Source organism: Chloroflexus islandicus, assembly GCF_001650695.1.
Taxonomy (GTDB): Bacteria; Chloroflexota; Chloroflexia; order Chloroflexales; family Chloroflexaceae; genus Chloroflexus; species Chloroflexus islandicus.
Genome location: NZ_LWQS01000048.1, coordinates 1 through 57671, shown reverse-complemented (window position 1 = coordinate 57671; position 57671 = coordinate 1). Strand labels below are relative to the sequence as shown.

Annotated in this window: 45 protein-coding genes and 1 riboswitch (1 of these 46 running past the window's edge); of the genes, 19 read left to right on the top strand and 26 right to left on the bottom strand. The window is 60.9% G+C overall.

Features of this window, described 5'->3' with window-relative positions:
• Both A6A03_RS08560 and A6A03_RS08555 read right to left on the bottom strand, forming a co-directional pair.
• On the bottom strand, nt 1-1513 hold the 5' portion of the coding sequence (locus A6A03_RS08560; protein WP_066786409.1) for a DUF512 domain-containing protein. It extends 17 nt beyond the left edge of the window; 1513 of the gene's 1530 nt are visible here — the first part of the coding sequence; it begins with the start codon at nt 1511-1513; its stop codon lies off the left edge, out of view.
• 86 nt (nt 1514-1599) lie between these two features.
• A complete protein-coding gene (locus A6A03_RS08555; RefSeq protein WP_066786406.1) occupies nt 1600-3387 on the bottom strand; it encodes a sensor histidine kinase in 1788 nt (595 codons plus the stop codon).
• Nucleotides 3388-3510: 123 nt separating this feature from the next.
• Between A6A03_RS08555 and A6A03_RS08550 the strand changes: the two genes are divergently transcribed.
• The gene (locus A6A03_RS08550; protein WP_245668911.1) at nt 3511-4338 is read left to right on the top strand and encodes a TrmB family transcriptional regulator; all 828 of its coding nucleotides are present in this window, start codon (nt 3511-3513) and stop codon (nt 4336-4338) included.
• Nucleotides 4339-4570: 232 nt separating this feature from the next.
• Nucleotides 4571-5668: a 4-hydroxyphenylpyruvate dioxygenase gene (gene hppD, locus A6A03_RS08545; protein WP_066786400.1), complete on the top strand. Its 1098-nt coding sequence runs from the start codon at nt 4571-4573 to the stop codon at nt 5666-5668.
• Nucleotides 5669-5717: 49 nt separating this feature from the next.
• Here hppD and A6A03_RS08540 read toward each other — a convergent pair whose 3' ends face one another.
• The gene (locus A6A03_RS08540; protein WP_066786397.1) at nt 5718-5933 is read right to left on the bottom strand and encodes a hypothetical protein; all 216 of its coding nucleotides are present in this window, start codon (nt 5931-5933) and stop codon (nt 5718-5720) included.
• Nucleotides 5934-6109: 176 nt separating this feature from the next.
• On the opposite strand from A6A03_RS08540, the gene A6A03_RS08535 reads away from it, so the two are divergent.
• A complete protein-coding gene (locus A6A03_RS08535) occupies nt 6110-6448 on the top strand; it encodes a hypothetical protein (RefSeq protein WP_066786392.1) in 339 nt (112 codons plus the stop codon).
• Here the strand turns inward: A6A03_RS08535 and A6A03_RS08530 are convergent.
• From A6A03_RS08530 to A6A03_RS08510, 5 genes are all read right to left on the bottom strand, one after another.
• Nucleotides 6435-6653 (bottom strand): hypothetical protein, encoded by a 219-nt coding sequence (locus A6A03_RS08530; RefSeq protein WP_066786389.1) that lies wholly within the window; start codon nt 6651-6653, stop codon nt 6435-6437. The genes A6A03_RS08535 and A6A03_RS08530 overlap by 14 nt on opposite strands.
• 84 nt (nt 6654-6737) lie before the next feature.
• Nucleotides 6738-7469, bottom strand: coding sequence for a glycerophosphodiester phosphodiesterase (locus A6A03_RS08525; RefSeq protein ID WP_066786386.1), 732 nt, complete (start codon nt 7467-7469; stop codon nt 6738-6740).
• A gap of 107 nt (nt 7470-7576) precedes the next feature.
• Nucleotides 7577-7855, bottom strand: a complete 279-nt coding sequence (locus A6A03_RS08520) for a hypothetical protein (RefSeq protein ID WP_066786384.1) — start codon at nt 7853-7855, stop codon at nt 7577-7579.
• 270 nt (nt 7856-8125) lie between these two features.
• Complete coding sequence (locus tag A6A03_RS08515; protein ID WP_066786381.1) at nt 8126-8839, bottom strand: glucosaminidase domain-containing protein; 714 nt, start codon at nt 8837-8839, stop codon at nt 8126-8128.
• Nucleotides 8836-9423 carry an SCO family protein gene (locus A6A03_RS08510; RefSeq protein WP_066786378.1) on the bottom strand — a complete coding sequence of 196 codons (588 nt, stop codon included), beginning with the start codon at nt 9421-9423 and terminating at the stop codon, nt 8836-8838. The genes A6A03_RS08515 and A6A03_RS08510 overlap by 4 nt, the downstream gene beginning before the upstream one ends.
• Nucleotides 9424-10440: 1017 nt before the next feature.
• Nucleotides 10441-10565: riboswitch (FMN riboswitch) on the top strand.
• Between the two features lie 154 nt (nt 10566-10719).
• On the opposite strand from A6A03_RS08510, the gene A6A03_RS08505 reads away from it, so the two are divergent.
• Together A6A03_RS08505 and A6A03_RS08500 are read left to right on the top strand one after the other, a co-directional pair.
• Nucleotides 10720-11523, top strand: a complete 804-nt coding sequence (locus A6A03_RS08505; RefSeq protein ID WP_066786375.1) for an ABC transporter permease — start codon at nt 10720-10722, stop codon at nt 11521-11523.
• 153 nt (nt 11524-11676) lie between these two features.
• Nucleotides 11677-12723: an ABC transporter substrate-binding protein gene (locus A6A03_RS08500; protein ID WP_066786373.1), complete on the top strand. Its 1047-nt coding sequence runs from the start codon at nt 11677-11679 to the stop codon at nt 12721-12723.
• Between the two features lie 277 nt (nt 12724-13000).
• On the opposite strand, the gene A6A03_RS08495 is transcribed toward A6A03_RS08500, so the two are convergent.
• The 11 genes from A6A03_RS08495 to A6A03_RS08445 all read right to left on the bottom strand — a co-directional run bounded on the left by A6A03_RS08495 (nt 13001) and on the right by A6A03_RS08445 (nt 27436).
• Entirely contained in the window at nt 13001-13615 is a 615-nt protein-coding gene (locus tag A6A03_RS08495) for a TetR/AcrR family transcriptional regulator (RefSeq protein ID WP_066786371.1), read from the bottom strand.
• A 60-nt stretch (nt 13616-13675) separates the two neighbouring features.
• Nucleotides 13676-15169, bottom strand: a complete 1494-nt coding sequence (locus A6A03_RS08490) for an HlyD family secretion protein (protein ID WP_066786368.1) — start codon at nt 15167-15169, stop codon at nt 13676-13678.
• A 14-nt stretch (nt 15170-15183) separates the two neighbouring features.
• Nucleotides 15184-15861 (bottom strand): ABC transporter ATP-binding protein, encoded by a 678-nt coding sequence (locus A6A03_RS08485; protein ID WP_066786365.1) that lies wholly within the window; start codon nt 15859-15861, stop codon nt 15184-15186.
• 213 nt (nt 15862-16074) lie between these two features.
• Nucleotides 16075-18465, bottom strand: a complete 2391-nt coding sequence (locus tag A6A03_RS08480; protein WP_066786363.1) for an FtsX-like permease family protein — start codon at nt 18463-18465, stop codon at nt 16075-16077.
• Between the two features lie 281 nt (nt 18466-18746).
• The gene (locus A6A03_RS08475; protein ID WP_216636344.1) at nt 18747-19046 is read right to left on the bottom strand and encodes a hypothetical protein; all 300 of its coding nucleotides are present in this window, start codon (nt 19044-19046) and stop codon (nt 18747-18749) included.
• Nucleotides 19047-19222: 176 nt separating this feature from the next.
• The gene (locus A6A03_RS08470) at nt 19223-19435 is read right to left on the bottom strand and encodes a hypothetical protein (RefSeq protein ID WP_066786430.1); all 213 of its coding nucleotides are present in this window, start codon (nt 19433-19435) and stop codon (nt 19223-19225) included.
• 158 nt (nt 19436-19593) lie between these two features.
• Nucleotides 19594-20688 (bottom strand): EVE domain-containing protein, encoded by a 1095-nt coding sequence (locus A6A03_RS08465; RefSeq protein WP_066786358.1) that lies wholly within the window; start codon nt 20686-20688, stop codon nt 19594-19596.
• 1073 nt (nt 20689-21761) lie between these two features.
• The gene (locus A6A03_RS08460; protein ID WP_172812294.1) at nt 21762-23828 is read right to left on the bottom strand and encodes a hypothetical protein; all 2067 of its coding nucleotides are present in this window, start codon (nt 23826-23828) and stop codon (nt 21762-21764) included.
• A gap of 344 nt (nt 23829-24172) precedes the next feature.
• The gene (locus tag A6A03_RS08455; protein ID WP_066786350.1) at nt 24173-24484 is read right to left on the bottom strand and encodes a nucleotidyltransferase family protein; all 312 of its coding nucleotides are present in this window, start codon (nt 24482-24484) and stop codon (nt 24173-24175) included.
• 253 nt (nt 24485-24737) lie between these two features.
• Nucleotides 24738-26915 (bottom strand): SF1B family DNA helicase RecD2, encoded by a 2178-nt coding sequence (gene recD2, locus A6A03_RS08450; RefSeq protein ID WP_066786347.1) that lies wholly within the window; start codon nt 26913-26915, stop codon nt 24738-24740.
• 104 nt (nt 26916-27019) lie between these two features.
• A complete protein-coding gene (locus A6A03_RS08445; RefSeq protein ID WP_156525302.1) occupies nt 27020-27436 on the bottom strand; it encodes a hypothetical protein in 417 nt (138 codons plus the stop codon).
• A 279-nt stretch (nt 27437-27715) separates the two neighbouring features.
• Between A6A03_RS08445 and A6A03_RS08440 the strand changes: the two genes are divergently transcribed.
• Entirely contained in the window at nt 27716-28027 is a 312-nt protein-coding gene (locus A6A03_RS08440; protein ID WP_066786342.1) for a hypothetical protein, read from the top strand.
• 12 nt (nt 28028-28039) lie between these two features.
• On the opposite strand, the gene A6A03_RS08435 is transcribed toward A6A03_RS08440, so the two are convergent.
• From A6A03_RS08435 to A6A03_RS08415, 5 genes are all read right to left on the bottom strand, one after another.
• On the bottom strand, nt 28040-29008 hold the full coding sequence (locus tag A6A03_RS08435; RefSeq protein WP_066786340.1) for a 2-hydroxyacid dehydrogenase: 969 nt from the start codon (nt 29006-29008) through the stop codon (nt 28040-28042).
• A gap of 34 nt (nt 29009-29042) precedes the next feature.
• The gene (locus A6A03_RS08430) at nt 29043-29738 is read right to left on the bottom strand and encodes a LutC/YkgG family protein (protein WP_066786337.1); all 696 of its coding nucleotides are present in this window, start codon (nt 29736-29738) and stop codon (nt 29043-29045) included.
• Between the two features lie 152 nt (nt 29739-29890).
• Entirely contained in the window at nt 29891-30343 is a 453-nt protein-coding gene (locus A6A03_RS08425) for a GNAT family N-acetyltransferase (protein ID WP_066786335.1), read from the bottom strand.
• A 47-nt stretch (nt 30344-30390) separates the two neighbouring features.
• Nucleotides 30391-31812 carry a LutB/LldF family L-lactate oxidation iron-sulfur protein gene (locus A6A03_RS08420; RefSeq protein WP_066786332.1) on the bottom strand — a complete coding sequence of 474 codons (1422 nt, stop codon included), beginning with the start codon at nt 31810-31812 and terminating at the stop codon, nt 30391-30393.
• A 209-nt stretch (nt 31813-32021) separates the two neighbouring features.
• A complete protein-coding gene (locus A6A03_RS08415; RefSeq protein ID WP_066786329.1) occupies nt 32022-32765 on the bottom strand; it encodes a (Fe-S)-binding protein in 744 nt (247 codons plus the stop codon).
• A 168-nt stretch (nt 32766-32933) separates the two neighbouring features.
• Between A6A03_RS08415 and typA the strand changes: the two genes are divergently transcribed.
• From typA to A6A03_RS08395, 4 genes are all read left to right on the top strand, one after another.
• Nucleotides 32934-34775: a translational GTPase TypA gene (gene typA, locus A6A03_RS08410; RefSeq protein WP_066786325.1), complete on the top strand. Its 1842-nt coding sequence runs from the start codon at nt 32934-32936 to the stop codon at nt 34773-34775.
• 1438 nt (nt 34776-36213) lie between these two features.
• Nucleotides 36214-37161 (top strand): sigma-70 family RNA polymerase sigma factor, encoded by a 948-nt coding sequence (locus A6A03_RS08405; RefSeq protein WP_066786322.1) that lies wholly within the window; start codon nt 36214-36216, stop codon nt 37159-37161.
• Between the two features lie 183 nt (nt 37162-37344).
• Nucleotides 37345-38379, top strand: a complete 1035-nt coding sequence (locus A6A03_RS08400; protein ID WP_066786319.1) for a GNAT family N-acetyltransferase — start codon at nt 37345-37347, stop codon at nt 38377-38379.
• A 198-nt stretch (nt 38380-38577) separates the two neighbouring features.
• Nucleotides 38578-39639: a GNAT family N-acetyltransferase gene (locus A6A03_RS08395; RefSeq protein ID WP_066786316.1), complete on the top strand. Its 1062-nt coding sequence runs from the start codon at nt 38578-38580 to the stop codon at nt 39637-39639.
• Between the two features lie 126 nt (nt 39640-39765).
• Here the strand turns inward: A6A03_RS08395 and A6A03_RS08390 are convergent, their stop codons facing one another.
• The gene (locus tag A6A03_RS08390) at nt 39766-40635 is read right to left on the bottom strand and encodes a CPBP family glutamic-type intramembrane protease (protein ID WP_066786313.1); all 870 of its coding nucleotides are present in this window, start codon (nt 40633-40635) and stop codon (nt 39766-39768) included.
• A gap of 1166 nt (nt 40636-41801) precedes the next feature.
• A complete protein-coding gene (locus A6A03_RS08385; RefSeq protein ID WP_066786311.1) occupies nt 41802-42251 on the bottom strand; it encodes a PaaI family thioesterase in 450 nt (149 codons plus the stop codon).
• Nucleotides 42252-42532: 281 nt separating this feature from the next.
• Here A6A03_RS08385 and pulA point away from each other — a divergent pair, with 281 nt between their 5' ends.
• The 9 genes from pulA (at nt 42533) to msrP (ending at nt 57456) form a co-directional block, all read left to right on the top strand.
• Nucleotides 42533-48748 carry a pullulanase-type alpha-1,6-glucosidase gene (pulA, locus tag A6A03_RS08380; RefSeq protein WP_066786309.1) on the top strand — a complete coding sequence of 2072 codons (6216 nt, stop codon included), beginning with the start codon at nt 42533-42535 and terminating at the stop codon, nt 48746-48748.
• 183 nt (nt 48749-48931) lie between these two features.
• Nucleotides 48932-49930 (top strand): metal ABC transporter substrate-binding protein, encoded by a 999-nt coding sequence (locus tag A6A03_RS08375; protein WP_066786305.1) that lies wholly within the window; start codon nt 48932-48934, stop codon nt 49928-49930.
• Between the two features lie 97 nt (nt 49931-50027).
• Nucleotides 50028-50855, top strand: a complete 828-nt coding sequence (locus A6A03_RS08370; protein WP_066786301.1) for a metal ABC transporter ATP-binding protein — start codon at nt 50028-50030, stop codon at nt 50853-50855.
• On the top strand, nt 50852-51688 hold the full coding sequence (locus tag A6A03_RS08365; RefSeq protein WP_066786297.1) for a metal ABC transporter permease: 837 nt from the start codon (nt 50852-50854) through the stop codon (nt 51686-51688). The genes A6A03_RS08370 and A6A03_RS08365 overlap by 4 nt, the downstream gene beginning before the upstream one ends.
• 83 nt (nt 51689-51771) lie before the next feature.
• Nucleotides 51772-54426: a CapA family protein gene (locus A6A03_RS08360; protein ID WP_066786294.1), complete on the top strand. Its 2655-nt coding sequence runs from the start codon at nt 51772-51774 to the stop codon at nt 54424-54426.
• A gap of 142 nt (nt 54427-54568) precedes the next feature.
• A complete protein-coding gene (locus A6A03_RS08355; protein WP_012257866.1) occupies nt 54569-55144 on the top strand; it encodes an ANTAR domain-containing response regulator in 576 nt (191 codons plus the stop codon).
• Nucleotides 55145-55534, top strand: coding sequence for a VOC family protein (locus A6A03_RS08350; RefSeq protein ID WP_066786292.1), 390 nt, complete (start codon nt 55145-55147; stop codon nt 55532-55534).
• Between the two features lie 147 nt (nt 55535-55681).
• Complete coding sequence (locus tag A6A03_RS08345) at nt 55682-56266, top strand: hypothetical protein (protein WP_066786289.1); 585 nt, start codon at nt 55682-55684, stop codon at nt 56264-56266.
• A 242-nt stretch (nt 56267-56508) separates the two neighbouring features.
• The gene (msrP, locus tag A6A03_RS08340) at nt 56509-57456 is read left to right on the top strand and encodes a protein-methionine-sulfoxide reductase catalytic subunit MsrP (RefSeq protein ID WP_066786288.1); all 948 of its coding nucleotides are present in this window, start codon (nt 56509-56511) and stop codon (nt 57454-57456) included.
• Nucleotides 57457-57671 lie beyond the last annotated feature (215 nt).

Below are 57671 nucleotides of genomic sequence, written 5' to 3'. Positions count from 1 at the left end.
AGGCCCTCACGTAGCGCACCAGTTCATCTGCTTCACCGGCTAATGCGACTGGCATCCCGGCTGCAGCACTAATTCGCCCCGGTGTGTAGTCATCGATCGTGCGTTCACCAGTATAGTCGAACATCACCCGTGGCAGTAACGCCCGCTCGCACCCGGAAGCGCGCAACGCCGGGATCACGTCTTGCGCGGTAAGCAAGCCACTGACCGTCACCGTCTCACCAAAGAACTGGTTGACCACCGGCACCACCTGCACCGAGAGGTTTTCAACCCGATTCAGGCGTGCCGCGACCTGTTCCATCATCGGCGCCACCAGCGTCCCGCAAACGAGGGCCAGCGTGGTGGGACGGGCAATCCGCGCCGGCAAACGGCGACGCGCGCGCGCCCAATTGTCGAGAAAATCACGCACCATACCGACGCCGTTGCTGTACTGCGGCATATCGTCGTAGGTCTCGGCAGGGGGAACAGGCCGGCCAGCGAGCAGATAAAACTCGTCGGAAGCGTAGACCAGATGGAGGCCAAACTGCTCGTAACAGCGCGCGCGGTACGGTTCGATCAAATCGAGCACTGCTGCCGCTTCAGGCGCGGTATAGCATCGCAACGGCACATCGGTCACGGCGCCGAGGCGCGAACAGAAACCTAGCTCAGGATCGTGCAGCGGCTGGCTACCGTTGCGCAGCGGGATCGGCGCTGAAGGGTCTTCCCACAAGGGTTGCCGTTCCCAATTGGTATCGATCCACTCTGGCGTTTCATGCACTTGGATCGCGGCCCGGATCGTCTTGGGCGCTTTGCCTTCAAAGCGAAACTTGGTCAGACCGACCGGCACCACTGCGATTGACTCAACCGTCGGGTGCAGCGCGATCAAATCTTCGATCGTCTGGCGCAAGACCTCGCCATCGTTCACCTGCGGGCAGGCGACAATCTGGGTATGGACGCGAATGCCTGCCCGGCCCAGCCGCTTAATCTGCTCGCGAACATCAGGAACATCGCGTTTGCCGAGCATAATCGCTCGCCAGAAGGGATCGGTGGCATGCACGCTAATGTGCAACGGCGAGAGACGCTGGCGCTCGATCCGTTCCCAATCGGCTTCAGTCAAATTGGTAAAGGTAACGAAATTGGCGTAGAGGAACGACAGCCGGTAATCGTCATCTTTCAGATAGAGGGTCTTGCGAAAGCCCTTCGGCATCTGGGTGAGGAAACAGAACGGGCATTTATTATTGCAGGTGCGCAGCCGGTCGAAGAGCGGCTCGGTAAATTCGACCCCCAGATCATCATCGGGGTCTTTGTCGAGCGTGATTTCGCGCTCACTGCCATCGGCGGCGCGCACCAGCAGCGTGACACGCGCTTCAGCAATCGCAAACCGGTAATCGATCACGTCGCGCAGCCGCTGGCCATCAATAGCCACCAGCGTATCGCCGGGACGCAGACCGATCTGCGCGGCCAAACTCTCTGCCGCAACACTAGCAATGACGCCGCCTTCGCCGGTAATGCGCCTGACATCAGGCTGATATTCCACAGTGACTCCTGACCGGATGAAGTAAAAAACGCTCGATCGAGCGTGTGTATAACAAGTTTACGATAGTTTATTGTACCACAACGCTGTTAAAGCGATGAAGATTCAGGGTGGGGGTGCGCTTGCAACGGCAGCAACACGCTAAAGGTCGAACCGCGTTGCGGTTCGCTCACCACGATAATTTCGCCCCCCATCGCTTGGCACAACCGCTGGCTAATCGCCAGCCCCAACCCAGCGCCGCCATAGCGCCGGGTCGTGCCGCTATCAACCTGCATAAACGGCTCAAATAAGCGGGCCAATTGATCGGCGGGAATGCCGATACCGGTATCGTGGATATCGATCTGAAGCACATCCGGCGCGCGCCGGTAACAATGCACCGTCACCTGCCCGTGCTCGGTAAACTTGCAGGCATTGCCGATCAGATTGATCAAGATCTGGCGCAACCGAACCGGATCAGCCATCACTGGCGGAATATCCGGCTCACACGTCACCGTTAATGCGTTCTGATTCTTGTGCGCCAAGCCTTGCATCGTCTGCGCCACCTCATTGAGCAATGCCGCGATCGTGATCGCTTCGGGATGGATCTGGATCGCATGCGATTCAAGGCGAGCCAATTCCAACACATCGTTAATCAAGGCCAACAGATGGCGCCCGGCCACAATGACCCGATCAAGATCGGCAGCCAGATCAGGCTGGTCACGTTTGCGCAAATCTTCGCGGATGAACTCGCTATAGCCCAAGATAGCCGTCAACGGCGTGCGCAACTCATGGCTCATAGTGGCGAGAAAAGTACTCTTGGCCTGATTAGCGGCCTCGGCAGCCTCTTTGGCCTCTCGCAACGCTAATGCTGCCTGTTTCAAGAGCGTAATATCGCGGAGCACGATGATCCGTCCGCTCGGCAAACCACGGCGATCGCGCAACGTCGTGCAGCGCATATCATAGGTCAGATCACCATCAGGCCGGGGTTGGGTCACTTCAAACTGGCCTTCGTAGCGATCGCGCACCTGTGCGGCCAACCACGGCGGCGCCACCTCCGCCAACGAGCGGCCAATAGCAAGCGGAGACACGACCAGCAGCGCCTGTGCCGCCGGATTCAGATCGATCAACCGATCCTGCATATCCACCACAATGATCGCATCGGGCATCTGGTCGACGATCGTCTCGCGCGCTGCCGGCACCATATCAAGCGCACGGAAACGTTGCATCGCTACGCTAAATGCGATCCCACTCAGCGCGAAGGCCACTGGCGTGGTATCGATGGAGGGAATCGGACTGCGCCCAGTCACAAAGAGGATGCTTGCCACCCACGGCAACACTGCGCCGATCAGCAAGCTTAGCGCCTGCGCCCGATAGAGTGCGCGGCTGCGGCGCGCTTGATCGATCATCACGATCGTGCCAATGAGTACTATGCTGTAGGCACTCGCGACGCCAATGTACCACAACGGCCCATTGGGGCCAGTTAACACCCACAACCCATTCGCGGTGTACACTAACTCGACGGAGGGCCACATCAACCGGTGCCAGTGATTTGTCCAAGCCCCTAGCAGAATCACACCCTGCCACCCTGCCAAGCCAAGTACCAACTGCCGGCTGACCCAATGGTCGCGATTGGTGTAGAACAGCGCAAACAGCAACCACAAGACCGGCACGCCCGCCACACTCACATATTGAATGCTGGTCAGAAAGGTCTTGCCATCGACCGTGGCGTTGGTCAATTCGAGCGCATTGCACAACGACCACCAGATCGTGGCGACCATCATGCCGAGAAAGACTTTGGCCACCGGCAACCGCCGGTACGGCCAAGCCTGCAAGATGGCGACCATTGCCAGCACTGCCGCGGCTAGCGGTAACAAGATGTAGGGCGTGAAATACCACATGGCCGGTATCATTTCACCATATATTCGCTATGTAAGAACGCTGCCGCGCACGCTCTTAGCATAGCACGGCTTGCAGACCAAACCGCAACCGGGTATAATGATCACCACTAAGAAGTGGTGACAATGAAACCTAGATCAATGGTTGATCGAACGCCAGAACAACTGATGGCGCTAGGGCTCAACCGCTACGAAGCCGCCACCTACCTTGCCCTGCTCGAACATCGCGGCTTCACCCCGGCCCAAGCGGCGGTGCGCGCCGGCGTACCACGCCAGCGCATCTATGACATCTTGGCCTCGCTTTGCGCCCGCGGCTTGGCGATCGAGCGCCACAGCGACGGCCAACGCCGCTACTTCGCGGTTGATCCAGCAGTGGCGCTGCCAGCATTAATGGAAGCACGCCGGCGCCAATTCGAGCAGGAACAGGCTGCGCTCGCCGCGGGGATGCAGAGCTTGCTGGCCACCCTCACCCCGATCTTTGCCGCCGGCCATGATCAGATCGACCCGCTCGATTATGTCGATGTTTTGCTTGACCGGCGGCTGGTGGTCGAACGCGCCTTGGCACTTGCCGGCAGCGCCGAACGTGAAATCTGCGTGTGCTTCAAGTTGCCGTTGCTCGGCGACCAAGCCGCCAATTTCGCCGAAGTGACCAAACCGCTGCAGCGCAATGTGCGTTATCGCGCGATCTATGAACGCGCGGCGCTGGCCAATCCTGAACTATACGGATGGGTGCAACAATTCGTAACGTGGGGCCAACAGGCGCGGGTAGTCGAGAACTTGCCGCTTAAAGTCAACCTCTATGACCGGCGGGTGGCTTTGCTGTCACTGCAAGACCCCGTCACCGGCGCGTTGAGCTTCACGGCCCTATGTGTGACCCATCCCAACTTTGGCGCGTTTTTGCAAGGGGCGTTCGAGCAGCTATGGGAAGATGCCGAACCGTTCACTCCCAACTAACGGTATTGCGCCACATCAGTGGCTCTGGCAAGAGGGTGAAATCCCTTGCAGCAATTCCGTTCCGCGGTCATTGCGCGGGGGCGCATCCCCCGCAGCTATCTCCCGCGAGCGCGAGCGCGAGACCGGAAAGGGATCGAAGCAGTACACAAGGTGCGAGAGATAGTGTAGGGCGCTACGTTGGCGCAGCGCTGCGCCAACGAATGAGACACAAACCAACCACAGGAGGTACGAAATGCGCTCCGCCGATCCACTCGATCTGCTCGGTATTGATTATGTCGAGTTTTATGTCAGCAACGCCCGGCAAGCCGCTCACTTTTACCGCACCACGCTTGGCTTGCGCCCGATTGCGTATGCCGGCCTTGAGACGGGAGTGCGCGATCGAGCCAGTTACGTGCTCGCACGGCGCAACGTGCGCTTTATGCTGACGGCGCCGCTCATCCCCGACCATCCGATTGCCCGCCACATTGCCCATCACGGCGACGGGGTGAAGGACATCGCGCTGCGGGTGCGTGATGCCGCCGCCGCCTACGAAACCGCGATCGCCCGTGGCGGTATTCCGGTGCAACCACCCACCGAGTGCGTTGACGAGCATGGCCGGGTGGTGAAGGCGACGATTGCCACCTACGGCGATACCGTGCATTCCTTCATCGAGCGGGAAGAGTACCGTGGCGTCTTTATGCCCGGCTTCCAGCCAATCATGGAGCACATCCCCGTCCCGGAAACCGGCATTGCCGCGATTGACCACATTGTCGGCAACGTTGAGCTCGGTGCGATGAACCGGTGGGTCAAGTACTACCGCGACGTGCTCGGTTTCAGCCAATTGGTGCATTTCGATGATCACGACATCAGCACCGAGTACAGCGCCTTGATGTCGAAGGTGATGCAGAACGGTACTGGCCGGATCAAGTTTCCGATCAACGAACCAGCAGAGGGCCGGCGCAAGAGCCAGATCGAGGAGTTTCTGGAGTATTACGGCGGCCCCGGCGTGCAGCATATCGCGCTCGCCACCGGCGACATCTGCGCGACGGTTGACGCACTGCGCGCCGCCGGCATTCCGTTCATTCACGTGCCAGATGCCTACTACGATGACCTTGAGCAGCGGGTGGGCACGATCGACGAGAGCCGGCAGGAGTTGCAAGCGCGCGGGATTCTGGTCGATCGGGACGAAGAGGGGTATCTGTTGCAAATCTTCAGCCAGCCGCTGCAAGACCGGCCCACCCTCTTTATCGAGATCATCCAGCGCAAAGGGAGCCGTGGGTTCGGCAAGGGCAATTTCAAGGCATTGTTCGAGGCGATCGAGCGCGAACAGGCCAAGCGAGGAAATTTGTAGGGGCATTGTAGGGGCAGAGCGACGCTCTGCCCCTACAATGCCCCTACGATTACGGACGGTTGATGCGGGTACCGCGCGGCACGTTCACGATCACCGCCTCGTCTTCCTCACCGTGTTCGGGATGGGCCGGCTCGGCAGCATGGCCATGGTGATGGTCATCGCCAGCCGGCTTGAACTCACCCAGCAAACTGGCCCGCCGGATGCGCCGTTCGTACTCGCGTTCGATCGCGGCAACGAACCGTTGCCACCACGATTGCTCGCTCATCGCTCTTCGCCTCCGCAGAAGGTGGATTTTTCCTCTATCCCAGATGACAGTATATCAGCAAAGATTCAGAAGATTGTCAACTTCTCGGTTATGACGTTGTATGCTTGCTCTAGTACAATACTAGTAACGACCTCTAGTATAGAGGCAATCCATCGAACGTTTCGTCAGGAGACCGCATGCGCGCAGTGATCCGCTTTCTCCGCCTCAATCCTGCCGTTCGCCGGGTGCTTGGCTTGCTCTTCCTCGCCCTCGGCTTGATCGGTTCACTCTTTCCGATTATCCCCGGCTGGCCCGGCTATCTGCTGGCCATTATTCTGCTAGGCCGGCGCGACCGGCTGCTGCGCCGGTTGCACCTGATCGCTCGCTTTGCCCTGCGCTGGCTGCGCAAAGCGCCGGTGCCACATGTGCGCGGGGTGGGGCATTGGCTTTCCAACCAATATGTCGAGCTGCGCCGCGCGGTGGTGCCGCGCCTAATCGCGTTTGAACGCCACCTTGACGGGCCTAATCCCCTTTGAGGCGCTTCCCCAACGCCCAGCCGAATATCAACCCGCCAATCACCAGCAGGCCAGCAGCCACCCCAACCCCAATCAGCAGATGCGGCCAGCCGAACGGGCCGCCGCCGATCAGCCATGCCAGCAGCGCCGGCACGCCGATCAGCGCCACCAACACTGCCAGCAACGGCATTATCCCCCGCGCAACCAGCCAGATCCGCCGTTTCACGGTGTCATCCTTTGTGGGAACGCCACCACGCACCTGCAACGAGGGTTGGAGAGGGTGTTGGCGCGTATAGCCATCATCTTCAGCTTAGCGTTGCGGCAAAACTCCTGCCAGTGCGGCCCGCGCCGCCGCCGGGGTATTGGTAATCAAGCCACTGGCCCCTAACGCCGCTAACGTTCGCAGCCGATCCGGATCATCCACCGTCCAGACATTGACCTGATACCCGGCCCGGCGCACTTTGGGCAACACCCAATCGAGACCGGGCAAGCCGTGGTAGGGGTGCCACGCAGCAGCCCCAATCCGGCGCAGGGCGCCAAACGGCCAGAACTCGCGCAGGCGCACATCGGGCCGGTAGGTGCGAATTCCCATCAGATAACCACGGGCTATCGCGGGATCAACCGCGCGCAACTCGCGCAGGGCCTGCGGGAAGAATGACGAAACGATCACCTGATCAACCAGCTTGAATTCACGAAGCAACTGGACACACCGCGCCGCCATACCGGGCTTTTTCAATTCGAGGTTGAGCGGCATATTGGCGCTGCGCGCCCAATCGAGCGTCTCGGCCAGCGTTGGCACTCGCTCGCCGCGAATATCGAGCTGGCGAAATTCGGCCAGCGTGAGGCGCGCTACCGGCTCAGCGCGACCATTCCAACGCGAAGTGTCATCGTCGTGAAAGACCACAATCTCGCCATCAGCCGTTGGCTGCAGATCGAGTTCGATCATATCGGCCTGTTGGCGCAGAGCCAATTCAAACGCCGCCAGCGTATTTTCCGGCGCATCAGCCGACGCGCCGCGATGAGCAATGATCAGTGGTGCCATGTCTCCTCGCCATAAAACACTGATAGCGGAACGCCGTTCGTCCCGCTATCAGTATCGCCGCGCCGTGCGTTGGCGTCAATGTCGAGGTGACAGTGCGCGCGCTGCCGTCAGGAGCTCAGATCAGGCTGGGGAACAGCCAGATCGGCATGCCGCGCCTCTTCGGTCAGCATCGGATGCAAAATGCGCTGCATCGCCATCACGTGGGCACAGGTGCCCCAACTGTGGAAGAACGAGCAATTGCATGCCCATTGGCCATTGTGCAGCGAAATCTCGTGATCGCTGTTGCCGCCATGGAAAGTTGCTCGCAGATCACTGAATTTAATGCGCTCCGGTTCGGCGGCATAGCGCCGGGCTTTCTCGATTTTGCCGATCATGTCCGAGTGCATAGGGAGACCTCCTTTGTCTCTGCCCGGAAAACATCAAGGGCGGCTACAGGCACTGGCCTGTACCGCCCTATACAACCCTCAACCACGTTGTGACACATGTTTTCATAGCCGGCCTCCTTAACTGGAGTTGCGCCGCTCTTAACACAGCCTTATTATACGACCCTTAATCGGCCCCCGTCAAGGATGAATTCGGCTATAGGCAGTACCAGATTTTTGGCTTGTTGATGCGGTATAACGACAATTACCGCCGTGAACGACGGTTGCCATCTGCTAACCAGCGTTGCGCATGCGCTCGGCGAGGTCGAGAATGCGCTGGCCATATTCGGTACCCGGATACGCCCACCGTCCATTGAGATCAGTAATGGTCACGGCCACACCGCGCAGCGAGGAAGGCAATGGCCGGCGCATCAGGGCATAGTCGATTAACTGCTGTTGGTAGGGCGTGCCGGCGCCAACTGGCAAGGCGTAGGCCAACAACCGGCCAAGGTGAGCCGGAATCGACTCACCCACCCACGAAGCAAAGCTGAGACCGGCCCGCCACACTTGGTTCGCTTCATCCCATGCCCAGTCGGGGCCGGGCGGCTGGTCGGGCGTGCCGGGCCGGGTCTCGCCGGTGACGCCGATCCCGGCGGGATTGCGGCGCGGACGCTGGCACCACCACGACGTCAGGTTGCCGGTCTCGTGGGCGCATTGGGCAATGGCAAGGAACCAATCAAGTTCGGCGGCGGCGCCGATCTCGGCGTAACCATTGACAATCACACTGACATCGTAGGGGGTATAGGCAGTGCTGCGCGGCGCCAGCCACGCAATCGCCGCTGCGGCAGTGCCAGTCGACGGGCCGAGCAGCGTGCCCGGCAACGGTACACGAGTAATGAAGGGGAGGTAGATAGTGGTTTCAGCCGGCTCTTGGGCGCGGATCACGCTGCTACTCAGCGCGGCTATACCCAAGGCAAGCAATGATCGACGAGAGAGGCGCGTGTTCATGGCTGTTCGCTCAAAAGGGCGCGGATGTCGTTGACATACACGCTCGCTGCGGTTCCATATTGATAAACGAACCGCAACCGGCCCTTTTGATCAATCAGATAGCTCGCGGTGCTATGCTCGACGCCATCACTGCTATGATGGTGATGGCCGCCGCCGCGGCGGTAGGTCAAGCCGTATTCCTTGCTGATCCGGCGCAGAGTGGCGTCGTTGCCTTGCAAGCCGATAAAGCCGGGGCCGAAACCGCGCAGGTAGGCGGCCAGCACGTCGGGCGTGTCGTTGGCCGGATCGACGCTGATCAAGACAACATGCACCCGTTCGCCATCAGAGCCAAGCGCTTCGCGGGCGCGGCGGAACTCGGCCAGCGTGATCGGGCAGTAATCAGGGCAGCGGGTGTAGCCAAAATAGAGCAGCACCGGCTGGCCGCGCAGATCGCTCAGGCGCAGCTCGCCGCCGGTGCTGGCCGGCAAACTGAAATCGCTCAGCACCGTGGGCGGATCGATCTTGGTTGATGATAGGGTTGCCGGCGCACTCGGCGCGGCGCAGGCGGTGAGCAACAAGAATAAGAACACGATGAAGCGTGGCATGTGGCCCTCACCCCTAGACCCTCTCTCACGACGCGGGAGAGGGGGAATAGCGAGTTGATCTGAATGCAAGGGTAGATTAACACACCTGATGAGATTGCGCCCCCCCTCACAGCCTCAACCGTTGGGGGAGGGGAATAGCCGCAAAAAGACACAAGAAGCACAAAAACTCTTGGTGGTTTTGGTGTCTGCTTGGAGCTATTGTTCTGGGTCTTGACGTTTGCCCTCACCCCCCGGCCCTGAGAGGGAGCGACTTGCTCCCTTCTTAAGAGGTGAGAGGGCAGGGGCAGGGGCCAAGCAGTGCATCCCCGCGCCCGTTGCGCCCGGCCCTGAAGGGCCGGGCTACGTTTACGAAGCCCGCTGCGCGGGCTAATGCCCCTCATCCCTCGCCCCTCTCCCGCTGGGGGGCATTGGCCCCCACCCCTCGCCCCTCCCCCGCTGGGGGAGGGGAATAGCCACAAAAAGACACAAGAAGCACAAAAAATGACCGCAGAGGACGTCGAGAGCGCGGGGGATGAGCACCATCCCCAAATTTCTTTGCGTCCTTTGCGGAGCCGGACAGCCGTCCGGCTCTACGGCGTCTTTGCGTTAAGAACCCCTGCGCCTTTGCCCCCTTTGCACCTTGATAGTCGCCCCCACCCCTCGCCCCGCTCCCGCTGGGGGGCATTGGCCCCACCCCTCGCCCCTCCCCCGCTGGGGGAGGGGAATAGCCACAAAAAGACACCAGCAGCACAAAAAATGACCGCAGAGGACGTCGAGAGCGCGGGGGATGAGCACCATCCCCAAATTTCTTTGCGTCCTTTGCGGAGCCGGACAGCCGTCCGGCTCTACATGCGCCTTTGCGGAGCCGGACAGCCGTCCGGCTCTACGGCGTCTTTGCGGAACCGGACAGCCGTCCGGCTCTACATGGTCGTTACGTTTGCAATCAACCCCGGTTGCGCGTACAGCATGATTCGTGCGGCGGTTCAGATTTCTTACCTTGACACTAACGCGCGATTGATGCTATTATCACCAATGACAAACGATCTTCGGGGCAGGGTGAAATTCCCGATCGGTGGTATAGCCCACGAGCGTGTTGAGAGGCACGCAGGATCCGGTGCAACTCCGGGGCCGACGGTTACAGTCCGGATGTAAAGAAGATCCAGATATGGGCAATGGTAGGCGACGCGCGAAGTGCGCGCCTTCGCTTCGTTGCCGTTGCAGGCGGGCTCATCACCCGCTCTGTTCCCGTATCTGTCCCCCGAAGAGCGTTCGCTCGGCGGGGGTTTTTGATTCCCCGCCAGAAAGGAGATGGTGACGATGCAGCAAACTTTGCCAATGCCTACTCCCGCGCCGCGAGCCAAACCGTGGCGGCGGTTTGAATGGCCGGCGCTCGGCTTGCCGGTGACGTTGCTGGCGTTGCTGGCGCTCTGGCAGACGGTGGTGAACGTCAGCGGTTATCCGGCTTTTATTCTGCCCTCACCGGCGCTGGTCGCCAGCCGGTTTGGGCAGGCGCTCAGCAGCGGGTTGCTCTGGCAACATACGGCAGCGACGCTCAGCGCCGCGTTGGGCGGCTTCGCGCTGGCGCTCGTCATTGCGCTCGTCCTTGGCTACATCCTCGCTCATATCCGCTGGCTCGAACAGGCGCTGGCGCCGGTGTTGGCCGCTAGCCAAGCCATTCCGGTGGTGGCCGTCGCGCCGCTGATCATCCTCTGGTTTGGCGCCGGGATGACCTCGAAGGTGCTGGTTGCGGCGCTGATCACCTTCTTGCCGATTCTGATCAGCACGATTGTCGCGCTGCGCAGCATTCCGCGCGAGCTGATTGAGATGGCGTATATCAGCGGGGCTAACCGCTGGCAACTGCTGCGCTATGTCGAAGCGCCGCTGGCGCTACCGGTGCTGTTTGGCGGCGTGCGCACCGGCTTGGCGCTGGCTACGACCGGCGCAGTGGTAGGCGAATTTGTCGCCGGGCGCACTGGGTTGGGGGCATTAATCAATATTGCGCGCGGCTTGTTTGACACCCCGTTGATCTTTGTCGCGTTGGCGACGCTGGCGCTGATTACGCTCGCCCTTTACGTGCTGGCCGGCCTGCTCGAGCGGCTGTTGGTGCGATGGGAAGCGTAAACCCAGTTTTCGTACGGTTGAAGCACTCTTGCATGAAACATGCGCTGTAGTTCATGTACATGAGCTTCTGCGTAAACCCAGTTTTCGTACGGTTGAAGCACTCTTGCATATCTGGCGTACACAGATGACGACTATTCTAACGAGGAAACGACTATGAAGCTGCGTTTCATGCTATTCCTTACCCTCATCACTTTCATTATCTCGGCGTGCAGCGCGCCGGCTCCGGCGCCGACGGCGGCCCCAACCAGCGCGCCAGCGGCCAACCCGCAACCGGCATTGCGCACCGTGACGCTGGCGATGTCGTATATTCCGAACATTCAGTTTGCGCCCTATTATGTCGCGGCAGCGAAGGGCTATTACGCCGCGGAAGGGATTGAGGTCAATTTCGACTACAACTTCGAGAATGACGTGCTGCAACGGGCGGCGACGTGGCCGGCCAGCGGCGTGGCTTTTGCCACCACTAGCGGGACGTCGGTGCTGCTGGCCCGCCAGCAAGGGGTGCCGGTCAAGACGGTCATGACGCTCTACCAGCGCTTCCCGATCGCGTTTTTTGCCAAGGCAAATGTACCGCTGGCGAGCGTTAACGACCTGCGCGGGCAGACGATCGGCATTCCCGGTCGCTTCGGCGAGAGCTTCTACGCGCTGTTGGCGGCGCTCTATGCCGGTGGTATGACCGAGGCCGATGTGACGGTGCAAGAGATCGGGTTTACACAGGCGGCGGCGGTGATGGAGGACAAGGTGCCGGTGGCGATTGGCTACGCGATGAACGAGCCGGTGCAGTTGCGCGAGCAAGGGGTGGAGGTGAATGTGTTGCTGGCCGCCGATGTCTTTAATCTGGCTGCCAACGGCATCGCTGTCAGCGAGGCGCTGATTGCGCAAGAGCCAGAATTGGTGCGGAAGTTTGTGCGGGCCAGCTTGCGCGGGTTGGCCGATACGCTGGCCAATCCGGCGGAGGCGTTCGATCTGAGTTTGCAATTCATCCCCGAAGCGCAGCTCGGCAACCTCGACTTGCAGCGGAAAGTGCTGGAAGAGAGCTTGCCCTTCTGGCAGAACGAGCTGACGGCGCAGCACGGGTTGGGTTACACTGACGGCCAACTGTGGGCGCGCACCGAGCAGTTTATGCGCGAGGCGGGCTTGCTGGCCGGGCCGGTGGAGGTGGAGAAGGCCTATACCAATGAGTTTGTGCCGGGCAAGTCGTGAACCGCAGAGGACGCAACGAATTCAAACGCAAAGGCGCGAAGGACGCAGAGGGCGCAAAGGATTCAAACGCAAAGACGCGAAGAACGCAGAGGGCGCAGAGGTTTTTGATGGGGTAGGAAGTATGCGAGGTGGTTCATACCTTATGGTGTCTCATTGTGAAACTCTTGCCAGAGCGAGCGAGGACTGTGAGGGATGGAGAACCCAAAACCCTTCGCGCTCTTCGCGTCCTCTGCGCCTTTGCGTTATCCATTCTCTGCGTCTTTGCTCCCTTTGCGCCTTACGATTCGGGCGCCATGCTGCGCAAGAAGTGAGCCACCGCTTCAGCCGCCATCGTGCGCGCGTCGATCGCGCGCGCTTCGGGTTGATTGAGCACCTCGCGCGAGAAGAAGTAGGACATCATCGGGCCAATTAAGAGACGAGCGGCAATCTGGGGGTCGGTGCGGCGCAAGCGGCCCAATTCCATTTGGCGGGCTAGATAGGCGGCCAACGCATTAATGGCGCGGCCCGGCCCGATCTCACTGATCACCCGCGCCAATTGCGGATGGCGCAACACTTCACCCATGACAATCTTGCCGATCGCCACCGTCAGCGGCTGGTCAAGCGCCTGCGCCAGCCGCTCGCCCAACCGCGGCAACACCACCTCCGGCGGTTCATCACCCAACCGCTCGACCGCATCAACAATCGGGACGAGCGGCATCCGTTCGCGGATCACCTGATAGAGCAGGTCGGTCTTGTCTTTGAAGTAATGGTAGATCAGACCGGGAGAGGCGATACCGGCGGCGCGGGCAATATCGCGGTTGGTGGCGCGATCGAAGCCAAGGCGGGCAAAAGCATCGAGAGCGCCGTCGATAATTTGTTGGCGACGTTGTTCGGTTTCGTCACGTGGGGGCATGGTTTGATCCCTGTGTGATGATATGCGGTAGAGCCGCACGGCCGTGCGTCTGTACAAAAATTATGATCCATTGAAGGTTATCACCGCGGTCATGTTCCAGCGCAGACGCGGATCGGTCTGAACCAATTCAATCGTCGCGGTATACACCACCTCACCCAAGCGGTCGGCGCCGTAGGGTTCGATGGCGATGACGCGGCCCGGCAAGGCCACGCCGGGCAAGGCATCGAACGTCACCGTGACCGCAGCGCCGGGAGCGATGCGAGCCGCATCGATCTCGGTGAGGTCGGTGGTTTCGATGCGCCATGCGCTGAGATCGCCGAGCAGCAGCGCCGGGGCAGTGGGGGCGGCGAGTTCGCCGAGGCGCAGTTCGATCTGGGCCACGGTACCAGCAAACGGCGCGCGTAGGGTCAGTTTGTCGAGTTCGAGCCGGGCTTGGGCCAGCGCCGCTTCGGCGGCGGCGACGTCGGCTTGGGCCAGCGCCAGATCGTTATCACGCGGCGCGGCATTGACCTGCGCCGCCTGCGCTTGGGCCAAGGCCACTTGGGCTTGGGCCACCGCCACCTGTGCTTGGCGCGGATCGCCGCGCAGCCGGGCAAGCGTCGCTTCGGCGGCGGCAATGCGGGCATCGATTGCGGCCAGTTTATCGGCGGCAGGCGGGGCCAGCAACGCGGCGAGGCGGGCCTCGGCTTCGCGCAGCCGGGCCTCGGCAGCGGTAATCCCTTCGATCTCGGCTTGGGCCGCCTGTTCGGCAGCCACTCGCACCTGCGCCAACGCCACCTCGGCGTTCTGCACTGCGCGCAACGCCGCCGCTTCGAGGTCAATGCGGGCTTGGGGCAGGTCATCGTCGCCAAGGCGCTGTTTCAACTCTTCGTTTTCCCAATGGATGCGGCTGTAGTCGGCTTGGCGATCGCGCAACACGTTGGCCGCCTGTTCCAGCGCCAACTGGGCATTGACCTTCGCCGCCGCCAGCGCGCTGCGTTGGGAGGCAAGGTTGGCCGCCGCTTGGTCGCGAGCCGCCTGCGCCTGCGCGACCACTTCCGGGTCAGCGCCGGCCAACAGCTCGGCGCGAGCGGCCTTGGCTTCGGCCAATTGGGCCAGCGCGGCCTTCTCGTCGGGGGCAGCCACCGCTAGCGCCACTTGCGTCGCTTGGGCAGCAGCGACTTGGACGGCGGCTTCGGCAGCGGCCCGCGCTTCCGGCGCCGCGCCGGCCAGCAGTTGGGCATAGCGGGCCTGCGCGCGGGCGAGATTGGCTTCGGCTTGCTGCACCGCCAAGCGCTGCGCCCGATCATCGAGCTGGGCTAAGGCTTGCCCGGCGGCCACCTGATCACCTTCCGCGACCAAGATCGCGCTGACGATCCCGCTGCGCTCGAAGCGCAACCATGCCTCTTGCAGCGGCACAACCCGCCCTTCGACGCTGACCGGCGGCACGGTCGCTTCACCGGTTGGGATCGGGGCCGGGGCCGACTGCGCCCCCGGCCCGTTAGGGCCAAAAATGGCATACGCGCCGCCAGCAATCAAGATGACGGCAATCAGAGGAATAAGCAGTCTGCGCATAACCGTCTCGCCTTTCAGCCAACAATGTGACCATCAGCCACCAGCACCATCCGTCCGGCCCGCCGGGCCAATTCACTATCGTGCGTCACCATCACGATCGTCGTACCGAGACCGGCCAGTTCGACAAACAGCTCAAAGACCGCTTCGGCGGTCTGCGAATCGAGATTACCGGTCGGCTCGTCGGCCACCAGCAGCGGCGGGTTATTGGCCAAGGCGCGCGCAATCGCCACCCGCTGCTGCTGGCCGCCCGACAACGCCAGCGGCAACTTCTCGGCTTGGTCGGCCAGCCCCACCCGTTCGAGCAAGGCCAACGCTCGTGCGCGCCGTTCGCGCGGCGAGCCGAGATTAGCAAAATCCATTGGCAACATCACGTTTTCCAACGCGGTGAGGGTCGGCAAGAGCTGAAAAAACTGGAAGACGATTCCGACCGTGCGCCCGCGCCACGCGGCCATCTGCGCGGCGGGCATACGCATCAGATCGGCCCCGGCCACCAACACCTCGCCGCTGCTGGCCCGGTCAATCCCGGTGATGACGTTGAGCAAGGTTGACTTGCCGCTGCCCGATTTGCCCACAATCGCGACAAACTCACCCGGCTCGATGCGCAGATCGATCCCGCGCAGGGCCAGATAGTCGCCAGCGGCGGTGGCATAGGCTTTGGTAACGGATGAGAGCAAGATCAGTGGTTGGTTCATAGGTTTTGTGTGTTTATATCGTTGATGTTGCTGACCGCAGAGTGCGCCGAGGACGCAGGGGATTTCCAATATTCTCTGCGACTCTTCGCGCCCTTCGCGCCTTTGCGTGTACCATCTTTGCGCCTAGGAGACGGACAGCCGTCCGTCGCTACTTTGCTCCCTTGGCGTCACGGGAGACGGACAGCCGTCCGTCGCTACGGTGCGTTGACTGGCTCACTCATACGCCAGCGCTTCGCGCACCGGGATGCGGGTCGCGGCGCGCGCCGGCAACACGCTCGATACCAAGGCAAACAGGATCACCACCCCCAACCACATCCAAATCGCCGGGAACGAGTACGTCCAGATCAATGGAATATTGAGCAACGCCATACCAAAGTTGTAGGCCAGCGCATAGCTCATTGGAATCGAGAGGAGCACCCCGCCGGCCCATGCCAGCAGCGCGATTGTGAGACCCTCAGTGACAACCAATTCGCGGATGGCGTCGTCGCTGGCGCCGATGGCGCGCAGAATGCCGATCTCGCGGGTGCGTTCGAGCACGTTGATGCTGAGGGTGCCAGTGAGGCCGAGCGCACCCACGACCCCGATAATCAATGCCATGATCGAGATCGCGCCGGTCGCTAGATTGAACCGCTCTTCGAGAATGCGCCGCTCGTCGCTCATGGTGCGGATGAGGCGCAGATCGATGCCGTAGGCGGTGAGCCGCTGTTCAATCGCCGCTGCCGCCGCGGCATGGCTGGCCGGATCGTGGCCGATGGTCGCCACCCGCACTGTATCGGTGCGGCCCACGCCACCCTGTTCGGCGGTGAAGGCAGCGAGATCGACATAGGCCTGCGCCGGCATGGTCGGCGGGGTAAAGACCTCGATCAAGCCGACCAGTCGCCACTGCGATTCGCGGCCTTGGATCGAGAGTGTTACCCAATCGCCGACGCGCAGGTAGGGTTCTTTACTGCGGATATTGGTTGAAAAGACCACCTCGCGCGCGCCGGGGCCGGCCAGCCAACGCCCTTCAGCGAGGCGGGGATGGAAGAAATCGGTATCGGCAGGCAACGCGCGCAACGCCAACTCTTCGCCATCGGTGCCATCGGGCCGCACCGGAAAGGCCGGCGCGCGCAGCGTGCTCTCAAGGCGGGTCACCGCCGGCAACGACTCAATCAGCGGCGCAATCCGCTCGATCCGGTAGGAATGGGCCAACTGCACTTCGAGATCGTAGTTCAACCCGGCCAGACTCGCTTCAAGTGTGGCAAACAGCGAGGTGCGCTGGGTCATGACAGTAATCAAGACACTGCCGCCCAACGCCAAAGCCACCAGCGTGCGCGCTAAACGGGCGCGCTGGCGAAAAGCATTGCGCAGCGCCAAGAGGGTGGGCCGGCGCAGCAACCGGCCCAGCACGCGGGTGAGCAGAGTCACAGCAAGCGGAGGCGGCGGCGGCGCTGTCTCGCCGCTGAGCAACGCGCGCACGGGCCGGCGTAAGGCGCTGCGAATCGGCCACAACGCGGTCAGCACCGGCACTGCGATCCCGGCCACGATCTGCAACAGCAAAATCTCACCACTCCAAACCGGCCATGGCAGATCGATATTCAACTGCCCGGCCAAAAAACCGGCAAGGCCCTGCGTCGCCAGCAAGCCCGCCGGCACTGCCAGCATCAGCGCCAACACCCCAAACAACGCCGCCGTCGCCATATACATCGCCGCCAGCGCCCGCGGCCCGGCGCCGATGGCCGCCATCACACCGAGCTGGCGGGTCTGTTGGTTGAGGATGGCGCTGATTGTATTGATGCTGAGAAAACTACTGGCAACCAGCGCCAACAGCCCGACAATCAACATCAAAACGGTAATCACCGGCAAGAGAGCTTCAGCCGGATGCTGCAACGGCGGCGGCACGTAGGTCTGGATGACCGGATGGCCGCTGCGCTCAAGCAACTGCTCAACCGCCTGCGCCATCGCCCGAATCTGGGTCACATCGCGCCGGTCGCCGTTGACAATCAGGTGCAACTGGTTATAACCGGCGGGGCCGCCCAACCAGCGCAACGTATCTTCGGTCATATAGATGAAGGTCTGCGCGGTGAGCACCGCCAGCGGCGTACTCAAATCGTGGATCGTACCGGCCACCGGCATCGCGCGCTCGCCGATCCCCGGCAACTCAACCACGACCGTCTCGCCGATCGCCAAGCCAGCACGCACCAGCGACGCCCGCTCCACCAGTATTGCCCGTTCGGGTGGCGGCCATGCCCCCGCTTGGGGCCGGACAATCCCGATCCGGCGGATGCCATCGTCGGGCAGGACGGTAATCAGCGCATCTTCCCACCGATCGGGGCCGATGCGGATGCGAGCCGGTACAACGCGACGGCCTTCGGCGACGGCCACTTCCGGCAACCGTTCGACCGCCTCGGCGAGGTCATCGGTAAAGGCGGTGGTGGTGATCGTTGCGCTGGCCGGCTCGATAGCGAGAAAGCTGCGCTGCAATTCGCGCCCGATCACGGCTCGCGCGGTGAGGATGACGCCGAAGGCGAAGACGCCAACCGCAATCGAGAGCGTCACCAGCACGGTGCGGGTGGGGAAGGCGCGCAAGTCGCGGATAACTTTTCGCCAACGCGGAGTAAGCATCGTGAAACCACCGAGTGAGCAACGGCGCTGTAGCGCCGGACGGCTGTCCGGCTCCGCAAAGGCGCGAAGGGTTGGATTGGGTAGCGCAGATAGGCTATCGTCTTTGCGATCTCCACAGGCTGACCACAATCACCTTGCCCAAGCGGCGCCCGGCTGCACCAATCTGCTAGGAGTGTAGCACATGTTGATTGACCAGTCAATCAACAAAATGAACAAAAAAAAACAGCGCGACGACCCGCCGGGCCGTCGCTGCTAAACCGGTGCGAACGTTCCGTATACCCCTAACCGGCCACCACCCCCAACATATTGAGAAAGATGCGGGTTTCGCGGGCAATAGCCGGCCACGCCTGCGGATCAGCCGCCTTCGCCGGCAATTCCACCGTGGCGAACTGGTGCATGGTGCGCGGCAAGGCTTGGCCGCGGGTCTGGGTAGCGACCTCGCCGCGCAGGTACGCCTGCCACGCCGCCTCGACCGCTTGGGCAAACTGCTTTGCCGAGGCTTGAATCGCGCTCGTATCTTTAGTCTCTAACGCGGCGAGCAAGGCCCGGCCCGCCTCGTTCATGTGTTGCACATACATCACGCAACGCTCCTCTATTCTCATCACGCGGCGTATAGTTTGGTTGCCGCCGGCACACAAGCAGGCAAGAGCGGCGGGGGGGGGCGCCGCCGCTCTTCTTTGGATTATAGCGAGAGCTGTGGGCGATGGCAAGTGTGGGGAGGGGGGTGGGGAGTCGATGATAGCGTCAGATGTGCATATCAGCGGGCATAGATTTCTGCTCGGCTCAATGGACGAAAATTAGGGATGCGCACCGGTTGGGCCAGCAATTGATCGATCACATTCTCGCTCGTTTGTACGGTAGGTTCTACCAAGACGATCACTCGTACCTGCCCGGTAAGCTGAGCATATTGCGGAGGAAGCTCAATCAGACCATTCTTAACTGTGGCTTGGAATTCGATCGCTTGCATCATCTGGTTTTCTTCCCCGTTCATGTCTGATAATAAACAACTCAACGATAGACCTATCGTTTGCGAGAGGATAAAGCGTGATAGGAAAGCATTTGGTTCACTACCCATTTAGTATACATCAACCACACACAATCGCACCCAATGCATATCACTGCTGAGGCTCACTCCGCTTCTTCGGCATACTCATCGAGCACTTCATCGGATAAGTGTGCTAAATGGCGCTCCTTGACCAACTCGCGCACGCTGTCGTAAGACAGAAAGGTGCAGAGTTCCGACAACGGCCCCTTCTCCAACAGCGAGAAGACGGGCCGGCGAATCTCTTGAAACACCTTTTCGCGCCGCTCGGCAGGGGCCACAATATGGAGCTTGATGTCCATATTGGGTTGGAGGGCGAGCAAATCGGCCATGCGCAACAGACCCGAATAGATTGAGGTGGTATGCTCAACCTCAAAGGCGCGGACAATCGAGCGCCGGCGGAGCCACAACACATCAATCTGCTCGATCGTCCGCAAGGTGGTTTCGTCGTAGTTGAGCGGCAACTCATCGAGGAGCACATCGCGATCGTTTGGCCACTCGGCCAAGACGCTGCTGCGGTCGTTGCGCAGAATCCAGATCCGCATCCCCATCTTCGCGCCAATGCTGGCCAGCAAGGCTTGAATCTTGATTGACTCGCGCACCTCAACCGGCGGGACCACACCATCGTCCGGGGTATCTTGCGGCACCGACACCGAGACCGTCTTGTCTAGCCGGCGCACACGATGGGACAGCAACTTCTGGTAGTCACGTTCGTCAACCGGAAAGACCTCGCCGCCAGTAGCCTGCGCCACCATGAGTTGTTCGAGAAATCGGCCATCTTCATCGTCAAGCTGGTTCAAGCTCGTGCGCAGCTTGCCAGTCCAATACGGGTAGTCTGGATCATACTCGCGGGTGAATGACAACGTGCGCCACACCCGTTCCGTGCGAATCGGGATCGCCTTCTCTTTGGGCAACCACACGATTGGGCGTACCTTAAAGCGCACGACAAACGGATCATCTTTTTCGTAGAAGAGGGGAGAGTCTTCTTTATAATAGGTACTCGTAATTTCAAGCACACCTATCCAGCGCGACAGGCGGGTTACATAACAGATCAATTTGTCGCCTATCCTGATCTTACGCGCCGCCTGTTGCTGTCGCAGCCGGAAGCCGGAAACAGTGCGGTTCGAGGCAGTGAACGCCTCATACGTTTCGGGTGAGAACAGGTTCAGGTAGTATGCCATAGCGCTGATTTCCTTTATTGAACCGGTCTGTTTGGCGGCATCATGCGCGGCTGCATGCACTGTGTCACTATTGTACGCAGCGGGGATGGGGAAGGCAAGGCGTTGCGCTTGGCTGATGAAGCTCCTCTCCCAACCCCCCGCTGGGGATTCAAGGACGGACAGAACGTATAAGCGTAGATGTGGTTGAAGGCTGTGAGATGCACCATTTCGCCCTCACCCCCAGCCCCTCTCCCACTGGCGCGGGAGAGGGGAGTGTATCGCCGAGCGTTACGGCATCGCATAGCGATCAACGGATGTGACTAACCACATGTTCTGTCCGCTCCTCAACTCCACTGGGGGAGGGAGAGACCTAGCGACCTTCAATTGTGTGCTGAGGTCATTACGCGAGCACGGCGGCAGGTTCGACTGTCATTGCTAGGGGGTAGCCCCTAGCGCAGCGGGGTCGCCCGACCGCAGCAATCCCCCGCTTCAGCGAAAGCTTGTGCCTGAGCGCACCGTTTCCGCTGAAGGAGGAGATTGCTGCGGGGGCTGCGCCCCCTCGCAATGACAGGCGGAAAGCGGGGGCTTGCTGCGGGGGCTGCGCCCCCTCGCAATGACAGGCGGAAAGCGGATGCTGGCTGCAGGGGCATTGCTTCCGAAGCAATGATAGTTGAGGGGAAGACAGGATCCATGAGCGTAGATGTGGTTGATAGCTTTGCAATGCGCCGGTGTACCCTCACCCCCGGCCCCCTCGCCTGCCGTCAGGTAGGCGAGGGGGAGCCGCTGGGTTGCGGGAAAGGCGATGTTGTACCACAGCGTATGCTACGGATGCGGAGAGGGGAAATCGCCACTAAAACGCGCAACGGACGCAAAAGAGATTCGGTGCATTTTTGCGTCTTTTGTGTCTTTTTGTGGCTATTCCAAAACCCGCTGCGCGGTGCATGAGGCAAAAGAGGCGCTTCATCAGCGCCTCCTTTCCCTACAGGTCTATCGTTCGATGATAACCTCCTCGCGCCGCCAATGATTCGCGAATGCCGTATAATACCGAGCATGCTGACTAGGTGACTTCAATGCAGTTGCGATCCTGCGCTAGCCTAACGTTCTGCAGCACAATTGCCCGCAGTTATGATAGAACATGCTTCCCAATCATGCCGCTTGCTGATCTGCTCAGACCAATCACAAACGAAGATCGTTCGCCAAGTATCGATAGGGATCGGGTATGGCAGGCAATGCTGCTGAAACATCTGGTTGAAATATAATTGACCGGTGAATGCTAAGTCGCCTGTGGCTAATTGCCGCAACATCGCTTCGTCCACCGGCAGGGCAAAGTTAGCTACCACGAAATCGGGTTTCAGGACGCCTAACGAGTAGTCAAAATCAAATTTATTGTGGCCGGGCATCGTACCGCTCGAAGCAGCCGGCAGACGGGCAATGTGACGATCTGACTTCCCCAGCAAATCAATCGCATAGCGCTCAGAAAAGTAGAACACCGACCCGGCCCAGAAATCAGCAACCTTGCTGGTTGGCGGGGTATTGCGTTTCAGCAGTAACCCGATCGTCACGTTGCCAACATCAGCCACATTGGGCAGCAGAAACCAACTGTACCCCGGCACAAGCAACGGCGTTCCGATCAGACAGAGCAACCCAAACCAGAGCCTGAATGCGACAGCCGGTTGGAAAAGCAGGCGTTGCAGCGCGTTCCGCCCAAAGAAAGCCGCTACGCTGCCGGCGAGTGCGCTCACGCCGATGATGAAGGCAAACCACTGATTGATGGCGAACCCTGATTGCGCTCCAGCAACGAGCAAGTCGATCATTGGCGCGAGAGTCGCCATCATGACGCCGCTTAGCACAACGCTCAACCCAACGGCCAACAGGATGGTACGCGGTGCGGATAGTTGCTCTCCTTGCACAGGCGTTATCCAACCAGTGCGAATGAGCGATTGCACCCCAAGGAAGGCCAACACGAGGATGAGAGGAAGGATCGGTATAAAAAACCGAAAGTTGGGGAAGGCGTCCCCGCCAACAGAGATCACATACGCCATATATGCCAAAACCACTGCCAACAACGCGCGGCGCACCTTGTCTTTGGTCAATAACGAACCGAACAACGCAAAACCGAGCGCAAAAGGGTAATGCATGGCAAAGGCGGCGAAGTATCGGAAACCCGCCTGCAATGCTCCCTCCCAGCCAAAGACCTTCAGGTAGGCAGTGTTGGGCAGCACATCGCCGTAATACAACGCTCTAAATAGGGCATGGACTATCGGCAAAGCCAACGACAATGCCGCATACCCGATGATCAGCGTTCGGTTGCGGTGTAACCACATCGCCAGCGCATATAGCAACACCGACAAAATCACCGCGTCTGATCGAACCAGCGACAGGAGCGCGATGATCACAAAAGTGAGTAGACGCGGCGTTCGCTGCTGCGCCTCCGTGATAATTCGATAGGTGGCCAGCAGAAACAACCACGTCAACAAGATCGTCTCAAAGCCGGCGGTTGTCCACGCCATCACATTTTTATTGAGCACGAAGCCGATCACGGTGGCGGCAACCACCAACGGGCCACCGCCCAACGCGCGCACGAAGCGGATGATGACAGGAATAGTCGCAACAGCAAGCGTGATGTTGGTCAACAGGATGATCAGTGAGGTTTGGGCAACCGGGATCGGCAACAGATGCACCAACGCCATATAGAGTGTCCACAACAGGTTAGTGTACCCCTCAACGCGCTCACCGTCTAAATTCCAGACCAAACCCGCACCCTGAGCAAGGTGACGGGCATAGCGCATTGAAATCATGGCGTCATCATCGAGCCACCAATACCGTTCGCCGCCAATGACGGCGCTATGACCAATGAGCGCGACCGGCAGCCACAATCCCCCAATCGCAAGCAGCGATACAGTGAATACGACGCTCTCCTGTTGCACGAGAGCCGCCAGCCAATTCCAGCGCGGCAGAGCGACCCAACCCAACGCAACCAGCGCTATCCCGCTGACCACTGCTTCGATGCCGATGGCATGAATTTTCGCCAGCCAATGCGGCGCCGGCGGCTCCCCTTGCCAAACAGCCACGAGCGACACTACCCAATCTGCCAACCCACTACTCATGCCCACGACGAGCAGCCCGATCACGACCAAGCCGGCCCCGGCAGCGATCATCACACGGCGAATAGTTTGGCAGTTCGTCAGGCAAGCTATCGACAACATTGAAGGAGTGTGGTTGGAGTTCTCTCTTTAGCTAGCAGAACGATGCCCAGTCTGCGGATGATGGTGGTGATGCTGTGAGGTATGTTTGGCATGGATGACAGCACCAGTGCGGATGTAGCCGATGCCTCGGCAAGAAAACTTCTTTATTTACATGCACACGGTTGGCATCCGCGCGACTGGACAACCAAATCTATAGCATAGGAATATTCTTGCGTGATCATCTTTTGAACTTTTTGGAATGTTATTTACGATGTTAGGATCAACGTCAAAAATACATAAGAAGGTATGCTGAACAATTCTCACGCACCGATCGAGACATATTCAACCTCACGGAGAATATGCGGGCCAATGTATGGGCTTAATGCTTCCACCGTCATCAAATCGACCTTACGGCCAAATAGATCTTCAAGGCACAATGCAAGCTGCATGAAATGATCAAACGTTTTCTGATCTGGCTCGAATTCGACCAACATATCGACATCACTCCCTGCCTGCGCTTCATTCCGCGCGAATGAGCCAAACAGACCGCAGCGCCTCACACCCAAACGCTGCAACTCGCGCTGGTGTCTCCGTAAGAGGTCGAGGATTTGCTCTTTCGTCTGAACCGGCATACCCTGTTTTGCATACTAGGTATCAGGTTGGGTAATTCGCATTATAGCACGCTCGCTTGGCGTAATGACCAAGCGTTGGAAAAAGACGCCAAGCCCGCCAAGATGCAAACGCAAAGACGCGAAGTCCGCAAAGGACGCAAAGGTTGTTGAAGGTTTGGCACAAGTACGCTCAGTTCCCACCCAACAAACCCTCTGCGTACCTCTGCGGAGCCGGACAGCCGTCCGGCTCTACCGCGCCTTTGCCCGTTTTGCGTCACTGATCCCGGAGCCGCACGCTGAGGCCGGTGTAGCGCCGTTCGACCTCGGCGGCGGCAACGGCGGCAGCGACGGCGCGCCGGTCGCCAACGATGACCACAAGCTGGCGGGCGCGGGTGACGGCGGTGTAGAGCAGGTTGCGTTGCAGCAGCGGTTGGTGTTGGAGCAAGAGCGGCAGCACTACCACCGGGTATTCGCTGCCTTGGCTTTTATGCACGCTGAGCGCATAAGCGAGCGCGAGATCGTCAAGGTCGAGGCCGCTGTAACGGATGGCGCGCCCGTCTTCAAACCGCACCACCACGGTCGGCGCTGCGGCGTCGATGGCGATGATCTCGCCGGTGTCGCCGTTGTAGACATCGCGGTCGTAGTCGTTGCGCTGCTGGATGACCCGATCACCAACCCGGAAGACGGTCGCGCCGCTGCGGTACTCGGCTACGCCGGGCCGGGGCGGGTTGAGGGCGGCTTGCAAGGCGGTGTTGAGGGCGGCCACGCCGGCGTTGCCTTTGTGGGTTGGGCTGAGCACTTGGATGTCGCGGCGCGGGTCGTACCCGAACCGGCGCGGGATACGTTCGACCACCAGTTCAACAACGAGTTCGGCGCAGCGTTCGGGTGTCTCGGCGGCAAAGAAGTAGAAGTCGTCGTGCCCTCCCCACTCCGGCAGCAGGCCGTCGTTGATGCGGCGCGCGTTGGCGGCGATGCCGCTGCCGGCAGCTTGGCGAAAGATGGCGTCGAGATGGATGCGCGGCACGATCCCGCTGTCGATCAGATCGCCGAGCACGCGACCCGGCCCGACGCTCGGCAGTTGGTCGGCGTCGCCGACGATGACCACGTGTGCGTTGAGAGGCGTCGCCTTGAGCAGTTGGTTGGCCAGCACCACGTCGAGCATGCTGGCTTCGTCGATCACCAGCAGATCGCAGGCGAGCGGATTATCGGCGTTGCGGCGGAACGTGCCGTCAGGACTGTATTCGAGCAGGCGGTGGATCGTGCGAGCCTCGATCCCGGTGGCTTCGCTCAACCGGCGGGCAGCGCGTCCGGTTGGCGCAGCCAGCAGGGGACGGTAGCCGCGAGCGCGCAGCAAGAGCACCAGCGCGCGCAGACTAGTGGTTTTGCCGGTACCCGGCCCGCCGGTAAGCAGCATCACCGGACTGGTCAAGGCAGTCCGCACCGCTGCACGCTGCTGCGGACTCAAATCGATGCCGCGCCGTTCGGCCAGATGGGCAAAGACCAGTTCCCAGCGGCTAGGGGCGTAGTGGGAGGCCAGCGCCGAGCGTTGCGCGAGCCAGCGCCGGATAGCATTGGCGACGCCGATTTCGGCGAAGGCCAGCGGCGGCAAGTAGATCGGCTGCTCAGCGGGTGTGGCGGCGGTGACCACCGGATCGCGCCAGAGCTGGCCGGCGGCGAGCATCTGATCGACTACCGCCTGCACCTTCGTTGCCGCCACCGTGAGCAGGCTAGCGGCGCGTTCGATCAACTCGCGCCACGGCAGATAGCAATGACCGTCATCCGACGCTTGGCCGAGCGCAAACCGTACCCCAGCAGCGATCCGGCGCGGGTCGTCGCGGGCAATGCCGAGACCGGCGGCAATCGCGTCGGCAGTGCGAAATCCCACCCCATCCACCTCATCGGCAAGCCGGTACGGTTCGTGCTGCACCACCGCTAGCGCGTCGTCGCCGTAGTGCTTGTAGATACGCACCGCAACGCCGGTCGGCAGGCCGAGGTCTTGTAGCAACAGCATCAGGTCTTTGATCCGCTGCTGCTCCCGCCACGCCGCGGCGATCTGCTCAGCCTTCTTGTGCCCTAACCCCGGCACCTCGCGCAACCGCTCCGGCTCGCGGTCGAGCACGTCGAGCGTATATTTGCCAAAGGTCTCGGTGATCCGTTTGGCGGTGGCCGGGCCAACCCCTTTGATCAGGCCGCTACCGAGATAGCGGCGAATGCCGTCGATGGTGGCAGGCAGGCGGGTGTGGTAGCGTTGCACGCTGAATTGGCGGCCATGGGTCGGATGGTCGCGCCACTCACCTTCGAGGATGAGCTGTTCGCCGGGTTGCACGCCGAGCAATTGGCCGACGATGGTGACAGTATCGCGTTTGCCGGCGGGGCGCAATTGCGCGACCGTATAGCCAGTGCTCTCGCTCTGATAGGTAATCCGCTCAAGAATGCCGTCGAGTTGGGGCATAGCGTTCGATCTGCATAGGCAACAAGTATGTTCTTTCTATCTTACCGGAAATGGTGCGTTGGGCGAAGGGTTGCACCGCAGAGAACGCAGCAGGAGCATCATCATCACATCGTATACCACTCACCGGTGACGAGGATGGTATCGGCGTCAAGCTGCTCGATCCGCAGGCGCAGATGCTCACCCGGACGGATCGGCTGCGCGTCAGCGCGTTGCACATCGACTAATGCTGGATCGAACAGCTCAGTCAATTCGTTCCGCGCGGCGCGGAACCGGCAGGTGAGTTGATCATCAAGAAAACCGTCGCGGTAGGCATAATACTCAAACGTCACCGGCGCGGCGGGCCGCAGACCGAGCGCGTAGCGGCACTGCGCCGCTTGCTCCGGCGAGAGTTGGGTGGTCGCGGTCAGCCGATCCGGGCTAAAGAAGGGATTGACCGCCAGCACGGCTAGACTGCCGATGCCGCAGATCATCACGACCCCTGCGAGAACGACCGCCAGCAATACCACAGAACGGCGCCTCATCATCCCATCGTCACCCAATCACAATCACGCGGGAAAGGTAACATGCCGCCAAATCCGCCAGAAAGCAATGAGTCTAACACGGGATTCATGACTGTAAAGATGATACGTTAGGCTGAACGTTGTTGCATCATCTTAACGATTGACAAGAGGAAATGGATTGGATATTATTAAGTCTCAAAGAGGTATGTTTTTATTGTGAAGTTAAACACTCTATTCCTCGCAACTCATTACGTATCCGCCCTCGTCGCAGCCATATTTACCACCGAGAGGAGATGCGAGATGTATGATCCCAACTCCCCCTACCGTCCCCCCCAACCGCCGCCAGTCTACATTATCAAAGAAGAGAGTTTCACCTCGAAGGCTATCTTAACGCTTGTTCTCTATTTTGTGCTGTATATTCCCGGTCTGATTGCGAATATCGTCTTCTGGAACGAAGCGCGCAACGTTCAGGCCAGAACCGGACGCGCCCCGGAAGGGAAGGGATGCCTGACGGCGATGTTAATTATGCAATTAGTAGGTCTTATCTTATCCGGGCTCTTCTTTTGCTTGTTGGCGCTTTTGATCATCACCACCGAACCAGTGCCGTTCTAGGATAGAAAGAGGCTATCTCACCACATTCGGCGTCGGTTGGCCGCTCAACACCGCCACCAGATTCTCGGCGGCGAGGGTGGCCATGCGCACGCGGGTCGCGACGCTGGCGCTGCCAATGTGGGGGGTGAGCACCACGTTCGGCAACGCGAGCAACGGGTGATCCGGCCCGATCGGCTCGCGCTCGAAGACATCGAGGCCGGCGGCCCACGGACGACCGGCGCGGAGCGCTGCGACCAGTTCGTCTTCCCGTACCAGCGGCCCGCGCGCGACGTTGACGAAGATGCTGGTGGGTTTCATCAAGGCAAACTGGGCCGCGCCGAACATACCGCGGGTCTCGGCGGTGAGCGGGGCGGTCACCACCACCGCATCACTTTCGGCAAGCAGATCGTTGAGTGAGCGATAGCCGGCCCCTAACTCAGCTTCAAGGTCGGGATTGGGCCGGCGGTTGTGGTAGAGCAGCCGCATGCCAAAACCACGGCCCCGGCGCAAGACCGCTTGCCCGATCCGGCCTGCGCCAACCACCCCCAGCACCCGGCCATAGATGTCTTGCCCAACCATCTGCAACGGGTGCCACGGCCCCCACCCGCCGCGTTCGATCAGCTTGTGGCCCTCTACCACCCGGCGGGCAGCGGCCAAAAGCAAGGCCCACGCCAGATCGGCGGTAGTCTCGGTCAGCACGTCGGGCGTATTGGTCAGCGTAATCCCGCGCGCCGCCAGCGCCTCACGGTCAATATTGTCGTAGCCGACCGCCATGATCGACACGGCGCGCAACCGCGGCGCGGCAGCGATCACCTCGGCGTCGATGCGGTCGGTGATCAGACAGAGCAACCCTTCCGCCGCGGCCACGCCGCGCAACAGCTCATCGCGCGGGATAGGAGTCTCGGCGTTATCCCACAGTGCAACCGTGCAATGCTCGGCGAGGATCGCCATCGCCGGGTCGGGCAACCGGCGGGTGACAAAAATAGGTGGTTTGCGGTTCATCTACGTCCTCAGCAGCGTTGCCCACGCCGCAGACCTACCCCTCGACCACAATCACGTGAATCTGCGGCGGGCCGTGAATGCCGAGCGAGAGGGTCATCTCGATATCGGCAGTGCGCGACGGGCCGGTGATGAAGGTGAGATTGCTGGTCGGGCCGAAGATCTCATCGCCGTAGCGTTGGGCCAGCAGCGCCAGCGCCTCGCCGAGGCCGCGCACCAGTTGGCGCCGGAAGATCACGGCGATGTGGCACGGCGCCAGCAACGAAGCAAGGCGCGGCTTGCCGGGGCCATGGCGCAAGAGCAGGGTACCGCTCTCGGCAATCGCCAGCTCAGCGCCTGACAAACAGATCGGGATCGGTTCCAGTTCTTGCAGCCGCGCCTTGCGCCCTTCCCCGCGCACATCGGCTTTCGCCGGCGTAATCCCGCGCGCCGCCAGCAATTCCGGCAGACCGGGCAAACCAATCTGGTCGAGATCCCACCCAATCACACTGGTAGCGTGCGTCTCTTCGATCAGACGGTCAATAATCGCCAGCGCCTCATCGGCACTCGCCACCCGGTAAGCTTTGCCCTCCAGCTTCGCCAGCTCAGCGACGAATTGGCCAACCACATCATCTTGGGCCGGCAACACAAACGGCGGCGCTTCGTGCGGCATCCGCTCGGCCTCGGCCTGCAACCATGGCCGGTTGGCGTTGAGGCTGGTACGAAGATTAGCGAGAATCTGTTCACGGCTCATAGTATCTCCTATCAAAAAGTCGCAAAGTGCGCAGAGATATAAAGGGTGTCAAGAGTATGCTGATGAGAATACCAAAAAACCTTTGCGATCTTTGCGACTTTGCGTTTATCATCCTCTGCGCCTCTGCGCCTTTGCCCCCTCTGCGCCGCTCCTCACAGTCGCCGTTCGTAGAATAACGACAACGGATCATTTGGATACTCGCCGAACGGGCCGATCTGGTAAAAACCAGCTTTTTCATAGCAGCGGATCGCCGCATGCTGCAACGTCCCGGTTTCGAGCCGCAGCAGCCGGCACTCGCGCGCCAGCGCATACGCGGCCAGATGGTCGATCAGCCGTTGGGCCAGCCCCATCCCGCGAAACGCTGGCCGCACATACATCCGCTTCAATTCGCCATAGTCAGGGTAAAGCTGGATGCCACCGCAACCAGCGGCCTCACCGTGTACCCGCACGACGAAAAAGGCGACCCCTTGCGCAATGAGCTTCTCGACGCTATAGCCGTGCTGGCTTTCCGGCGGGTAGAGCGGGGCCAGTTCGGCTTCCAGTTCTTCGATCAACGCCAGCGCATCATGAGTGTCTGGTCGTTCGGCATGGATGGTGATACGCATAGTCGATAGGAGGAGCAGGTGTGAAACCTGCCCTTACACATCTGTCCCTACGATGATGATTGGCGTTGTTTCTTCCGTTCGGCCCACATTTCACGGAACGATTTCGGCGGCAAGGCCGGAAAATCGCGCTGTTTCGTCCACAAGTGCAGCGGCGGCGGCAAGCGGCGGAAGCGACCTCTGCGGGCCAGAATGCGGCTAAAGAACCGGCCGGCTTTGCCGCCGGCATTGTAGATCGCCGGGTGGGTCATTGTCAGGGTATAACTAGCAATCGCCGCCTTCTCGACCGGATGGAACTTGCCGGCCTTCACCGCATCGGCCCGGTGGCGCAGCAGCAGATCGGGAATGGCGATCCGCACCGGGCAGACCTCTTGGCAGGCGCCGCAGAGCGAGCTGGCTTGCGGCAACAGGTAAGCATCGGGCAGATCAGGTTGCAGCAGCGGGGTGAGCACAGCGCCAATCGGGCCGGAGTAGACGCCGCCGTAGGCATGGCCGCCAATCGCCTGATAGACCGGGCAAGCGTTGAGACAGGCGCCACAGCGAATGCAGAGCAGCGATTCGGCGTAGTGGCCGCCTAAAATCCGCGACCGGCCATTGTCGAGCAAGATCAGGTGAAACTCTTCGGGGCCGTCTTCTTCGCCGGGCCGGGCCGGGCCGCTGATCAGGCTGGTGTAGACGCTCAGTTTCTGACCAGTGGCCGAACGGGCCAGCACTTGCAGCATCACACCCAGATCGGCAAGGCGGGCCACAATCCGCTCAATGCCCATAATCGCCACGTGGATGCGCGGCACCGTGGTCGAGAGGCGCGCATTGCCTTCGTTCTCGACAATCACAATCGCGCCGCTGTCGGCCACGCCAAAGTTGACCCCGCTGATGCCCATATCGGCCTGCAAGAAGCGTTGGCGCAGCGCCTGCCGGGCCGTGCGGATCATCGGCGGCACCTCGGTGGTCGGCGGCATGCCAAGGTGCTGCTGGAACAGCTCGCTCACCTGCTCGCGGGTTTTGTGGATGGCGGGAGCAATAATGTGCGACGGCGTTTCGCCGGCAAGCTGGATAATATACTCGCCGAGATCGGTCTCGACCACCTCGAAGCCAGCCTCTTCGAGCGCCTCGTTAAGATGGATCTCTTCCGAAGCCATCGACTTCGATTTGACAATGCTGCGCACTCCGCGCGCGCGGGCCAGTTCGATGATATAGCGGCGAGCCTCCTCGCCATCGCTGGCCCAGCACACGTGGCCGCCGCGCGTTTCGACATTGGCGGCCAACTGCGGCAACAGCTCATCGAGATGGGCCAGCGCGTGGGCACGGATGGCGCGGGCTTGATCGCGCAACCGGTCAGCATCGCTCAGCGCGCCGATCGCGCCGGCCCGGTTGCCGATGAAGCGTGTCGTTGCCCGGTGCAGCGCCGTCTGCAACGACGAATCGTGCAGGGCGTGGTCAACGCGGTCGAAAAAGGCGATGGTTTGTGGCATAGCGGTGATTTCTAGGTGATAGAGCAATCCATCATGATTGATTTATCATGCGATTATCGGTTTGGAGCCGCACTGCCGTGCGGCTGGACACCTATGGCGTTCACCTGATGGGCCGGAGCCGCACCGCCGTGCGGCTCTACATCTATGGCGTTCACCATATTGGCCGGAGCCGCACCGCCGTGCGGCTCTACTGGTGCGTTCCCGCAGATTTATCGCGCGTCCACCATATTGGCCAACACCTCGGCCAGATGGCGGGCACGGGTTGGCATATTGCGGCGCGACAACCCGCCGGCGATTTGGGTCATACACGACACATCGCCAGTCACAACCAGATCGGCGTCAGTTGAGGCAATCGCCTCGATCTTGCGGTCGAGCATCGCGGTCGAGATGGTATGCTGCTTGACCGCAAACAAGCCGCCGAACCCGCAACACTGATCGCACCCCGGCAACGGCACCACCTCCGCCCCCTGCACCCGGCCCAGCAGCGCGCGCGCTTGCGCGCCGAGACCGAGAAAGCGCAGGCCATGGCAGGCGTCGTGATAGGTAATGCGGCCATTGAAGCGCGCGCCGACGTCGGTCACGCCTAACACATCGACCAGATACTCGCTGAGTTCGTAGGTGCGATGGGCTAGGTCAGCAGCCATATCGGCAAAGGGCGTGTGCGCAAACAACTCGTGGTAGAGGTGGCGGATCATGGCCGCGCACGATCCCGACGGCATCACTACATCGCCCTTGCCGCGCAACACCTCTAGCGTGCGCCCGGCCACCGCGTAAGCATCATCGCGAAAGCCGGCATTGAACGCCATCTGACCGCAACATAACAGATCAGGCGGAACCTCGACGGTCACGCCTTGTTGTTCCAACAGCTCGGCCGCAGCCAAACCGACGGTCGGGTAGAGCTGATCAACAATGCAAGTCGCGAATAACACAGCGCGACGGCGGCCGGTAGTCACGATCTCGTCTCCTCTAAGGCTGAAAGAGCGTTGATAACGGTATTATACCAAGTATTTGCTGAGGCATTCCAACCTTGCAACCATGCTATAATAGAGGTAGCATTGTCGCGCTCAGGTTCGGCCTGAGCGTTTTTCACGCCGCCCAGCGGCCCACGTTACGGAAAAGGTATGATCCAGCGCACCGACCTACGGAACATCGCAATTATCGCTCACGTTGACCACGGCAAGACGACGCTCGTTGACGCAATGCTCAAGCAGAGCCGCATCTTCCGCCAGAACCAGCAAGTGGAAGAGCGCGTGCTCGATAGCAACGCCCTCGAACGCGAGCGAGGCATTACCATTCTCGCCAAGAATACCGCCGTCACCTACCGCGGCGTCAAGATTAATATCGTCGATACCCCCGGCCACGCCGACTTCGGCGGCGAGGTTGAGCGGGTGATGAACATGGTTGATGGCGTGTTGCTGCTGGTTGACGCCGTCGATGGCCCGATGCCGCAAACCAAGTTCGTGTTGCGCAAAGCGTTGCAGGCCGGCCATCAGGCAATCGTGGTCGTCAACAAGATCGATCGTCCGCAAGCCCGCCCCAACCACGTCGTCAACGCGACCTTTGACCTGTTTGTTGATCTCGGCGCAAGCGACGAGCAGGCCGAGTTTGCCACCATCTTCACCAATGCCCTGCTCGGTCACGCCGGACGCTCGCCGCTCAAGCTGCACGACTCGCTCGAACCGCTCTTCGAGTGCATTCTCGACCGCATTCCGCCTCCCACGGTTGATGTCGAGGGGCCGGTGCAGTTCCTCGTCACCACCAGCACCTACGACGAGTACAAAGGCAAGATCCTCACCGGGCGGCTGGTGCGCGGCACTATCCGCAAAGGTCAGCCGTTGGTGCGGATCGCGCGCGACGGCGCGATCACGCCGGCTAAAGTCAGCCAGATTTTTGTGTACAACGGGCTAGAGCGGCAAGAGGTCGAGCAGGCGCAGGCCGGCGATATTATCGCGATTGCCGGCATCGCCGACGCTGCCATCGGCGATACCATCGCCGACGCGCTGGCCCCCGAAGCGTTGCCGCCAATTAAGGTCGAAGAGCCGACTGTCCGTATGACCTTCGGCGTCAACACCAGCCCCTTCGCCGGGCGCGAGGGTACCTACGTCACTTCGCGCAAACTGCGCGAGCGCCTGTTCCAAGAGATGGAGCGCGACGTGGCGTTGCGGGTGGAAGAGACCGATAGCCCCGATGTGTTTATCGTCGCCGGGCGCGGCGAGTTGCATCTCGGCATTCTGATCGAGACCATGCGCCGCGAGGGTTATGAGTTTCAGGTCTCGAAGCCGGAAGTGATCTTCCGCGAAGCCCCCGACGGCACCCGGCTCGAACCCATGGAGCTGGTCGAGATCGAGGTGGCGAGCGAGTATCAGGGGGTGGTGGTTGAACTACTCGGCAAGCGGCAGGGCCAGATGCGCGATATGCGCATCAGCGAAGACGGCTCGGTGCATTATGTCTATCTCGTGCCGACGCGCGGCCTGCTCGGCTTCCGCCAGCTCTTCCTCACCGCCACCCGCGGCACCGGGATCATGAACAGCATCTTCTTCGGCTACGAGCCATACGCGGGCGAGATCGAGGTGCGGGCTAACGGTAGTCTGATCGCTGCCGAAGGCGGCGTCGCCACCACTTATGCCATTCACGCCTTGCAAGACCGCGGCGTCTTCTTCATCACCCCCGGCCAAGAGGTCTACGAAGGCATGGTGGTCGGCCAACACATTCGCGACAACGACCTTGAGGTGAACGTCTGCAAAGAGAAGCACCTCACCAATATGCGCAACAACCGCGGCGCCGAGACGGTGCGGCTCGACGCGCCGCGCCAGCTCTCGCTTGACGACGCGATCGAGTATATCGGCGACGACGAGCTGGTCGAGGTGACACCCAAGGGTTGGCGCATCCGCAAGAAGCTGCTCAGCGCCGACGATCGCCGGCGCGAGAAGAAGCGGCGCGAGCTAGCGATGAGCGAGCGGTAGGCGCGGGGGACGCAGCGTTGAGGGGCTGGCAGGACGTTTGATCGAGCGCCACTGTTGATCGCTGTGCAACGCCTCAAAGCGTAGCTCGACCCTCCCCTCTCCCGCGCCAGTGGGAGAGGGGCTGGGGGTGAGGGCCAGCAGGCCAGCAGCCCGCGCAGCGGGCTTCGTAAGCCTAGCCCGGCCCTTCAGGGCCGGGTGCTAGACAGATGTTCTGTCCGCCCTTGAACTCACGCCAGTGGGAGAGGGGCTGGGGGTGAGGGCCAGCAGGCCAGCAGCCCGCGCAGCGGGCTTCGTAAGCCTAGCCCGGCCCTTCAGGGCCGGGTACTGGCCAGATGTGCTGTCCGCTCTTGAACCCAGTGGGGTTGAGGGGCGGACAAGAACATGTGGTCGGTCACACCCGTTGATCGCTTTGCGATACCGCAACGCTTAGCTCGACCCTCCCCTCTCCCGCGCCAGTGGGAGCGGGGCTGGGGGTGAGGGCCAGCAGGCCAGCAGCCCGCGCAGCGGGCTTCGTAAGCCTAGCCCGGCCCTTCAGGGCCGGGTACTGGCCAGATGTGCTGTCCGCTCTTGAACCCAGTGGGGTTGAGGGGCGGACAAGAACATGTGGTCGGTCACACCCGTTGATCGCTTTGCGATACCGCAACGCTTAGCTCTGCGCTCCCCTCTCCCGCGCCAGTGGGAGAGGGGCTGGGGGTGAGGGCACACCGGTGCATCACAAAGCTATCAACTATATCTGCGCTCAGACATGCTGTCTGCCCTTCAATTATCATTGCTTCGGAAACAATCCCCCGAAGCAAGCGCCCGCTTCCCTCCCCGCGGTTATGGAGTGCGGCAGTCTCACTGCCGCATACTTGAAACAATGCCCCTCAAGCAAGCGCCCGCTTTCCGCCTGTCATTGCGAGGGGGCGCAGCCCCCGAAGCAATCTCCTCCTTCAGCGGAAGGGGTACGCTCAGGCACTCGCTCGCGCTGCAGCGGGGGATTGCTTCGGTCGGGCGGCCCCGCTACGCTGGGGGCCGCCACTCCCTCGCAATGACAGCCGAACACGTCGCCGCGCCCGCGCAATGACATCAGCACACCTTATCTACGTTCGTATGCCCCTTGAAGGTGCAGAGGTCATCATCGGTTCACCCCCTCTGCGCTGGAACTGCTAGAGCAGCGCCGCAAATACTCATCCGCCTCTCATTTTTCTTTAACCTTCTCTTTAAGCTACCCGCCGATACTAGGAACCGGCGGGCAGTTTAGCATCTTCACCCTTACCCATCACACCACCTGCCTGCCCCAAGAGAGCGCGGCGCCACCCACCCGCCGCACCCTCCGCGGCCCACACTTACGTGACCGCGGGGAACCGCAGAGGCAATCACCTGCGTCTACATCTATGAACCTCGGCGGTTCACATCGCACGCGCCGGACGGTCTCACCGGCGCATAAGGAGGCGCAATGAGCAACCCAACCACGATTGGTCGCAGCGCATCGGATACGATTGTGCTGTATCTGAACGAGATCGGCGCCGAGCCACTGCTGACGTTTGAGCAGGAACAGCAACTGGCCAACGCAATCGCGCAGGGCCGGCGGGCCGCCGAGCGGCTGGCCAATGAGCCCTTGCTCCCGCTTACCGAAAAGCAACGGCTGGCAGCGCAGGTCGCCGCCGGCGAGCAAGCTCGCGCCCAACTGATTAACTCTAACCTGCGACTAGTAGTGAGCATTGCCCGCCGCTATCAGGGCCACGGTCTGGCCTTGCTCGATCTGATTCAAGAAGGCAGTGTCGGCCTCATGCGCGCGGTCGATAAATTTGACGCCAGCCGCGGTCTGAAGTTCTCGACCTATGCCACCTACTGGATCCGGCAGAGCATCGGGCGCGCGATTGCCGACCACAGCCGCACCGTGCGCTTGCCGGTGCATTTAGGTGAACGGCTGAGCCGGCTGTCGCGGCTGCGACAAGAGTTGGCCCAACAGCTTGACCGTGAACCGACGCTGGAAGAGCTGGCCAATGCCGCCGGCCTAACCATCGAACAGGTCGAGCGGGCCGAACAGGCCGGGATGACGCCGGCGTCGCTTGATGAAGCGCATACGGAAGACGGCGGCGGCGCACTCGCCGAAATCTTGACCGATCCGCTCCAACCCACCCCCTTTGAAGAGGTGAGCGAGAGCATGTTGCAGGCCGATGTGCAAGCCGCGCTGAGCCAGCTCTCGCCGCGCGAGCGCAACATCTTGCGCCTGCGCTACGGCCTCGACGGCGAGCCAATGCACACCCTCGAACAGATCGGCCAGCGCCTGCGCCTCACCCGCGAACGGGTACGCCAGTTAGAGCACGAGGCGCTGCGCAAGCTGCGCGATCCGTCCTTGCATCCACAGTTGCAAGGGTATGTCAACGAGACCTTGCCGTAAATCTAGTCCTTGATGATCAAACGGTTCTCCCCTTGGGGGAGAACCGTTTTGTTTTACACGGTAAAGTCTCAATAACAACACTGTCATCATAACAAGGGAATATTTCCCTGCTCACGACTGAGCATCGTATGTTACAAACAACACGATAGCAGCGAACGCACGCCTACCGAGAAGGAACGCAAGGTGCAAATCATCCAACCGGTCGATCAACAACTCTGGTGGGAGGTTGCCCACGCTTGCCCGTATGCCACCTTCTTCCACACCCCACGCTGGACGGAGCTAGCCTGCCGTGTGAACAGCACCGTCCTCGATCGCACCATTGCGGCGATCCTGCCCAACGGTGTGCGTGCCGTGCTGCCGCTGCTCGAAATCCGGCGTCACGGCCCTTTTGCTGCCTTGATGTCAACCTTTGAAGGCTGTTACGGCGGCATCATCGCCGATGGGCCGCTCAGCCGCCGTGACGTTACTCGCATTTATCGGCAAGCTTACCGCTGGAATATCAGCAACTTCTATTACCTTGCCAATCCAATCGCCCCACCAGAAACGATCGACACGACGTATCGTTTTGGTGATGAAATTGCCCATGTCCTCCATCTCGAACGCGATTTTGAGACAATCTTCAACCGCTTCGACAAGAGCACTCGCACCAATTATCGGCGCGGTCTACGTGAAGGAGTGCGCATCCGGCGGGCAGCATCACCCGATGACTACGCTGCCTATTACCGCGCCTACCGCGATGCGGTGCGGCGGTGGGGTGAAGATGACAACTATGGCTATTCGTGGGAATTTTTCACCCACGTCTTCGCCTTCGAGCAGCGCTACCCCGCAGAGATGGCGCTTTGGGTCGTCGAACTCGATGGCGCCGTGGTCGGAGGGACCTTAGCCTTCTACTGGAACCAGCACATCACTGCGTGGCACGGCGCCGTAACGCGCGAGGCGCTCAAACGGCGGGCAATGGTCGTGCTCGATATCGAGATTGCGCGTGACGCCGCAGCGCGCGGGTTCCGCTATTACGACCTCAATACCAGCGCCGGTATCGCCGGGGTGATGCAGTACAAGCGTAATTTTGCCACCACCGATCATGTGATTGCTCGTTGCTGCTATCGCAGTCCTCTGCTGAAGCCGGTGATCGCCTTACGCAACCAGCTCCGCCGCCGTCCACCCGATACCGAGCGTGAATTAGCACCCTCCAGCTCGATGCTCGCTGCCGATTCGTAAGGGTTCCGTTGCGCAACCCTTCATGATAGTGCTTTCGCCTCTTCCTCCCACTATCCTTTCCCGCCATTGCGGCTGACAAAGCTGTTAAGTTTAGCGCACCGGTTGTCACCTAACTTTTCATCTTCTGGTTTTATAACCAAGACAGTATCGTGTTGCATACACCACACGTATGGTTGTTATCAAGCAAGGGACACCACGATGCGCGCCATTACTGCCGTTAGCCGCCAGCTCTGGTGGGAAGTTGCCCGTGCTTGTCCGTATGCCACCTTCTTCCACACCCCGCGCTGGACAGAGATTGCCTGCACAGCTATTCCCGCCGTGCGTGATCGCACCATTGCCGTATTCTTGCCAAGCGGCGTCCGTGTCATATTGCCACTGCTGGAAGTGCGTCACAGCGGACTGTGTACGGCATTGCTCTCGACCTTTGAAGGCTGTTATGGCGGTATTATCGCCGATGGCCCGCTCACTGCCGCCGAAGCGACTCGTATTTATCGGCTAGCTTATCGCTGGAATGTGACCAGTTTCGCCTATTTGGCCAACCCGCTAGCGCCGCCGGAAACGATCGACCGCACCTATCGCATTGGCGACGAGATTGCGCATATTATTCAGCTCGACAGCGATTTTGAGACGTTATTCGATCGTTTTTCACGCAACGCGCGCGGCAATTACCGGCGCGGCCTGCGCGAAGACGCCCGCATACGCCGCGCCCACACCATTGCCGATTGGCAAGCTTATTACGCTGCCTACCGCGACGCCGTTAATCGCTGGGGGGAAGATGAGACTTACGGCTATCCGTGGTCATTTTTTGCGCAGATGTTTACCTTCGCGCAGGCATACCCGCACGAGATAACGTTGTGGGTGGTCGAACTCGATGGTCAGGTTGTAGGTGGGCGGCTGGCTTTCTATTGGAATCAGCACGTGACCCTCTGGCATGGCACTGCAACCCGTGCGGCGCTGGCGCGGCGCGCGTTGTTTGTGCTTGATGTTGAAATCATCCGCGATGCGATCGAGCGAGGATTACGTTACTTTGACTTCAATACCAGCGCTGGTATTGCAGGTGTGATGCAATACAAACGCAATTTTGCCACAACTGACTACACTATTCCCCGTTGTGAATATCATAGTCCCTTGTTGCAACCGTTGGTGCAACTCGCACATCGGTGGCAGCACCACCCGATTGAAGCGAGGCGGGTACCCGAATTAGCGCCGGGTGCAGCGCATGGCCCGTCCCCCTCGCCCAATCCCGCCCAACGAGCGTAAGGCTATACATAAGCGGCGAGAAACCTGATAACGTCGCAGGTTTCTCGCCACTTGGCGCCTGCTCTGCGCAGCGCAGAACGCGCAGGCTTGTTGACTTGCCTCACTGCACCGGCTTAGTGGCTTGTATCACGCTTGCAGCGGCGCTTTCTCACCTAAAACCAGACTCTGCTTAAACGTCACCACCACGATCGCCAGCGAAGAAAGAACGAGCACCGCCAGCCAAACCACGCCGCCGAGCGGGCCGAACAGCATGTTCATCACATCACCCAACGTAAAGAGCAGATTATCCGCCATGTGGAGCAGGACGGCATACCAGAAGCCGATCCGGATCCGGACATAACCGTAGATGAAGCCGCCAATGAGTTGCGGCAAGACTAGCAACGGCGCAAACCACCAAGCGCCGACTGTGGTGTAGTTGGTCAGGTGCAGCAGGCCAAAGACAATTACCGAAACGTAGTAATACACCGCCACGTAGCGGTGAAAGAAATCGGCGTACCGCTGCCCGCGCCGGTCGCGCCACCAGAACCAGAGCACGATCAGGCCGCCAAGTGCGAGATAGAAACCGATTTTTACCAACGGCGCAATGGGCTCTAACCCAGCCGCACGCAGCAGATCAATAAACGGCATCGGCGCGAACTGGATCGTCACCAAACTGAACGAAATAAAGAAAAAGAGCAGATTGGGAGCCAGCCAGAGCCGGAACATCACCTCTTCAAAGAAGGGGATGATGGGAATGCCGGCGATAGCCATATACCGCAAGAACTCCTCATCTTCACCCGCCATAATGTGCTCGGTTTCCATCGGAATGAACGTCTCGATCGACGTTGAAACCACATTACCGGCTACTGAGAGCAGAATACTCAACCCCAGCAAGCTCACGATGATGAGCAGCTTCGCTTTCCGCGAAGTAACGATATGCGCCGCATCGGGCCGGCGCACAAAGGCGAAGAAATCGAGGATCGGGTTGGAGATGGCGTTGGGGGAAAGCGTGTTCACGTTTGTTCTCCTTGACGTTGGTCTCTACAATTCAGGCTGTATCGTGACGAATTGAAGCGGGAGGTGTCTGGCTACACCTGAAGGTAGCGAGTGGCCGCAAACGTTATCACCAAGCGCAACATTGGCGGACGATCACGAATGTAGACAGGCATAGACTCCTCTTCATCTCATTTCGTATATTGTTATCAAAAATGATAATGATATTCATAACGGCTTGTCAAGATTACTAATGGGGATTATTGTTCACAATTGTGGATAATTCTCACAATCTGCAATGGCGCCTTACACCCCGTGAAAAACACGGAGGAATAATGCTGGCGAGGGAAACCGCCATAGCGCACATCAGTACGGGTGCAGCAACTAGCCCGCTCGTGATGAAGATGCAACGTGGTCAGAACATGTGGTCAAACAAAACCGTTGATCGTCGTGAGATGCCTCAACGCTCGACGCTACGCACCCCGCTCCCACTAACGTGAGAGAGGGGCGGGGGGTGAGGGCCAACAGCCCGCGCAGCGGGCTTCGTAACCGTAGCCCGGCCCTTTAGGGCCGGGTGATATGGCGCAAGGATGCACCGCGTTGCCCCCACCCCTTGCCCCCTCCCCCGCTGGGGGAGGGGTGTCCGACTCCTCCCCCCAGCGGGGAGAGGCTGAGAGGGGGGCTACGAGGAGATTACTTCGGGCGCGCGGGCAGCGCGGCTGGGTGCCGCCCCTCCCTCGCAATGACAACAGCCCCCCACAATGACAGGATCTGACAACACTAATTCAGAGCTGCGGCAGCCAGCCCGCGCAGCGGGCTTCGTAACCGTAGCCCGGCCCTTTAGGGCCGGGTGATATGGCGCAAGGATGCACCGCGTTACCCCCACCCCTTGCCCCCTCCCCCGCTGGGGGAGGGGGCAAGGGGTGGGGGCAGCACCCCGCGCAGCGGGCTTCGTCAACGTAGCCCGGCCCTTCAGGGCCGGGTGCTGGCGGATAGCGAGCAATCGCCACACCAAGACGGAAACCGCACCACAATCGTTGGTTTTTTGTGGGTTTTTGTGGCTATCCAACACAACCCCCCTCCCGCGCCAATGGAAGCGAGGCTGGGGGTGAGGGAAAACAGAAGCATCTCAACGCTATCAACCACATCTGCACCATACGCCGTCCGCATCTCAACGTGATGAGAAGGACTTATGCCCCCGGCGTGACCGGCACGGCAAACATCGTCGCCTGCATGAGCGCGATAGTCGAGCGCCGGTCGCCATCAATCGCCATCGCCTCGCCACTACACACCGTCACCGTGCGTCCCGTCCGCACCACCCGCCCAATGGCCACAAAACGGCTGCCGCGGGCTGGACTCAGAAAGTTGATCTTGAATTCGACCGTCAACACTTCGCGATCGGCGGGCATGAGCGTCAGCGCCGCATAACCGCAGGCGCTGTCGAGAATGCTGGCAATCACCCCGCCGTGGATGTAGCCGTGCTGCTGGCTGTAGGCCGGATCGGCAGGCATTGTTATCGCCAACTCACCCGGACGGATGTGTTCGATCACGGCATGGAGCGCGCTCATCAGGCCTTGGCGGGCGAAGCTGGCGCGCACGCGCGGTTCCCAGTCGGGGGTTTGCGGGTGAAAGGTGTGCATAGGTGTGATCTATTAGAGATGGCGGGTTGATGCGATTATTGTAACAGATCACAGGGTGGTTGGAGCCGCACCGCCGTGCGGCTGTACAAAGGCATGGACGATCACCGCATCGTCGGGAGCCGCACGGCGGTGCGGCGCTACGGGAGGACATATATCGTTGTCAACAATACTATTGCACAAACAACAAATCTGTGTTATAATCCGGTGCAATCCCGGTTATCGGTTATAATGCCAACGAGGCCATCCCCCCACTCCATTACACTAAACAACGAGGTTGTGCCGTGCATCATCGTAGCCTGCGCCTGCTGCTTGCCCTCACGATCGTCTCCGGCCTGATTGCCCTCATGTTGCCCCTGCCTGTTGCCGCCGCCGGCGAAGAGGTACGCGGCAGTCTCAATGGTTGGGGTAGTACGCCGTGGACGATGTCGGCCAGTCTGGGTGGGACATTTATCTACACCAGCGGCCAAGTCAACAATTCCAGCGATCCCAACAGCGAATTCAAGTTCTTTAAGCAAACCAATCAATGGTTCGGTAAAGATGCGCCAAACAACGTGACGTTTGGCCAAATTTTTACCGGCCTCAGCACTGGCGGCGGCGGCGAGCGCAATCTGCGCTTCAATCATGTCGCTGGCAGCTATTATGTCTTCAAGTGGGATGGCGGCGAGCGCGGGGTGGTATTCCAATTCAGCGCCCCACCAGCCACCATCACCGGTGTGAGCCGCAGTCCGGCTGCACCATCCGCCGGGCAAGCGGTGACGGTCATTGCCACCACCAACGTCACCCCTCCCGCTGGGCAGGCGCTCTGGCTGCGCTATGCCGTCAACGGCAATTGGGCGGGTTCGACGGTGGTCAAGATGGCTGGCAGCGGCGCCTCGTTCAGCGCCACCATCCCCTCGCAAACTGCCGGCACGACGGTTAGCTATTACGTCTTTAGTTCGGGCAATGTGAGCGCAATTGCCGGCGCTGACGCCGATTTGATGACGATCAACGCCGACACCAACGGCGGCAGCAACTATAGCTATACCGTCAGCAGCGGCACGAGCGCCATTACTCCTGCCCAAGCCCGCGCGCTGTGGCTTGATCTGAACACGATTGCGTGGAATGGCGGCCCGGCGGCAAGCTTCCGCCTGCTCTATGACCCCGACGGCAGCTTGACCACCGCTGCCGAGGCGACCACCTGCAGCTTCCCAGCCCCGGCAGCGCCGTGTTATGTACCGTTGACCGCTAGCGGTACGGTGAGCGGTTTTGTCAAGAACCCTAACGCGAATGGTCTGACCCGGCTGTTGACCGGCTTGAGCGCCGCCGATGCCCGCCATCTGCTGCGCGGCCAACTGGTGGTGGCGGCATACAACAGCGGCGGCAGCCGGATCGATGCCACGCGGGTGCAGATTCAGGGGGTGCTTGATGATCTGTACGCGGCTAATGCCGCTGCGCAAACCCTTGGCGTCAGCTATAGCGGCGGCGCGCCTACAGTGCGGTTGTGGGCGCCGACGGCGCAAGCAGTGACCCTCCGCCGCTTCGCTACCTCCACTGCCACGGCCTACACCGATCACCCGATGACGCTCGACCCGGCAAGCGGCGTGTGGAGCGTCACCGGTAACGCGACGTGGGATCGCCAGTTTTACCTGTTTGCGGTTGAGGTGTATGTGCCGGCGCTCGATGCGGTCGTTACCAACCTCGTTACTGACCCATACTCGGTCAGCCTGTCGCAAGACGGCGCTGCCGCCGGTGATGTGCGCAGCCAGTTCGTCAATCTGGACGATGCTGATCTGAAGCCGGCAGGATGGGATACGCTGAGCAAGCCGGCGCTGGCCAACCCCGAAGACATCGTGATCTACGAGGTGCATATCCGCGACTTCAGCGCCAACGATAGCACGGTTGCGGCGGCGGATCGCGGCACCTACCGCGCTTTTACCTACGATGGAACCGGCCCGCACCCGAACCCGGCCCTCTCGGATGGGATGAACCATCTGCTGCAACTGCGGCAGGCCGGGTTGACGCATATCCACCTCTTGCCGGCGTTTGACATCGCCTCGGTGATCGAGACCCCAACCGATCGCACGGAACCAGCCATCTCATTCAACCCCGCCACCGATCGCGCCTCAACCGGCCCGCAAGCGGCAGTCGGCGCAGCCCGCCAGACCGACAGCTTCAATTGGGGCTACGATCCCTACCACTACGGCGTGCCGGAAGGGTCGTACAGCACCAACCCCGATGGGGTCACGCGCATCCTTGAGTTCCGCGAGATGGTGCAGGCGCTTAACCAGAATGGGTTGCGCGTGGTGATGGACGTGGTCTACAACCACACCGCAGCCAGCGGGCAAGATGACAAATCGGTGCTGGATCGAATTGTGCCCGGCTACTACTATCGCTACGACGCCGCTGGCAATCTCTACCAATCGTCGTGCTGCGCCGACACTGCCACTGAATATGCCATGATGGAGAAGCTCATGATCGATACGGTCGTGCGCTTCGCGACGGCGTATAAGATCGATGGCTTCCGTTTTGACCTGATGAACCTGCACACCCGCCAGAATATGCTCAATGTACGGGCGGCGTTGCAGGCGCTCACCCCCAGCGCCAATGGGGTTGATGGCAGCACGATCTACCTCTACGGCGAAGGCTGGGATTTCGGCTCGGCCCGCGACAAGGGCTTGACCGTCTGCCCAAACTGCTATGCCCACAAGCACAACATGACCGGCAGCGGGATCGGCCTGTTCAACGACGTCATCCGGGACGCGGCCCACGGCGGTTACAGCACCGACACGGTCGGCATTCGCCGGCAAGGGTTCATCAACGGCCTCAGCTACGATTGGAACGGCTACGCCTACCCCAACCGCTTCCAGAGCGATTTATACGTGGTGATGGACACGCTGCGCTCGGCGTTGCGCGGCAGCGGCACCGATTGGAATGGTCAGGGCAATCCCTTCACCGACGATCCGCAAGAGGCGATCAACTACGTCGAAAAACACGACAACGAGACCCTATTTGACCAAAACATCTTCAAGCTGCCCAACGGCAATGGCAGCGGCAATCCGGGGTGGATTGGCGGCAGTGGCATTGCCACGACCTCAATGGCCAACCGCGTGCGCAGCCAAAACATGGGAGTGAGCCTGATCGGGCTCGCGCAAGGCATCCCCTTCTTCCACATGGGTCAAGACATCCTGCGCTCGAAATCGCTCGACCGCAACAGCTACGACTCCGGCGACTGGTTCAACCGGGTCTATTGGGATCGCAGCGCCAACAACTTTGGCCGCGGCCTGCCGCCAACGTGGGACAACAACTCGCGCTGGGGGATTATGACGCCGTTGTTGAGCAACACTGCGCTTGACCCCACCCCTGCCGACATGAACTTCGCTGCCGCGCACATGCGCGAGACGCTGCGCCTGCGCATGAGTTCGCCGCTCTTCCGCCTCACCACTGAAGCGGCGATCAATGCCCGCGTCAGCCATTACAATACCGACAACAGCCGCGATGCGCTGATTGTGATGCGGTTATCGGACGAAGTTGCGCCCGATCTCGACCCGAACTGGGAAAACATTCTCGTCTTCTTCAACGCCAACACGATCACCCAGACGATCACCATCCCCAACGCCAACGGCTTCACCCTGCACCCATTGCACACCGACGGCGTCGATGACGATCCGGTGATCGCGACGGCCAGCTTTAACGATGCCACCGACACCTTCACCATCCCGCCGCGCACCACGGTGGTCTTCGTCTCGACCCAAGCCCTCGAACCGCCCAGCACGATTGACTGGGTGGGGTTGATGTTCCCGCGCGGCGGCGTGGCCCATGCCATCAACGAAGGCAGCTTCGCACCCGCCGGCTTCGATGTCTTTGTGCAAGTCTACGAAGCGGGAGTGACGCCGGGAGCTGGCCAAGGCGCCGGGATCGAGTGTTTCTTGCACTGGGGCCGCTACGGCCAGCCGTGGAGCGACCTGCCGATGGTCTATAACGGGGACATCGGCAACAACGACGAATATCGGGCGACGATCCCGCGCGCCGTGCTAGAGAGCCTCGCACCGGGCACGTATGGCTTCACCGCCTATTGCAAGAAGACCAGCGAAACCGGGCGTAAGTGGAAGGCCGATGCTTATGACATTAACGGTAATCCTGACGATGACGATCAAGGCGATGGTCTGATCACCATCATCCCGGCTGGTGACAGCGCCAGCGAACCGAACGGCGGCGTCTTCGTTCACCTGTTTGAATGGCGCTGGGCCGATGTCGCGCAAGAGTGCTCGTTCCTCGGCCAAAAGGGCTATACCGGCGTGCAAGTCTCGCCGCCGAACGAGCACATTGTGCCCACCGCCGATCTTGGCGGCAACCCGGCCAACGACTTTCCGTGGTGGGCACGCTACCAACCAGTGACGCACGACACCAGCCGCTTCACCAGCCGCAGCGGCACGTGGGCCGAGTTCCAGCAGATGGTGAATGCCTGTAACAGCGCCGGCGTAGCGGTGATCGTTGACGCCGTGATCAACCACATGGCCGACATCGAAGTAGGCAGTCCGCCCACCGGCACGTCCGGCAGCCAATACCGCTCACAACCGGCTGCTAGCCGGTTCTACGGCGCGCAATACGTACCCGACGACTTCCACCCCGATTGTCTAATCACCAACTACCGGGATCGCAATCAGGTGCAACGCTGCCAACTCGCCGGTCTGCCCGACCTCGACACCGGCAAACCGGCGGTGCAAAGCAAACTACGCGCCTACCTGCAAGCGCTGCTCAACGCTGGCGTGCGCGGCTTCCGCATCGACGCCGCCAAGCACATGGCCGCCCACGAGATCGGCGCCATCCTTGACAGCCTCACCCTGCCCGGCGGCGGGAAACCCTACATCTTCAGCGAAGTGATCGACATGGATCCCGCCGAGCGCATCCGCGACTGGGAATACACACCCTACGGCGACGTGACCGAGTTTGCCTACAGTGTGAGCGTGATGGGCAACGCCTTCACCTGCGGCGGCTCGCTCAGCGACCTGCAAAACTTCACCAGCGGCTTGTTGCCGTCACGGTTCGCCCAAATCTTCGTTGACAACCACGACAACCAACGCGGCCACGGCCCCGGCGGCGCGTGCGTGGTCGATCACCGCGACGGACGCGCCCACCTGCTGGCCAACATCTTCACTTTGGCCCAGCCCTACGGCCATCCGTCGGTAATGTCGAGCTACTACTGGACAACCAACCCCGCCAGCAACGCCGGCGACAGCCTTGGCCCGCCGAGCAGCAACGACGGCGGCGTCACGTGGGGGCCGGGGTTAGGGGCCGATACCCGCCCGGTCTACGGGCCGGGCCAAACGGCGAGCGACTATCCGGCCAACTGCTCAGGCACCTACCCCAACCCGGTCACGAGCGCTGACCTCGGCAAGTGGGTCTGCGAACACCGGAATCCGGGCATTGCCAACATGGTGCAATTCCGCCAGACCACCTACGGCCAGCCGATCACCAACTGGCAAAACATTGGCGGCGCACCGAGCAACCATATCGCCTTCGGACGCGGCAACCGCGGCTTTGTCGCCATCAACAACACGACGGCGGCAGCAACCACCACCTACCAGACCAGCCTGCCAGCCGGGTTCTACTGCGACATCACCAAATACGACTTCGCGGGAGGGATCTGCGTGCTGCCGGGAACGACCACGCCGGCCCCGGCTAGCGCCTTGATTGAAGTGAACGGGAGCGGGCAGATTGTCAACTACACCCTAGCCGCGCGCGATGCGTTCGCCATCCATGTAGACGCCCGCCCAACTTACCAGATCACGGTCAGCGCCGATCCAGCCGCGGGCGGCACGGCCAGCGGCGGCGGCACCTACCCGCACGGCGCAGTGGTGACGGTCAACGCGACGCCGGCCAGCGGCTACACCTTCGTTAACTGGACGGAAGGTGCGAGCGTGGTGGCGACCACGGCCAGCTACAGCTTTGTGGCGACCGGCAACCGGGTGTTAGTGGCCAACTTTGCGCCAGTGGCGACGGCCACCCCGACCGCCACCGCGACGGCCACCCCGACCCCGGTCACGCCGACGGCCACGCCGACCGCGACGGCCACCGCGACCGCCACCGCGACCGCCACCCCGACCGCCACCGCCACCGCGACGGCTACCCCGACCGCGACGGCCACCCCGACCGCGACGGCCACCCCGACCCCGGTCACGCCAACGGCCACGCCGACGGCCACCCCGACCGCCACCGCGACCGCCACCGCGACGGCTACCCCGACCGCCACCGCGACGGCCACCCCGACCGCCACCGCGACGGCCACCCCGACCGCGACGGCTACCCCGACCGCCACCGCGACGGCTACCCCGACCGCCACCGCGACGGCTACCCCGACCGCCACCGCGACGGCTACCCCGACCGCGACGGCTACCCCGACCGCCACCGCGACGGCTACCCCGACCGCGACGGCCACACCCACTGCGACCGCGACACCTACCGTCACGCCACCGCCTGCGCCGCAATATACGATCTACATCCCGATGATCATGCGGTAATCGCTGGTGGTTTAATCGATACGTCATCCCCGTAGAGACGCACGGCTGTGTGCGTCTCTACGGGGATGACGTTTTTAAACGCAATTGTAGAGACGCACAGCCGTGCGTCTCTACATGTTTGACAATTCACCCGGTATGTATCATAATTTATTGAAACAATGTTTCATTAATGGAGGCAATACCATGAAATGGATACACCACATCACCGTTATCGCTATCGCGATGCTGCTGATCGCAGCGTGCGGCCAGACCCCGGCGAGCCAACCTACTGCCACCCCTGCCGGCGCCGCGGCGGAACCGATGGCAGTGATGGCCAGCACCAGCATCGTGGCCGATGTGGTGCGCCAAGTCGGCGGTGAGCGGGTGCAGGTCGATACTATTGTTCCGGCTGGAGCTGACGGGCACAACTATGAACCAACCCCGCAGGATCTCGCGCGGGTGAATGCGGCCAAGGCTATCTTTATCGTTGGCGCGGGCTATGAAGAATTTATCGAGCGCCTGATAGCCAGTTCGGGTACGCAGGCGCCAGTGGTGTCGTTGTCAGAAAATCTCGCTTTACGCACCATGAGCGAGGAAGAGGCGAGCGGCCACATGCATGATGAACACGGTGACGAGCATAGTCACGATGACGCGCATAGCCACGAGGCCGATAAGGTTGACGGTCACACGTGGACTGATCCGGCCAACGTCAAAGCGTGGGTTGATGTGATTGCGTCAACCCTGAGCCGGCTTGATCCAGCCGGAGCAGATACCTACACCACGCGCGCCGCCGAGTATCAGCGCCAGCTCGACGAGCTTGATCGCTGGATTGCCGAGCAGTTCGCTGCGATTCCCGCCGAACGCCGGTTGATCGTGTCGGATCACATGATCTTTGGCTATATGGCTGACCGGTACGGGTTGCGGCAAGTAGGGGCAATCATTCCCGGCGTCAGCACCAGCGCCGCGCCTTCGGCCCAAGAGTTGGCAGCGCTGCAAGACCTGATCGCCGATTATGGCGTCACTGCGATTTTCGTTGGCGACATTGCTAACCAGCAACTGGCTGAACAGATTGCCCGCGATACGGGGGCGAAGATTGTGCGCGTGCTGACCGAGTCACTGACTGACGCGAACGGGCCGGGAGCGACGTACATCGATTATATGCGCTACAATGTCACTCAGATGGTTGATGCGCTGCGCGGATAATGCGATTTCTCGGCTACAATGGGAGCGCTGCGCGGGTGGCGCATGCGGAACGGCTGACGCATGTTCGCCCGTTCCAACGATTTGGCGGAGGCTGACGATGACCGTTTCTGCACTGACGACACCGGCGACAGTGGCCACCACTGTCCCAGCACTCGCTATCCGCCATCTGACGGTGCGCTACCGCCAAACCGAGGCGCTGAGCGACGTTTCGGTCGATATTCAGGCCGGTGAACAGATCGCGATCGTCGGCCCCAACGGCGCCGGCAAGAGCACTCTGCTCAAAGCGATTGCCGGCCTACAACCGATTACCTCTGGCGAGATTCGCTTCTTTGGCGCCGAGCGGGCCGAACCAAATACGATCGCGTATGTGCCGCAGCGGTTGCAAGTCGATTGGCGCTTTCCGGTTTCGGTCAGTGATGTGGTCTTGATGGGTCGGGTAGGACGCATCGGGCTCTTGCGCCGGCCATCCCACCACGATCGACTATTAGTGCAGCGGGCGCTGGAACGGGTGGGATTAGCCGCCTTCGCCAACCGCCAAATCGGGCACTTATCAGGCGGGCAGCAGCAACGGGTCTTTTTGGCGCGGGCGCTAGCCCAAGAAGCGCGCCTGTTGTTAATGGATGAGCCGCTGGTGGGGTTGGATATTCCTTCCCAAGATGAAATCTTTCGCGCGCTGGCGGCGTTGCGCGCCGAGGGGGTCACGATTTTGACCGCGCTGCACGATTTGCAGCAAGCGGCCCGCTACTTTGACCGGGTGATGCTGCTGAACCGGCGGCTGATTGCGTATGCGCCGGCCCGCGAAGCCTTCACTGCCGCCAATCTGGTCGCCACGTATGGCGGCCATCTCCATCTGCTCAGCAGCGGCGATGGATTACTGACCGTCGCCGACACCTGCTGCAATCCAACCCCGGATGGCACCCTATGATCGAGCTGCTTACCGCCCCGCTGGCCTACCCCTTTATGCAACGCGGCTTGATTGCCGCGCTGCTGGTCGGCCTTGTCTGCGCAGTGGTCGGGGTATATGTGGTCTTGCGCGGCATGGCCTTTTTAGGCGATGCGCTGGCCCACACGATCTTGCCCGGCATTGCGGTCGGGTACCTGATCAACGGTGCTGATCGCGGCGCGCTCTTTTGGTGGGCATTGGGAGCGGCGCTGGTCAGCTCGTTTTCGATTGGCGCGGTGAGCCGGGCAACCCGCATGCGCGAAGATACCGCGATCGGGATCGTCTTTGCGGCAATGTTTGCGCTCGGCGTGGCCCTGATTTCGACGGTGCGAAACTCGGCGGTTGATCTGTCGCATGTTCTGTTTGGGAATATTTTGGGTGTGAGCGAGAGCGATTTGTGGCGGATCGCCGTGTTTGGGGCAGTGGTGTTGGCAGCGATTGCGCTCTTCTACAAAGAACTGATGGTCATTACGTTCGATCCGGTGCTGGCAGCAACATTGCGCTTGCCGGTGCGCTTCTTCGATTTCTTAATCTTGACAATGTTGGCGGTCGCGATTGTGGTTGCGATCCAGACTGTCGGGGTCGCATTGACATTAGCCATCCTCGTGACGCCGCCGGCTACCGCCGCCTTTTTCACCCATCGCATGCACACAATGATGATCGCAGCGGCACTCTTGGCGATGCTGGCCGGCGTGGTTGGCCTCTACGCCTCGTACTACCTCAGCATTGCATCAGGCGCCGCAATTGTGCTCACCAGCACGCTGATCTTCGCGCTGGTGTGGGCCGGTTCGCACCTCCGTCGCCGCAGCGGCTAATCATGTAGTACAATTGTTGCAATCCGGCCAACCGCAGGCCGGTGCAAACCTCTGAACCAACGATTGGCAGAGGTGAGGCGACGATGATGAGCCGGCTGTTGCTCATTTTTACCATATTGGTCACATTCATTACCACACCCGCAGCGCAGGCCCAACCGCCAGCCGGGCCGCGTTGGGCGCTTAACCGGTGTGGCGCTGGCGATTCGGTGCAATATACGCTAGCAGTTGCTGGCGCGATTACCCCCGATGCCCTCCTTCCCGGCGGGATCGAGACCCCCAGCTATGCCGAGTCGTTTGCGCCGTTGCGCCCATTTCTGGCTGCCGCTGATCTCGGCTTGGCGACGCTGGCCGGGCCATTAGCCGGCGGCCCGGCGCCGGCGCTGGCCGCCGCGCTGGCCGAAAGCAATCTGCTTTTGCTCGGCGCCGCCCATCCCCGCCTGCTCGATCGCGGGCCGGCTGGGGTTGACGCTACCCTGCAAACCTTAGCCCGCTACGGCATCTACCAGCACGGCGCTGCCCCCGGCGGCGAGACGCTGCCGCCGTTTTTGAAGGTTACGGTGCCGCATCCGGCGTCGCCGTTGACGCTCGGCTTCCTCAGCGCAACGTGGGGTCTCGGCGGCAATGCCGATCCGCGCGGCCAGATCAACCTCTTGGCCGATGCTGCCGGGGTGTTGCCAGCAATCAGTTCTGCCATCGAGCAAGCCCGCCGCCAGACCGATCTGGTTGTGGTGATGGCGGCATGGGGCCAACCAAACGATCCTGATCCGGCACAGGCCCGAATCAACGCTGCGCGTAACCTGATTGCCGCCGGCGCAGACGTCGTCATCGGCAGCATTCCGGGGGTAACGGCGACAGTTGACTGGGTGCGCGCCGGGGATCGCGAAGGTCTGGCCATCTTTTCCGCCGGCGACCTGATTGGCGCGGCGGAAACACCGGCAGTATTGATGTATGTAGGGGTTACGCGCGACGCCGATGGCGCGGCCCGTGTAACCGGCATCCGCTATTTGCCGATCACCCCCGGCAACGGCAATCGCGGCCCAGCGCCTTTACCGGTCGCGCCCCGTGACCTCTCAGCATTGATGGGTGATCCCGGCCAGTTGCAGGTGATTGCGCCCCTGCCCCCCACGAGCAAGATCGAGGTCTGCCCGCCGCTGTTCTTGCCCGAAGCGCCCGAAACGCCAATTACCGGCGATTTTGCCCGCTTTTACCAAACCTTCGGCAGTGACCAACGGCGCGACCTGCTCGAAGCGATTGCCCTGCTCGGCCTGCCGCTCGGCCCGGTGCGCCGCGAATTGGCCGGCGATTGCCGGCAAGAAGTAGCCGTGCTCTATACCGAACGCCAGCGGCTCGAATTACATCCAGCCAACGATTGGCCCAACCGGGTGCTCGGTTCGCATCTCGGGACAGTAGCCTTCCGGCTAGCATATCCCGATCAAGCAGTGACGCCGCGCACCGATTTGAACGATCCCGCCGCGTTCGCTCATCCACGGTTTCGCGCGTTCTACGAGCGGTATGGCGGCCTGAGTGTGTTTGGCTACCCCATCAGTGGCGCGTTGACCGAGCGCGATCCGCTGTCGGGACGCGATCTGGTGGTACAGTACTTTGAACGGGCCCGGTTTGAGCTGGATCCGGTTGCACCGTTGCCCGAACAACCAATCTGGCAAGTGCGGTTAGGGTTGCTGGGGCGTGAAGTAGGGGCGCAAGCGACGAGTGTGCTCTGTCCAGCTACCGTTGCGCCGAATGCAACGGCGCCATCGGCAATAGCAACCCCAACGGCTCCGGCAACGAGCAGGAACGTGGCGCAGAGCAGTAGCGGTGGAGCGGAATGGATGATGCCTGTCATTATCGTATTGGGTTTAGCGGCAGTTGGGTTACTGTTATATATGATGTATGACTTTTATCGCTACATCGAGCAGCATCCTGTAGCGAGCTCGCGCAGCAGCCGCAGCGGCTACCGCTCGGCCAGCCCGCCGCCAGCCACCGAGGGCGCACCAGCCGCAGCGGCTGAACCATGGCAAAACTGGCTGCGCAATTTTTCGCGCCGCAACAAACCAACCGCTGCTCCGCCGGCTGAAGCGATCGATGACGAACAACCAACCACATCCAGCGGACGCTCACTGTTGCGATTGGGAGACAAACCGGGCAATCGAGAGCGGGCAACCCGCAGCGGGCCGGCATGGCGACAACCAACCCGGACGGCAAGCCGCCAAACCCAACCATCAAGCGCAGTGACATCGCAGCCGACGACCAGCGCGAACGTTCGCCAAACTGATCAATGGCCGGCAGCCGCTGATCGGCCGGCCAACCGGAGCCACAGCGCGCCCGGCCAGCCGCCCCACCAACCTGATCCACTGGGCAATAACGAGCTTGATGCTTGGTTTGACGCACCGGCAAGCGTGTTGCGCAACGGGTATGAGCCAGCGCGCCTAGAACCCGTGATCGATCAACCGGTAGACTGGAACGATCTGCCGCCCGCCGAGCGTGAACGTTGGCAGATGGAGCTAGGGCCGCTTGACGATGATACGGCAGCCGACTTGCCGCCCGCCGAGCGTGAACGCTGGCAAGCGGAATTAGCTGCGCCAGAGCCGGAATTCGACCCCGACTGGCATCGCGCCGAACCGCCAGATCAGCCCCGCGCCACCCGCCGGCTCGACGAAACCGAATTGCCTGCTGATCCCACCTTAGGCCAGCGCACCGGCAATGATGATGATTTGTTACGGAAACTGCTTGGGTTATAATACGGTATAGTGTCAAGCGGGCACAAAATCGTTCGCTAGACGGTTGATCGGCGAACGATTGAATGCTATACTGCCCGCATAAATCAATCAGCCACCGATGCAGCCTGCCGCAGGTTGCCAATCACGATAGAGGAGAGAGCGTATGCCCCAGACGCGACTGGTGATCGCCGACGACGAATCGATCATCCGCATGAATCTGAAAGAGACGCTCGTCAGTCTCGGCTATCTGGTGGTCGGCGAAGCCGGCGACGGCGTGAGCGTGATCAACCTCGCCCGCGAGCTGCGCCCCGATCTGGTCTTGATGGATATCAAGATGCCGAAACTCGACGGCATTCAGGCAGCGCGGATTCTGACCGAAGAGAAGATTGCGCCGGTGCTGTTGCTCACCGCCTATTCCGACCGCGATCTGGTCGAGCGGGCCAAGGAAGCTGGCGTCGTGAACTATATCGTCAAGCCGTTCCGCGAGGCCGAGCTGTTGCCCGCGATCGAGATTGCGATTGCCCGCTATCAAGAATTCCTTGAGATGGATCGGCAAGTAGCCGACCTGAAAGAGACGCTCGAAACCCGCAAGCTGGTCGAGCGGGCCAAGGGCATCTTGATGGACACCCAAGGCTTGAAAGAGGCGGAAGCCTTCCGCAAGATCCAGCAACTGTCGATGAATACGCGCAAGTCGATGAAGGAGATTGCGCAGGCCATCTTGCTGGCGCACGAGATTTAAATGGCCGCGGTCGTGCGTTGCCAGCATATCTGTTTGCTGACCGATCGCTTGCGCGAGACGCGTGACTTCTATGCGAACACGCTCGGTCTGACGCCTGCTTATTATGACGAGACGGTGGGTGTGCTCGCGATCACACTGGCGGACGGGTTCGTCTTGCGGTTTGAAGCCAAAGGCCCGCCTGAACCGGATGGGATCAGGTTTATTGGTCTCGAACTTAGTTCGTTTGAGGCAGTTGATGACCTTTACGAAGAGTTGGCAAGGCGAATTCTGATCGTCGAGGATCTTCGCGCGCGGTATGCAACAGCCAAAGGGCCATACGGCTTTATCATTGCGGATCCTAACGGCTACCGCTTAAAGCTTTTTAAGTATGGGCCAAAAGTGCAACCCTAGGGTTGGCTCGCTTGGCATAGTCTAGCGAATGGTGCTGAAGACCGGCGGCAGCCGGGTGTCGATACGCCGGCTGCTTGTTTGCCGAAGCCACGTTCACCGGATCGCTGTTCGCTCCACGTGGGTGACAAGTGCAATCCCTTTGCCGCAATGTCATCTGTTCATGACACGCCGCCACCATCATCGCCGCTGCCGGGACGCTGGCAGCGGTATGTGCGTTTGCTTGCGCCGCACGTCCTCACCATCACCGCTAGCTTAGCGCTCTTCCTTACGATGTACTACTGGGTGCTGCCGGCCCCTGCACCGGCAGCGCCGCAGATCGCTACGGCCACGCCGGCCCCGACGGCGCCACCCACCCCACTCCCCTCACCACAACCGGCACTGCCGACGGCGCAGCTTGACGATGGCCTGCTCCGGCTGACGATTCTCGATCTACAAGCGGAAAACGCGCAATTACGCGCCGCCACCCACTTGTTGCGCGCCGCAATCACGCTCGATGAGGCGGTGCAGGCGCTGCAACGCAACGACTTCGCCGAAGCTGACCGGGCCTTAATGACCGCCCGCCGCGCCCTCGACCGCGCGTACCAGCTCAGTGTCGAGCCGCAAAAAGGCCCGATCGATTCCATTAGATTGCAAATCAGCCAAATCCGTGATGACCTCGGTGTGCGGCCCGAAGGCGCCGACCGCCGGTTGTGGCAGGTGCGCCGGTTGATTTTGGCGTTGGTGGATGAATAAACGCACATCCGGTTACAGGGTAACGGCGTATAATACCTGTAGAGACGCACGGCCGTGCGTCTCCGTATGATAGGCATGAAATCATTGCATCACCCGTAAGGACGCACAGCCGTGCGTTTCCGTATGATCGGCATGAAATCATTGCATCACCCGTAAAGACGCACGGCCGTGCGTCGCCAATGAAACGCACGACCGTGCGTCTCTACCGGCTACCATGATGTCATCCCTAGAAAGACCCCCACATGTACCGCGATCCGGCGATCCGCTCATCAGATATTACCCCCGAATCGGTCTATGTCAACCGGCGCGCGCTCTTGCGCGGGTTGGGTGCGCTGGGGGTGGGAGCATTACTCAGCGCCTGCGGTGTGAGCACCAGTCCGGCGCAAGACGATCAGCCCTCACCTGCCGCCAATGCCGGCCTGCGCGACGAGTTGGGTGATCCGGCCAACACCTTTGCACAGATCACCAACTATAACAATTTCTACGAATTCACCACCGACAAAGAAGCGGTCGCTCGCCGCGCCGCCAATTTTGTCACCCAGCCGTGGACGGTTGAGGTGACGGGGATGGTGCGCAATCCGCGTATTTTCGCGATCGAAGACATCTTGCAGATGTTCGATCAAGAAGAGCGGATTTACCGGCTGCGCTGCGTAGAAGGCTGGTCGATGGTCATCCCGTGGCAGGGGTTCCCGCTGCACAAGCTGCTGGCGCTGGTTGAGCCAACCGCCCAAGCCCAATACGTGCGTTTCGAGACGCTCTACGATTCCGACCAGATGCCGGGCCAGCGCGATCGCTACTTTCCGTGGCCGTATGCCGAGGGGTTGCGGATCGATGAGGCGATGCACGATTTGACAATCCTCAGCACTGGCCTGTATGGACGCACGCTGTTGCCGCAGAATGGCGCGCCGTTGCGATTGGTAGTGCCGTGGAAGTATGGCTTTAAGAGCATTAAATCGATCGTCAAGATTGAGTTGACCGATACGATGCCGGTCTCGCTCTGGATGGCGGTTGCGCCGCACGAATACGGCTTTTACGCCAATGTCAACCCTGACGTGCCGCACCCGCGCTGGTCGCAGGCCACCGAGCGGCGGATTGGCGAGATGGGCCGGCGCAAGACGCTGCCGTTTAATGGGTATGCCGAACAAGTGGCGGTGCTCTATGCGGGGATGGATTTGCGGAAGCATTATTAAATGACTTCCCTCACCCCCGCTAGGTTAAGGGGCGGACAGAAATTTGGTCGAGTATAACCGTTGATCGCTTGGCGATGCCTCAAAACCCGGCTCTCCACGCCCCCTCTCCCGCGCTAGTGGGATCGGGGAGGGGGGTGGGGGTAAACCAGCGCATCGCAAAGCTATAACCTACATCTACGCTCATACGTTCTGTCCCGAACCCGGCCCTAAAGGGC

Coding starts and splice junctions, on each gene's coding strand:
- A6A03_RS08555 (WP_066786406.1), bottom strand. CDS start 3,387: ATGTGGTATTTCACGCCCTACATCTTGTTACCGCTAGCCGCGGCAGTG.
- A6A03_RS08550 (WP_245668911.1), top strand. CDS start 3,511: ATGAAACCTAGATCAATGGTTGATCGAACGCCAGAACAACTGATGGCG.
- hppD (WP_066786400.1), top strand. CDS start 4,571: ATGCGCTCCGCCGATCCACTCGATCTGCTCGGTATTGATTATGTCGAG.
- A6A03_RS08540 (WP_066786397.1), bottom strand. CDS start 5,933: ATGAGCGAGCAATCGTGGTGGCAACGGTTCGTTGCCGCGATCGAACGC.
- A6A03_RS08535 (WP_066786392.1), top strand. CDS start 6,110: ATGCGCGCAGTGATCCGCTTTCTCCGCCTCAATCCTGCCGTTCGCCGG.
- A6A03_RS08525 (WP_066786386.1), bottom strand. CDS start 7,469: ATGGCACCACTGATCATTGCTCATCGCGGCGCGTCGGCTGATGCGCCG.
- A6A03_RS08520 (WP_066786384.1), bottom strand. CDS start 7,855: ATGCACTCGGACATGATCGGCAAAATCGAGAAAGCCCGGCGCTATGCC.
- A6A03_RS08515 (WP_066786381.1), bottom strand. CDS start 8,839: ATGAACACGCGCCTCTCTCGTCGATCATTGCTTGCCTTGGGTATAGCC.
- A6A03_RS08510 (WP_066786378.1), bottom strand. CDS start 9,423: ATGCCACGCTTCATCGTGTTCTTATTCTTGTTGCTCACCGCCTGCGCC.
- A6A03_RS08505 (WP_066786375.1), top strand. CDS start 10,720: ATGCAGCAAACTTTGCCAATGCCTACTCCCGCGCCGCGAGCCAAACCG.
- A6A03_RS08500 (WP_066786373.1), top strand. CDS start 11,677: ATGAAGCTGCGTTTCATGCTATTCCTTACCCTCATCACTTTCATTATC.
- A6A03_RS08495 (WP_066786371.1), bottom strand. CDS start 13,615: ATGCCCCCACGTGACGAAACCGAACAACGTCGCCAACAAATTATCGAC.
- A6A03_RS08490 (WP_066786368.1), bottom strand. CDS start 15,169: ATGCGCAGACTGCTTATTCCTCTGATTGCCGTCATCTTGATTGCTGGC.
- A6A03_RS08485 (WP_066786365.1), bottom strand. CDS start 15,861: ATGAACCAACCACTGATCTTGCTCTCATCCGTTACCAAAGCCTATGCC.
- A6A03_RS08480 (WP_066786363.1), bottom strand. CDS start 18,465: ATGCTTACTCCGCGTTGGCGAAAAGTTATCCGCGACTTGCGCGCCTTC.
- A6A03_RS08470 (WP_066786430.1), bottom strand. CDS start 19,435: ATGATGCAAGCGATCGAATTCCAAGCCACAGTTAAGAATGGTCTGATT.
- A6A03_RS08465 (WP_066786358.1), bottom strand. CDS start 20,688: ATGGCATACTACCTGAACCTGTTCTCACCCGAAACGTATGAGGCGTTC.
- A6A03_RS08455 (WP_066786350.1), bottom strand. CDS start 24,484: ATGCCGGTTCAGACGAAAGAGCAAATCCTCGACCTCTTACGGAGACAC.
- recD2 (WP_066786347.1), bottom strand. CDS start 26,915: ATGCCCCAACTCGACGGCATTCTTGAGCGGATTACCTATCAGAGCGAG.
- A6A03_RS08445 (WP_156525302.1), bottom strand. CDS start 27,436: ATGAGGCGCCGTTCTGTGGTATTGCTGGCGGTCGTTCTCGCAGGGGTC.
- A6A03_RS08440 (WP_066786342.1), top strand. CDS start 27,716: ATGTATGATCCCAACTCCCCCTACCGTCCCCCCCAACCGCCGCCAGTC.
- A6A03_RS08435 (WP_066786340.1), bottom strand. CDS start 29,008: ATGAACCGCAAACCACCTATTTTTGTCACCCGCCGGTTGCCCGACCCG.
- A6A03_RS08430 (WP_066786337.1), bottom strand. CDS start 29,738: ATGAGCCGTGAACAGATTCTCGCTAATCTTCGTACCAGCCTCAACGCC.
- A6A03_RS08425 (WP_066786335.1), bottom strand. CDS start 30,343: ATGCGTATCACCATCCATGCCGAACGACCAGACACTCATGATGCGCTG.
- A6A03_RS08420 (WP_066786332.1), bottom strand. CDS start 31,812: ATGCCACAAACCATCGCCTTTTTCGACCGCGTTGACCACGCCCTGCAC.
- typA (WP_066786325.1), top strand. CDS start 32,934: ATGATCCAGCGCACCGACCTACGGAACATCGCAATTATCGCTCACGTT.
- A6A03_RS08405 (WP_066786322.1), top strand. CDS start 36,214: ATGAGCAACCCAACCACGATTGGTCGCAGCGCATCGGATACGATTGTG.
- A6A03_RS08395 (WP_066786316.1), top strand. CDS start 38,578: ATGCGCGCCATTACTGCCGTTAGCCGCCAGCTCTGGTGGGAAGTTGCC.
- A6A03_RS08385 (WP_066786311.1), bottom strand. CDS start 42,251: ATGCACACCTTTCACCCGCAAACCCCCGACTGGGAACCGCGCGTGCGC.
- A6A03_RS08375 (WP_066786305.1), top strand. CDS start 48,932: ATGAAATGGATACACCACATCACCGTTATCGCTATCGCGATGCTGCTG.
- A6A03_RS08370 (WP_066786301.1), top strand. CDS start 50,028: ATGACCGTTTCTGCACTGACGACACCGGCGACAGTGGCCACCACTGTC.
- A6A03_RS08365 (WP_066786297.1), top strand. CDS start 50,852: ATGATCGAGCTGCTTACCGCCCCGCTGGCCTACCCCTTTATGCAACGC.
- A6A03_RS08360 (WP_066786294.1), top strand. CDS start 51,772: ATGATGAGCCGGCTGTTGCTCATTTTTACCATATTGGTCACATTCATT.
- A6A03_RS08355 (WP_012257866.1), top strand. CDS start 54,569: ATGCCCCAGACGCGACTGGTGATCGCCGACGACGAATCGATCATCCGC.
- A6A03_RS08350 (WP_066786292.1), top strand. CDS start 55,145: ATGGCCGCGGTCGTGCGTTGCCAGCATATCTGTTTGCTGACCGATCGC.
- A6A03_RS08345 (WP_066786289.1), top strand. CDS start 55,682: ATGTCATCTGTTCATGACACGCCGCCACCATCATCGCCGCTGCCGGGA.
- msrP (WP_066786288.1), top strand. CDS start 56,509: ATGTACCGCGATCCGGCGATCCGCTCATCAGATATTACCCCCGAATCG.